The sequence below is a fragment of the Burkholderia sp. AU16741 genome, assembly GCF_002223345.1.
GTDB lineage: Bacteria > Pseudomonadota > Gammaproteobacteria > Burkholderiales > Burkholderiaceae > Burkholderia > Burkholderia sola.
In genome coordinates this window covers 679452-737122 of sequence record NZ_NKEZ01000003.1, presented here as the reverse complement: position 1 = coordinate 737122, position 57671 = coordinate 679452, and the positions used below count along the sequence as shown (strand labels likewise).

53 protein-coding genes and 1 riboswitch (2 of these 54 cut by a window edge) are annotated in these 57671 nt (G+C 62.5%); of the genes, 24 read left to right on the top strand and 29 right to left on the bottom strand.

What is annotated here, in order from left to right; genetic code table 11:
- The 9 genes from CFB89_RS05900 to CFB89_RS34020 form a co-directional block, all read right to left on the bottom strand.
- Nucleotides 1–328 carry the beginning of a cytosine permease gene (locus CFB89_RS05900; RefSeq protein ID WP_089467095.1) on the bottom strand. The gene continues 1097 nt to the left of window position 1, outside the view, so the window shows 328 of its 1425 coding nt (coding positions 1–328); it begins with the start codon at nt 326–328; the stop codon falls past the left edge of the window.
- Between the two features lie 388 nt (nt 329–716).
- On the bottom strand, nt 717–1346 hold the full coding sequence (locus tag CFB89_RS05890; protein ID WP_089467094.1) for an NAD(P)H-binding protein: 630 nt from the start codon (nt 1344–1346) through the stop codon (nt 717–719).
- Between the two features lie 334 nt (nt 1347–1680).
- Entirely contained in the window at nt 1681–3072 is a 1392-nt protein-coding gene (lpdA, locus tag CFB89_RS05885) for a dihydrolipoyl dehydrogenase (protein WP_089467093.1), read from the bottom strand.
- A 4-nt stretch (nt 3073–3076) separates the two neighbouring features.
- Nucleotides 3077–4393: a dihydrolipoamide acetyltransferase family protein gene (locus CFB89_RS05880; RefSeq protein ID WP_089467092.1), complete on the bottom strand. Its 1317-nt coding sequence runs from the start codon at nt 4391–4393 to the stop codon at nt 3077–3079.
- A gap of 1 nt (nt 4394) precedes the next feature.
- The gene (locus tag CFB89_RS05875; RefSeq protein WP_089467091.1) at nt 4395–5435 is read right to left on the bottom strand and encodes an alpha-ketoacid dehydrogenase subunit beta; all 1041 of its coding nucleotides are present in this window, start codon (nt 5433–5435) and stop codon (nt 4395–4397) included.
- A 2-nt stretch (nt 5436–5437) separates the two neighbouring features.
- Complete coding sequence (locus CFB89_RS05870; RefSeq protein ID WP_089467090.1) at nt 5438–6670, bottom strand: 3-methyl-2-oxobutanoate dehydrogenase (2-methylpropanoyl-transferring) subunit alpha; 1233 nt, start codon at nt 6668–6670, stop codon at nt 5438–5440.
- 411 nt (nt 6671–7081) lie between these two features.
- On the bottom strand, nt 7082–7708 hold the full coding sequence (locus CFB89_RS05865) for a flavin reductase family protein (protein ID WP_089467089.1): 627 nt from the start codon (nt 7706–7708) through the stop codon (nt 7082–7084).
- Nucleotides 7709–8120: 412 nt separating this feature from the next.
- Nucleotides 8121–8585 (bottom strand): ImmA/IrrE family metallo-endopeptidase, encoded by a 465-nt coding sequence (locus CFB89_RS05860; protein WP_373559854.1) that lies wholly within the window; start codon nt 8583–8585, stop codon nt 8121–8123.
- Between the two features lie 506 nt (nt 8586–9091).
- On the bottom strand, nt 9092–9760 hold the full coding sequence (locus tag CFB89_RS34020; protein ID WP_144030065.1) for a hypothetical protein: 669 nt from the start codon (nt 9758–9760) through the stop codon (nt 9092–9094).
- A 183-nt stretch (nt 9761–9943) separates the two neighbouring features.
- On the opposite strand from CFB89_RS34020, the gene CFB89_RS05850 reads away from it, so the two are divergent.
- Nucleotides 9944–10195: a helix-turn-helix domain-containing protein gene (locus CFB89_RS05850; protein WP_089467086.1), complete on the top strand. Its 252-nt coding sequence runs from the start codon at nt 9944–9946 to the stop codon at nt 10193–10195.
- Between the two features lie 94 nt (nt 10196–10289).
- Here the strand turns inward: CFB89_RS05850 and CFB89_RS05845 are convergent, their stop codons facing one another.
- On the bottom strand, nt 10290–11189 hold the full coding sequence (locus tag CFB89_RS05845; RefSeq protein ID WP_179233378.1) for a hypothetical protein: 900 nt from the start codon (nt 11187–11189) through the stop codon (nt 10290–10292).
- A gap of 121 nt (nt 11190–11310) precedes the next feature.
- Between CFB89_RS05845 and CFB89_RS05840 the strand changes: the two genes are divergently transcribed.
- Nucleotides 11311–11631 (top strand): helix-turn-helix domain-containing protein, encoded by a 321-nt coding sequence (locus CFB89_RS05840; protein ID WP_089467084.1) that lies wholly within the window; start codon nt 11311–11313, stop codon nt 11629–11631.
- Between the two features lie 4 nt (nt 11632–11635).
- On the opposite strand, the gene CFB89_RS05835 is transcribed toward CFB89_RS05840, so the two are convergent.
- Complete coding sequence (locus CFB89_RS05835; protein WP_179233377.1) at nt 11636–12310, bottom strand: hypothetical protein; 675 nt, start codon at nt 12308–12310, stop codon at nt 11636–11638.
- A 4-nt stretch (nt 12311–12314) separates the two neighbouring features.
- Complete coding sequence (locus tag CFB89_RS05830; RefSeq protein WP_089467083.1) at nt 12315–12608, bottom strand: hypothetical protein; 294 nt, start codon at nt 12606–12608, stop codon at nt 12315–12317.
- 966 nt (nt 12609–13574) lie between these two features.
- On the opposite strand from CFB89_RS05830, the gene CFB89_RS05825 reads away from it, so the two are divergent.
- A complete protein-coding gene (locus tag CFB89_RS05825; protein ID WP_089467082.1) occupies nt 13575–14354 on the top strand; it encodes a hypothetical protein in 780 nt (259 codons plus the stop codon).
- 130 nt (nt 14355–14484) lie between these two features.
- Here the strand turns inward: CFB89_RS05825 and CFB89_RS05820 are convergent, their stop codons facing one another.
- Nucleotides 14485–15249: a serine protease gene (locus CFB89_RS05820; protein WP_089467081.1), complete on the bottom strand. Its 765-nt coding sequence runs from the start codon at nt 15247–15249 to the stop codon at nt 14485–14487.
- Between the two features lie 513 nt (nt 15250–15762).
- Here CFB89_RS05820 and CFB89_RS34015 point away from each other — a divergent pair.
- Nucleotides 15763–16539 carry a hypothetical protein gene (locus tag CFB89_RS34015; protein WP_144030064.1) on the top strand — a complete coding sequence of 259 codons (777 nt, stop codon included), beginning with the start codon at nt 15763–15765 and terminating at the stop codon, nt 16537–16539.
- Between the two features lie 353 nt (nt 16540–16892).
- Here CFB89_RS34015 and CFB89_RS05815 read toward each other — a convergent pair whose 3' ends face one another.
- The 4 genes from CFB89_RS05815 to CFB89_RS05795 form a co-directional block, all read right to left on the bottom strand.
- On the bottom strand, nt 16893–17180 hold the full coding sequence (locus tag CFB89_RS05815; protein ID WP_089467080.1) for a PAAR domain-containing protein: 288 nt from the start codon (nt 17178–17180) through the stop codon (nt 16893–16895).
- Between the two features lie 441 nt (nt 17181–17621).
- Entirely contained in the window at nt 17622–18926 is a 1305-nt protein-coding gene (locus CFB89_RS05805) for a sel1 repeat family protein (RefSeq protein ID WP_373559853.1), read from the bottom strand.
- Nucleotides 18927–18928: 2 nt separating this feature from the next.
- Nucleotides 18929–20947 carry a phosphatidylserine/phosphatidylglycerophosphate/cardiolipin synthase family protein gene (locus CFB89_RS05800; RefSeq protein WP_089467077.1) on the bottom strand — a complete coding sequence of 673 codons (2019 nt, stop codon included), beginning with the start codon at nt 20945–20947 and terminating at the stop codon, nt 18929–18931.
- On the bottom strand, nt 20944–23898 hold the full coding sequence (locus tag CFB89_RS05795; RefSeq protein ID WP_089467076.1) for a type VI secretion system Vgr family protein: 2955 nt from the start codon (nt 23896–23898) through the stop codon (nt 20944–20946). The genes CFB89_RS05800 and CFB89_RS05795 overlap by 4 nt, the downstream gene beginning before the upstream one ends.
- Before the next feature lie 540 nt (nt 23899–24438).
- Here CFB89_RS05795 and CFB89_RS34005 point away from each other — a divergent pair.
- The 5 genes from CFB89_RS34005 (at nt 24439) to CFB89_RS34000 (ending at nt 30382) form a co-directional block, all read left to right on the top strand.
- Complete coding sequence (locus CFB89_RS34005) at nt 24439–25215, top strand: hypothetical protein (protein WP_144030063.1); 777 nt, start codon at nt 24439–24441, stop codon at nt 25213–25215.
- A gap of 390 nt (nt 25216–25605) precedes the next feature.
- Nucleotides 25606–26199, top strand: coding sequence for a recombinase family protein (locus CFB89_RS05785; RefSeq protein ID WP_089467916.1), 594 nt, complete (start codon nt 25606–25608; stop codon nt 26197–26199).
- A 138-nt stretch (nt 26200–26337) separates the two neighbouring features.
- Nucleotides 26338–28338, top strand: a complete 2001-nt coding sequence (locus tag CFB89_RS05780) for an ATP-binding protein (protein ID WP_089467074.1) — start codon at nt 26338–26340, stop codon at nt 28336–28338.
- Nucleotides 28339–28370: 32 nt separating this feature from the next.
- Entirely contained in the window at nt 28371–29396 is a 1026-nt protein-coding gene (locus CFB89_RS05775) for a DUF4365 domain-containing protein (RefSeq protein WP_089467073.1), read from the top strand.
- A gap of 215 nt (nt 29397–29611) precedes the next feature.
- Nucleotides 29612–30382: a DUF6710 family protein gene (locus CFB89_RS34000; RefSeq protein ID WP_144030062.1), complete on the top strand. Its 771-nt coding sequence runs from the start codon at nt 29612–29614 to the stop codon at nt 30380–30382.
- A 145-nt stretch (nt 30383–30527) separates the two neighbouring features.
- Here the strand turns inward: CFB89_RS34000 and CFB89_RS05770 are convergent, their stop codons facing one another.
- From CFB89_RS05770 to CFB89_RS05755, 5 genes are all read right to left on the bottom strand, one after another.
- Nucleotides 30528–32180 carry a DUF927 domain-containing protein gene (locus CFB89_RS05770; protein ID WP_089467072.1) on the bottom strand — a complete coding sequence of 551 codons (1653 nt, stop codon included), beginning with the start codon at nt 32178–32180 and terminating at the stop codon, nt 30528–30530.
- A 113-nt stretch (nt 32181–32293) separates the two neighbouring features.
- Nucleotides 32294–33442, bottom strand: a complete 1149-nt coding sequence (locus CFB89_RS05765; protein WP_089467071.1) for a phage/plasmid replication protein, II/X family — start codon at nt 33440–33442, stop codon at nt 32294–32296.
- Nucleotides 33443–33688: 246 nt separating this feature from the next.
- Entirely contained in the window at nt 33689–33949 is a 261-nt protein-coding gene (locus tag CFB89_RS05760; RefSeq protein WP_218828340.1) for an AlpA family transcriptional regulator, read from the bottom strand.
- A 194-nt stretch (nt 33950–34143) separates the two neighbouring features.
- Nucleotides 34144–34926, bottom strand: coding sequence for a hypothetical protein (locus tag CFB89_RS33995; protein WP_144030061.1), 783 nt, complete (start codon nt 34924–34926; stop codon nt 34144–34146).
- Between the two features lie 233 nt (nt 34927–35159).
- Complete coding sequence (locus tag CFB89_RS05755; RefSeq protein WP_089467070.1) at nt 35160–36377, bottom strand: integrase arm-type DNA-binding domain-containing protein; 1218 nt, start codon at nt 36375–36377, stop codon at nt 35160–35162.
- A gap of 770 nt (nt 36378–37147) precedes the next feature.
- On the opposite strand from CFB89_RS05755, the gene CFB89_RS05745 reads away from it, so the two are divergent.
- The 7 genes from CFB89_RS05745 to CFB89_RS05715 all read left to right on the top strand — a co-directional run bounded on the left by CFB89_RS05745 (nt 37148) and on the right by CFB89_RS05715 (nt 44379).
- Entirely contained in the window at nt 37148–38173 is a 1026-nt protein-coding gene (locus CFB89_RS05745) for a substrate-binding domain-containing protein (RefSeq protein WP_089467069.1), read from the top strand.
- Nucleotides 38174–38249: 76 nt separating this feature from the next.
- Complete coding sequence (locus CFB89_RS05740) at nt 38250–39278, top strand: ABC transporter substrate-binding protein (RefSeq protein ID WP_089467068.1); 1029 nt, start codon at nt 38250–38252, stop codon at nt 39276–39278.
- 17 nt (nt 39279–39295) lie between these two features.
- The gene (locus tag CFB89_RS05735) at nt 39296–40117 is read left to right on the top strand and encodes an ABC transporter permease (RefSeq protein ID WP_089467067.1); all 822 of its coding nucleotides are present in this window, start codon (nt 39296–39298) and stop codon (nt 40115–40117) included.
- 10 nt (nt 40118–40127) lie between these two features.
- Nucleotides 40128–41030: an ABC transporter permease gene (locus CFB89_RS05730; protein WP_089467066.1), complete on the top strand. Its 903-nt coding sequence runs from the start codon at nt 40128–40130 to the stop codon at nt 41028–41030.
- 31 nt (nt 41031–41061) lie between these two features.
- A complete protein-coding gene (locus CFB89_RS05725; protein ID WP_069617061.1) occupies nt 41062–42093 on the top strand; it encodes an ABC transporter ATP-binding protein in 1032 nt (343 codons plus the stop codon).
- An 82-nt stretch (nt 42094–42175) separates the two neighbouring features.
- On the top strand, nt 42176–43000 hold the full coding sequence (locus CFB89_RS05720; protein ID WP_089467065.1) for a phosphodiesterase: 825 nt from the start codon (nt 42176–42178) through the stop codon (nt 42998–43000).
- A gap of 179 nt (nt 43001–43179) precedes the next feature.
- Nucleotides 43180–44379: an MFS transporter gene (locus CFB89_RS05715; protein ID WP_089467064.1), complete on the top strand. Its 1200-nt coding sequence runs from the start codon at nt 43180–43182 to the stop codon at nt 44377–44379.
- A gap of 24 nt (nt 44380–44403) precedes the next feature.
- Here CFB89_RS05715 and CFB89_RS05710 read toward each other — a convergent pair whose 3' ends face one another.
- A complete protein-coding gene (locus CFB89_RS05710; protein WP_089467063.1) occupies nt 44404–45585 on the bottom strand; it encodes an EamA family transporter in 1182 nt (393 codons plus the stop codon).
- A gap of 511 nt (nt 45586–46096) precedes the next feature.
- Between CFB89_RS05710 and CFB89_RS05700 the strand changes: the two genes are divergently transcribed.
- Both CFB89_RS05700 and CFB89_RS05695 read left to right on the top strand, forming a co-directional pair.
- The gene (locus CFB89_RS05700; protein WP_089467914.1) at nt 46097–46450 is read left to right on the top strand and encodes a type II toxin-antitoxin system RelE/ParE family toxin; all 354 of its coding nucleotides are present in this window, start codon (nt 46097–46099) and stop codon (nt 46448–46450) included.
- Nucleotides 46447–46728, top strand: a complete 282-nt coding sequence (locus tag CFB89_RS05695; protein ID WP_053526311.1) for a helix-turn-helix domain-containing protein — start codon at nt 46447–46449, stop codon at nt 46726–46728. Before CFB89_RS05700 ends, CFB89_RS05695 begins: the two co-directional genes overlap by 4 nt.
- 25 nt (nt 46729–46753) lie before the next feature.
- On the opposite strand, the gene CFB89_RS05690 is transcribed toward CFB89_RS05695, so the two are convergent.
- The 3 genes from CFB89_RS05690 to CFB89_RS05680 all read right to left on the bottom strand — a co-directional run bounded on the left by CFB89_RS05690 (nt 46754) and on the right by CFB89_RS05680 (nt 48554).
- Complete coding sequence (locus tag CFB89_RS05690) at nt 46754–47542, bottom strand: molybdopterin-dependent oxidoreductase (RefSeq protein ID WP_089467062.1); 789 nt, start codon at nt 47540–47542, stop codon at nt 46754–46756.
- A gap of 27 nt (nt 47543–47569) precedes the next feature.
- The gene (locus CFB89_RS05685) at nt 47570–48202 is read right to left on the bottom strand and encodes a cytochrome b/b6 domain-containing protein (protein ID WP_089467061.1); all 633 of its coding nucleotides are present in this window, start codon (nt 48200–48202) and stop codon (nt 47570–47572) included.
- 76 nt (nt 48203–48278) lie between these two features.
- The gene (locus CFB89_RS05680) at nt 48279–48554 is read right to left on the bottom strand and encodes a pentapeptide MXKDX repeat protein (protein ID WP_089467060.1); all 276 of its coding nucleotides are present in this window, start codon (nt 48552–48554) and stop codon (nt 48279–48281) included.
- Nucleotides 48555–48610: 56 nt separating this feature from the next.
- On the opposite strand from CFB89_RS05680, the gene CFB89_RS33990 reads away from it, so the two are divergent.
- The 6 genes from CFB89_RS33990 to CFB89_RS05650 all read left to right on the top strand — a co-directional run bounded on the left by CFB89_RS33990 (nt 48611) and on the right by CFB89_RS05650 (nt 54750).
- Nucleotides 48611–48793 (top strand): hypothetical protein, encoded by a 183-nt coding sequence (locus CFB89_RS33990; RefSeq protein WP_144030060.1) that lies wholly within the window; start codon nt 48611–48613, stop codon nt 48791–48793.
- Between the two features lie 31 nt (nt 48794–48824).
- Nucleotides 48825–48941: riboswitch (TPP riboswitch) on the top strand.
- Between the two features lie 124 nt (nt 48942–49065).
- Complete coding sequence (thiC, locus tag CFB89_RS05675; protein WP_089467059.1) at nt 49066–50997, top strand: phosphomethylpyrimidine synthase ThiC; 1932 nt, start codon at nt 49066–49068, stop codon at nt 50995–50997.
- Nucleotides 50998–51229: 232 nt separating this feature from the next.
- The gene (locus tag CFB89_RS05670; RefSeq protein WP_011545020.1) at nt 51230–51442 is read left to right on the top strand and encodes a glycine zipper 2TM domain-containing protein; all 213 of its coding nucleotides are present in this window, start codon (nt 51230–51232) and stop codon (nt 51440–51442) included.
- 228 nt (nt 51443–51670) lie between these two features.
- Nucleotides 51671–51910: a hypothetical protein gene (locus tag CFB89_RS05665; protein WP_089467058.1), complete on the top strand. Its 240-nt coding sequence runs from the start codon at nt 51671–51673 to the stop codon at nt 51908–51910.
- Nucleotides 51911–52062: 152 nt separating this feature from the next.
- On the top strand, nt 52063–52989 hold the full coding sequence (locus CFB89_RS05660; RefSeq protein WP_089467057.1) for a DMT family transporter: 927 nt from the start codon (nt 52063–52065) through the stop codon (nt 52987–52989).
- A gap of 480 nt (nt 52990–53469) precedes the next feature.
- Nucleotides 53470–54750: an EAL domain-containing protein gene (locus tag CFB89_RS05650; RefSeq protein ID WP_089467056.1), complete on the top strand. Its 1281-nt coding sequence runs from the start codon at nt 53470–53472 to the stop codon at nt 54748–54750.
- Nucleotides 54751–54802: 52 nt separating this feature from the next.
- Here the strand turns inward: CFB89_RS05650 and arfB are convergent, their stop codons facing one another.
- The 3 genes in view from arfB to recB are tightly spaced (each overlapping or abutting the next) and all read right to left on the bottom strand, a layout consistent with a single transcriptional unit that may run on beyond the window.
- Nucleotides 54803–55207, bottom strand: coding sequence for an alternative ribosome rescue aminoacyl-tRNA hydrolase ArfB (gene arfB, locus CFB89_RS05645; RefSeq protein ID WP_089467055.1), 405 nt, complete (start codon nt 55205–55207; stop codon nt 54803–54805).
- Nucleotides 55204–57540, bottom strand: coding sequence for an AAA family ATPase (locus CFB89_RS05640; RefSeq protein ID WP_089467054.1), 2337 nt, complete (start codon nt 57538–57540; stop codon nt 55204–55206). Before CFB89_RS05640 ends, arfB begins: the two co-directional genes overlap by 4 nt.
- A protein-coding gene (recB, locus tag CFB89_RS05635) for an exodeoxyribonuclease V subunit beta (RefSeq protein WP_089467053.1) crosses the window boundary here: on the bottom strand, nt 57537–57671 show its end. 3576 nt of this gene lie beyond the right edge of the window; 135 of the gene's 3711 nt are visible here — the last part of the coding sequence; its start codon lies off the right edge, out of view; the stop codon is at nt 57537–57539. Before recB ends, CFB89_RS05640 begins: the two co-directional genes overlap by 4 nt.

Here is a 57671-nt window from a genome sequence, read left to right as displayed (position 1 = left end):
CGATCGGGATCATCGCGCCATACACGCCGAACTGCACGCGGCTCGAGATCATCTGCGGCAGCCCGAGCTGCGGCCCCTGCGCGCCGTGCAGCGCCATCACCGCGCCGCCGACGAGCTGGCCGAGCAGCAACGCGACCAGCGACCAGAACACGTCGCCGCCGAGCACGACCGCCAGCGCCCCCGTGACGATGGCCGTGATCTGCATGTTCGCCGACAGCCACAGCGTGAACTGGCTCAGCAGGCCGCCGTGGCGCTCGGCGTCGGGAATGAAGTCAATCGAGCGTACCTCGATCAGTCCGCCGGCTTTTCCACTGGAATTCGTTGACACGGGTCAATCTCCAAAATACTCAGGACCACACATGGTTTGAACGGGACAGGAAGCTGCGAGCCGCCCTTTCGGCTCGGCGGATGCGGGGCGCCGTGGATCGCCGGCATGCGCCACGCATGCACGGTCAGCACGCTGGCGCGCAAGCGGCACGACGTGTGCCGACATTGCCAGCGGATGATCTTGTATATACAACTTGTGAGATATCGGTGATTACCCGGAATCGATCGATTTTAGAAATCGTCCGAGTCATTGCGGCACGCCAGCGCAGTATTGCCGCGAATCGGGCGTCGGAAAAATGAAAGCTCGGTCGGCCGGGGGCCGATCGAGCGCAGCGGTCACCGCACGGAAAACGGACAGACTAGCGGGCGAGCGCACCGCCCGCGCGGCATCAGACGAGCCGGTCCGACGTGACGACCTGCACGCCCGGCCGTGCGTCGATCGCCGCATCGAGCAATGCGCGCGCAATCCGCGACGCGGGATTCACGCGCCACTTCGCCGGCAGCACCGGCGCGGCGGCGCTCAGCGCGAACACGAACAGCCGCTCGCCGAACCGGAACTCGTCGCGGCTGCCGCCGATCAGGCCCGGTCGCACGTACGTGAGCGAATCGAAGCCGACGTCGGCGAGCGCCTGCTCGACCTCGCCCTTCACGCGGTTGTAGAAGATGCGCGACGCAGCGTCCGCGCCGAGCGCGGAATTCAGCACGTAGGTCGGCGTGCCGTGCCGGTGCGCGAGTCGCGCGACCGCGAGCGGATAGTCGTGGTCGACGCGCCGGAAGGCCGCCTGCGAACCGGCGGCCCGCATCGTGGTGCCCAGTGTGCAGACCACGGCATCCGCGTGCCACCAGTCGGCCGTGTCGGGCAAATGGTCGAAATCCACTGCCCGTGCGCGCATCTTCGGATGCGGCGACAACGGCCGGCGCGCGACGACGATCACCTGGTCGACCCGCGCATCGGCCAGCGCGGCTTCGAGGACGTGGCGCCCGACGAGTCCGGTCGCGCCGACGAGCAGCAGTTTCATGTCCGTTCTTCCGTGTGGAGCCTGCGTTGGCGGACCGAGGCGGCCCGGTTTCCGGCTATCGACATGATCGTCGGCCGACGTGGCGGCGGCAATCCTCCACGCGTCTCGAAAAATTACGGCGCTGTCGGGCGCGGCCCCGCGCGATCGAATACGGCCCGGCCGGCGCTGCTGCTGCGCGCGTTCCTGGCCCGCGCGCGGTTACCGGCAACCCGATCAGATCGGCTTGGGACTGGCGCGAGCGGATACCGAATGAAACAACATGAAGTACATCAGACGCCGCAGGCGCCGCCAATGTGTGCGAGACGCACCGGCAGCGCTCCGTCAGGCTCGAACGTCAGACATGCAGCGCATGTCCGAGCGCGCGCAACGCCGCTTCCTGAAGCGCCTCGCCGAGCGTCGGATGCGCGTGGATCGTGCCGCCGATGTCTTCCAGCCGCGCGCCCATCTCCAGCGACTGCGAGAACGCCGCGGCCAGCTCCGACACCCCGCGCCCGACCGCCTGCCAGCCGACAATCAGGTGATTGTCGCGCCGCGCGACGACGCGCACGAATCCGTCGGTCGCCTGCAACGTCATCGCGCGCCCGTTCGCGGCGAACGGGAACGATGCGCTCAGACAATCCACGCCGGCCGCGTGCGCATCGTCGGGCGACCAGCCGGCCGTCACGATCTCGGGATCGGTGAAGCACACGGCCGCAATCGCCGCGGGCGTGAACTGGCGACGCCGGCCGGCGATCAGCTCGGCCACCATCTCGCCTTGCGCCATCGCGCGATGCGCGAGCATCGGTTCGCCCGCGACGTCGCCGATCGCCCACACGTTGCGCATCGACGTGCGGCATGCGTCGTCGATCCGCAGCGCGCGGCCGTTGCGATCAAGCATCAGCGTCTCGAGTCCGAAGCCGTCGACGCGCGGCCGGCGGCCGACGGCAACCAGCACGCGATCGGCCGGCAACGTCTGTTCGGCGCCGTCGGCCGCCTGCACGCGCACCGCGCCGTGCGCATCGAGCCCGAGCACCTTGTGGCCGAGCCACAGCCGCACGCCGAGCCGCGCGAGCGAATCGGCCACCGGCCGCACGAGTTCCGCATCGTACGCGGGCAGCACGCGCTCGGCCGCCTCGACGACGCTGACGTCGACCCCGAGCTTGCGATAGACGGTCCCGAGTTCGAGCCCGATATAGCCGGCCCCGACGACGACCAGCCGCTTCGGCAGCGTCGCGGGCGACAGCGCGTCGGTGGACGACACGACGTGCCCGCCGAACGGCATCGACGGCAGTTCGACCGGTTCGGAACCGGTCGCGAGCAACAGGTGTTCGCAACCGATCCGCACCGTATGGCCGCCGGTCGCGACCTCGACGGTCTTGCCGTCGATCACGCGCGCTTCGCCGTGCAGCACGCGCACGCCGTTCTTCTTGAGCAGCGCGCCGACGCCGCGCGTCAGACGATCGACGATGCCGTCCTTCCACGCGACGCTTTTCGCGATGTCGATCTCGGGCGTGCGCACGCGGATCCCGAGCGCGCCTTCGCCGGCATGGCCGCACGCCTGTTCGAACGCATCGGCCACGTGGATCAGCGCCTTCGACGGAATGCAGCCGATGTTCAGGCACGTGCCGCCGAGCCGGTCGCGCTCGACGAGCACGGTCGGAATGCCGAGCTGGCCGGCGCGAATCGCGGCGACGTAGCCGCCCGGGCCGCCGCCGATGACGAGCAGTGTGGTGTGTTCGTTCTTCATCGGCTCACTCCACGAACAGCAGCGCCGGGCGTTCGAGCACCGCGCGCACGGCCTGGATGAATTCGGCCGCGTCCGCGCCGTCGACGACGCGATGATCGAACGATGACGACAGGTTCATCATCTTGCGCGCGACGATCGCGCCGTCGCGGATCATCGGCCGCTCGACGATCCGGTTCACGCCGACGATGCCCACTTCCGGATGATTGATCACCGGCGTCGACACGATGCCGCCGAGCGCGCCGAGGCTCGAGATCGTGATCGTCGAGCCGCTCAGCTCGTCGCGCTGCGCACGGTTCGCGCGCACCGCGTCGGCGAGCCGCGCGATTTCGGCGGAGATCGACCACACGTCGCGCGCTTCCGCATGACGCAGCACGGGCACCGTGAGGCCGCCGTCCGTCTGCGTCGCGACGCCCATGTGCACCGCGCCGTGGCGCGTGACGACGCCCGCTTCGTCGTCGAAGCGCGCGTTGATCTGCGGGAAGTCGCGCAGCGCGATCACCATCGCGCGGATCAGCAGCGGCAGCGGCGTGAGCTTGCCGCGCGTGTCGCCATAGCGGCGGTTCAGTTCCGTGCGCAACGATTCGAGTTCGGTCACGTCGATTTCCTCGACGTAGCTGAAGTGCGGGATGCGGCGCTTCGCTTCCTGCATCTTGCGCGCGATCGCCCGCCGCAAACCGATCACCGGCACGTCGGTTTCGTCGTGGCGTTCGTCGTAGCCGTGCGGTTGCGAAGATGCACGCGCCGTGCCACCGCCGGTGCGCGCATATGCATCGAGATCCGCGTGCAGGATGCGCCCGGCTTCGCCGGTGCCGCGCACGTAGCGCAACTCGATGCCCATGTCCCACGCACGCTGACGCACGGCCGGCGACGCGAGCGGCCGTTCGCCCGGCGCGAGCGCCGCGCGCGGCTGCGCGGCCGGCTCGTCGCGGCGCGGTTTCGCCGGTGCGCGAGGCGCCGCGGGCTGCGCAGGCGGCTCGGCCGATGTGTCGGCCACCGGCTTCGACGGCGTCGCCGCCGCGACCGGTGCGGTTGCTACCTTCGTTTCTTGCACCGGTACCGCGGCCTTCAGGTTGCCGTCGCCTTCGACTTCCAGCCGAATCAGCTCGCTGCCGACCGCCATCATCTCGCCGATCCGGCCGCCCAGCTCGATCACCTTGCCCGTCACCGGCGACGGAATCTCGACCGCCGCCTTGTCGGTCATCACGTCGGCGAGCGGCTGGTCTTCGTTGATCGTCTGCCCGACTTCCACATGCCAGGCCACCAGCTCGACCTCGGCGATCCCTTCGCCGATATCCGGCATCTTGATGACATGAATCCCCATCTCACGCCTCCATCACGCGTCGCAACGCTTCACCGACCCGGGTCGGCCCCGGAAAGTACGCCCATTCCTGCGCATGCGGATACGGGGTGTCCCAGCCCGTCGTGCGCTCGACCGGCGCTTCGAGGTGGTAGAAGCAGTGTTCCTGGACCAGCGATACGAGCTCCGCGCCATAGCCGCAGGTGCGCGTCGCCTCGTGCACCACGACGCAGCGCCCGGTCTTGCGCACCGACGCGACGATCGTGTCGAGATCGAGCGGCCACAGCGTGCGCAGGTCGATCACTTCCGCGTCGATGCCCGTCTCCTCGGCCGCGGCGAGCGACACGTGCACGGTCGTGCCGTAGGTCAGCACCGTCACGTCGCTGCCAGGCCGCACGACAGCGGCCGTATCGAGCGGCACCGTGTAGTAGCCTTCGGGCACCGCGCTCGCCGGATGCTTGAGCCACGACGTCACGGGCCGCTCGTGATGGCCGTCGAACGGCCCGTTGTACAGCCGTTTCGGTTCGAGGAAGATCACCGGATCGTCGTTCTCGATCGATGCGATCAGCAGCCCTTTCGCGTCATACGGGTTCGACGGCATCACCGTGCGCAACCCGCACACCTGCGTGAACATCGCCTCCGGGCTCTGGCTGTGCGTCTGTCCGCCGTAGATGCCGCCGCCGCACGGCATCCGGATCGTCATCGGCGCGGTGAACTGGCCGGCCGAGCGGTAGCGCAGCCGCGCGCCTTCCGACACGATCTGGTCGGAGGCCGGATAGAAATAGTCGGCGAACTGGATCTCGCAAACGGGCCGCAATCCGTACGCGCCCATCCCGACCGCCGCGCCGACGATCCCGCCTTCGGAGATCGGCGCATCGAACACGCGCGACTTGCCGTATTTGTTCTGCAGCCCTTCGGTACAGCGGAACACGCCGCCGAAATAGCCGACGTCCTGCCCGAACACGACCACGTCGCTGTCGCGCCCGAGCATCACATCCATCGCGGAGCGCAGCGCCTGGATCATCGTCATCGGCTGCGTCGCCGTATCCGTCTCATGTTGCGCCATGATCACGCTCCCAGTTCCTGGCGCTGACGGCGCAGGTGCGCGGGCAGCTCCTTGTAGACGTCGTCGAACATCGAGGCCGGCGACGGAATCCGGTCGTCGGCCAGCGTCCCGTACTTCTCCGCTTCCTTCTGCGCGGCGATCACCTCGGCCTCGAGTTCGGCCGTCAACGCGTCATGCGCGCTGTCCGACCAGATGCCCTTCACGATCAAGTGACGCTTGAAGCGCTCGACCGGATCGCCGAGCGGGAAATGGGACCAGTCGTCGCTCGGCCGGTACTTGGTCGGATCGTCCGACGTCGAATGCGCGCCCGCACGGTAGGTCACCCACTCGATCAGCGTCGGGCCGAGGTTGCGGCGCGCGCGTTCGGCCGCCCAGCTCGATGCCGCGTAGATCGCGAGGAAGTCGTTGCCGTCGACGCGCAGCGACGCGATCCCGCAGCCGACGCCGCGCGCGGCGAAGGTCGTGCCCTCGCCGCCCGCGATCGCCTGGAACGTCGAGATCGCCCACTGGTTGTTGACCACGTTCAGCACGACCGGCGCGCGGTACACGTGCGCGAACGTGAGCGCGGTGTGGAAATCGGCTTCGGCCGTCGCGCCGTCGCCGATCCACGCGGACGCGATCTTCGTGTCGCCCTTGATCGCCGACGCCATCGCCCAGCCGACCGCCTGGATGAACTGCGTCGCGAGGTTGCCGGAAATGGAGAAAAAGCCCGCTTCGCGATCCGAGTACATCACCGGAAGCTGGCGCCCCTTCAGCGGATCGCCTTCGTTCGACATCAACTGGCAGATCATCCGCTCGAGCGGCACGTCGCGCGCGATCAGGATGCTCTGCTGCCGGTAGGTCGGAAAGCACATGTCGCCGTCGCGCAGCGCCATCGCGTGCGCGGCGCCGATCGCCTCCTCGCCGAGGCTCAACATGTAGAAGGAGATTTTCTTCTGGCGCTGCGCGATCATCATGCGCGCGTCGAAAATGCGGGTCTTGAGCATCGCGCGCAGCCCGGCGATCAGTCGCGCATCGTCGAGATCGGGGGCCCACGGGCCGACGGCCTTGCCGCTGTCGTCGAGCACGCGCACGAGGCTGCGGGCGAGATCGGCGGTGTCCGCCGCGGCTACGTCGATCGGCGGGCGGCGGACGGCGCCGGCCGGCGATAGATGCAGATAGGAAAAGTCCGTCTTGCAGCCCGGGCGCCCGGTGGGCTCCGGCACATGCAGACGCAATGGCTCTGACAGGCTCATCGTGTCGTCTCCACGCTCGATTGTGTCTCACGCTGTTTGGGAACGCGCGGGCCGGTTGCCGGCCTGCGCGCGAGCTGACGCGCGGATAAGCGCGCCAACCTTGGAAATCTATGCCCGGCAGCGGCGGGCGTCGATGCCCAAGCCGCTCGTTCGTCGTGAGCAGATTTGCCATGGCCGATCGCGGCGGCGGGCGAATGCGCCGCGTGGAGTCGGCGCGGGACGGGTTTGCTGCGGTGCGGGGTCGCGGGGCCGGCAGCGATCGGCACCCGGGAGCGGACGCATCGGTATGCGTCGCGATCATGTGAGGATACGAAGCAAAAGACCCCGCGAAATCCTGGATTTCAGTGGGGTCTTTCGTCGGATTCGAGCGCTCGTGCGCCGGTTTACCGGCCTACTGCGGCACGCGATCGATCACGCGTCGGGACGAAAAAGATCGAAGCGGCTGTCGGGCGTCACGTGCACATAGGCCGACGGGCCGCCCGCGCGAAGAATGATGCCTGCGCCGAACGTGTCGAAGATGCCGTCCTTCAGCAGGTCATGGCGGATATGGACCGCGACGACCTCACCCAGCACCAGCGTGGCCGGCGTCTCGACGCCGCGGTGATCGCGCAGCCGGATCACGTCCGTCACCTTGCACTCGAAGTTCACGCCGCTTTCCGCGACGCGCGGCACGTCGACGAGGCGCGACGGCACCGCGGTCAAGCCGCCGAGTTCGAACTCGTTCACGTCGTACGGCACGGCGGCGCAGGTCTGGTTCATCCGCTCGGCGAGATCGCGCGTCGCGAGGTTCCACACGAACTCGCCGGTCTCCTGCACGTTGCGCACGCTGTCCTTCGCGGTGGTGCTCGAAAAGCCGATGATCGGCGGCCGATAGTTGAACGCGTTGAAGAAGCTGTACGGCGCGAGGTTCAGCGTGCCGTCGCTGCCGCGCGATGAAATCCAGCCGATCGGGCGCGGGCCGATGATCGCGTTCAACGGGTCGTGCGGCAGGCCGTGGCCTTGCGACGGTTCGTAATAGTGATGGGTCGAGTCGGTCATGACGGGTGGTCCGGCGAGAGGCAAACGATGAGGGAAGCGGTCGCCGGGACGTGTTGGCCGATGGCGACGCAGGCGTCCGGTGCGACGTGCGTGCCAGTATCACATGGCGCGGTTTTCGGCGCAGTGGCGCGCATCGCCAGCCGCGCGGGCGTGCCGCTGCATGGGCGTGCGCCCAATAAAAAACCCGCGAGCGCTGGATTTCTCGCGGGTTTCCTGCGCCTTCGTCGAATCGAATCGAATCGAATCGCGGGGACGCAATCGATGGTGCGGGGACCGGACTCGAATTTAGACCGACATAGCATGCTGGCAAGGGGTTAAAAGAATATCGGTCAAAATATACCCCCGCAAATACCCCCAGCGTCAGCGCGCTGTCCCCTAATGTCTGTCAATCAGGGCGCGCTCCCTGCTACGACTAGTAGTTAACCAGGCCCAGTTCCTTGATGCGGATCGCCATCGCCGTCGGCGACAAGCCAAATTCGTTCGCAAGCGACTTGAAGTTGTTGCCGGGGCCGAACTTCTTTGCCGTCGCGACCGCTCGCGGAAACTCCATCGAGCCAGTCTTTGCGCGAAGAAGGTCCTGCATCATGTTGCTGCCCACGAGGGCGAACGCCACATTGTCGTCAAGGTGCAGGATGTCTGTCCCAAAGCGCTGCTTGAACGCCTTGCGGACCAGCTTTTCAGGGGCAAGAAAACATGCTGCAAAGTAATTCGCCTCCCGCTCGCGCTTATCGAGCGACGTCGTTTCGCCCAATAGCGGGCGGTCCCGATGCAGTGTCAACCCGGGGTGCAGGACCATGTGTCCGAGTTCGTGTGAGCCCGTGAAGCGTTGGACCTCGTACGAGAAGTTACCGGCGACCTTGATGATGCCGCGCTCCACATCGACAAGTCCCGCAACCTGGTATTGCTCGTTCCCGACGCCGTGGACCCCCAGTGATCCGGCCGCGACTTCATATTCGTAACCATGAACGCTCGCGGCATGGTCTGGCCGGAACAATTGCAACAAGTGCGGAATGGTGTTGTGTGTCCGCCCCGCGCGCTGCCAGACTTCGTACTGGAAACGCCAACACTCTTTAGCGATTGCTTCTCGATCGATCTCGTCCATGTGGAGACCTCCCCTAGGTTACGAGGAATTTACCACACAATATATGGTGTCGTCTCGTATTTTTTGATCTATATCTTGTGCTGCATTGCGGAAAGGTAAGAGCATCATCGTCAGCACCGCTCCGAGCACCTTCGTCGATTAGACGACGGTCCTTTCGACAAGCAAGCTTACGGGCACGAAGGCATAAAGGCACGAACATCCAACAAGTGTAGCGAGGTATCTGATACCGGAGCCACTTGGTAGGCTCCGGACTCAGTGGATTGTCACAGTGTGCCGTACCGCTAGTTGAAGCTCTTCGCCTGCTGGCTCACCGTCGCAACGCCCTTAACGTAAAACGTGTTGTCGGGATAGATGCCAGCTTCCCATCCACTATCGTCGCGATATCGCAGATACTGACTCAGCGCCGGGTTGTCTTGCGCTGGGTCCATGCGCGGGATGTTGTATGCCTTCATGAAGTTCTGCGTGAAGTCATTGAATGGCATCTGGCCGAATGCCAGACCAGAGAAGGCGGAATAGAACTTGAATCCAGTCAGTTTGCCAGCTTCGTAGGTGAAGCTCGCTTGCAGTCGCTGTGCGGTGTTTTCGCAAACAACGCGCACTGCGTCAGCGCTGTACTGGCATGGATTACCTGCCGGCAACAATGCGCTCAGCGCTTGACGCACTTCATCTGGCGACTCCCCGAGGGCAATGCCCTTGATCCGTGGACCATAGGAACTGGCTGCCGGTTGCTGCGGCTTGGCTCCTCCATTCTCACCAGCTTCATCACGCTGATCCGCCGCTTTGTCGGCAGAAGCTGGTTGCTGAGCTGCCGGAGGTGATCCAGTAGCTTCCGGCCCACTTGCCGGGGGGCTGGTGTCCGTTTGCGATGAATGTTGTGAACATGCGGTGAGTACCAGCAATGTGAGCGCGGACAGCGCGAGAAGGGGGCGCGGATACGCAATGACTTTCATGGTCTCTGTTCCTTGTGGTTTGCGCGTGCGGAGGCACCCCCGCCTGACCGCACGCCGGGTTTGAGGAATTCGATGCAAGATTGACTGGTACCGCCAGACTTCGCCTCAGTCGCAGGAGCGTAGCGCCCGATATGTGATGCAAAGTCCGTAGATGGGAACGCATCATATCGTAAAGATCGGAGCATGTCCGCTCCGCTCCGAGGTCCTGATCCGAAAGCTAAACTCGTCTCTCTTCGGGACGTGTTGGCTTACAACGTCCGCGCCAATCGGGTCGAGAAGTCGCTATCTCAAGAAGAGCTTGGCTTTGCTGCCGGACTGGACCGTACTTTCATCAGCCAGGTTGAGCGCGCCCGTGTGAACATATCGGTCGACAACATCGAACGTATAGCGACGGCCCTTGATGTTGAGCCTACCCGCCTATTCGAACGGCCCTGAACTTGGACTGCTACGTGGTCTTGCGTAGCGCTTAACTACAGTTCGGCTCACGGGCTTCGAGAGAGCACCGGCGAGCACCATGGACAAGGCCCCCTTAGCCACCGCTTTCGTCTCGTTCGGCTGCGATTACGGTAATGCGAACCGTCTCGCCAAGCCGATCGTCGTAATGCGCGGCGAGCACAGAGCCCGCATCGCCCGTGGTCGCCTCGCAGATGGCGTAGACTGCGGCAGCAACTTCTCGGAGCCGAAGGGATTCCGCACCCGAAACCATCACGAGTAGGCCACCCGCCATCGAAAGCCGGTCGGAACCAACATCGTGAATCGCCTGCCGGGCTGCGTCCTTGATACGATCTGGGCCACGTCCTTCGCCGACACCAATTACCGCTCCAGTCGTGCCGGTGAACGCCTCTCGCACATCAAGGAAATCACTTCCGGTCGGCATCCTCCATTCCGACAAATCCGGCTGCGTCCCCCGCATTGCCGTCACGTAGACGTCGACCAGGCAGTACAGCACGGAAGGGTGAGGAGATTCGGGAACGAACACGACCGCGTCAGCGCAGCGTGATAGCTCGGCCGCGACCGCCCGAACCAGCGAGCCCGGAGGAAGCGGCGGCTGGGCAAGCAGCGCTACAACTCGCGCGCCGGCCTTCTGTGCGGCGGCGCTGACGATCACCGAAACCCGCAGCGCATCCGGCTCGCCGGCGGCCACGATCACGATCACTGCTTTCGCCCCTGCGAATGGCACGTGATCATCAATTAGCGATGAGTCGCCCGACGATGCTCCGTCCGTTGCGGAGACATGCTGGAACGCAATGCCGTCATCGACGCCGAGCCGGTAGTACAGGCCGGCAGCCAGTCCACCGCCCGTTTCTCCTACCCCGACGATCTGGACACCCGGATGATCATGCCCGTGACCGATCGAACGCCGCGCGGGCCATCTCTCGAATTGAATCCCGTCTGCTGTAGTGGTCTTCTTGATGGTAGGTACCGACATTTTTCTGAATCCCCGGATGGTTGTGGGTGTTTGCCCTTGGTGATGTTGTGCGGTTAACATAGCAAAATATGTACGGTTTGTGCGATGGTAATTGTTGCGTTGAGGCGGCATCCTCTCGGACATGAAAACACCCGTCCCGCCCACCGAACAACGCAACCCCATTACTGTCGCCGTTGGAAAACGGCTCAAGGAAGTCCGGCGCAAAGCCGGCAAGAGTCAGGAAGACCTTGCTCATGAGGCGTCGGTCGGTCGAGCCGCGATCAGTTCGATCGAGTCGGGTGTGACAAACCCGACGGTGCTGACGCTGGCGGCGTTGTGCGGGCCGCTCGGCATTTCGCTCGCGGAACTTTTCGCGCCGCTGACGATGACGCTGAACGACAAGGACGCACGTCGAATCAATGCCGCGAAGCCGCCCAAGATCGAACGCTCACGGTTGCGCTGATGCACTACGGCGGCCGCGCTTTCCGGTCTGCTGGCGTTGCAGATAACCGGATCGACATTGCGCCGGTCAGCACGACTTTTCGCTGATCGAGCCCGGTAACGTACTGGGCGTGTCCGCCCAACTTGCCGCGGTCGGCTGCTGCCTGTGTCAACCGTGCGTTATAGGCTGCGAGTACGGGTTCGGCTTCGGCAGAGTCGACTACCAGCAACGTGTGTCCGTCGAAGGTCCGGCCGATCCTTCTTCCTTCGATGCCGACGGCCAACGCCGCATGCAGAGTCGCCCGGCGCGATTGCCGAAACGTCAGGATCACCGGCCGACCGCGCAGTACTTCTCGCTCGCTGAATCGGAGAACATCTGCGTGCGCCCCTTCGAAGCGGGTCGGACGCAGCCCCACGTCCAGTTCCTGAATTAGCGGTTGCAGCTCTTCGAGTGACACGCCGGAGAAGTAAAACGGCTGCGCACGACGCCAGAATTCCGCTTCCGGGGCGCGACGACGCGACGACACATTTAAGGGATCGGACAAGAACCCAAGCATGGCAAGTGCCATTGCCGTCGCATGGCACGCGCAGCCGCCGTCCCAGCAACCTTGGAAACTGAATGCAGGGGTATTCGAGCCGACAAGTGTGAGGCGGCGGCCGGACTGAAGAGCCGGATGGAGTTGCTGCACGGTGGCCTCCATCTGGTCAGTATTCGCACGGGCGCGTGACAACTGTCGTTCGACGATCTGCCTCGGTAATGATCCACAGCCGTTCGCGATCGTCGCCCAGCTCATACGCAGACAGCAGACGCGTTCCATTCGTTACCGCGAGATCGTTCGAGCGAGCATCGGCCGCGCAGACGACACCCCAATCACCGCTACTGTGTCGCCGAAGCAGGCCATCGGCGTTCGTGCCGGTTCGGTCGAGAAGATCGAGCGCGCCCGGTGTGGCAACAATCAAGCCGAGAAGGAACAAAGGTTCATGACGATACGCATACATAATTAGGCATCCATATTAATTAAGACGAGCGAAGGCGCCGAACTGATGTTCTGGAGCAAGCTCAAGGATGGGAATGACTGAACCGCGAGGTGATACAGAGGCGTTTCAGGGAAGCGAGGTGCGATGAACGGGATCGCAAGAGCCGTTGAAGGCGCGATGCTCAGGGGAGCCGAAAAACATGCAGGCAACCGGGAGGCAGAGAGGCAAAACCCGGGATTTTCGCTAAAAAATGCCCCCAAACACCCCAGAACGACTTTTCGGCAGGAAAATGTAGCACAATCTAACCAAAACCAATAAAAGGGATCGATCGATCGCCCTCAAATCGGCAATTTTTACTTTTCCAGTGTCTTCTGGCCGGTCTCGAACACTCCCCGGCACAGGAAACGACCCTCTAACTTATTTTCCGGCCCGTAGGGGGCTCCGATTCACCCCGGATAGGGCTCGGCATGGGTACAGCCATGCGGCGGCGCTATGGGCCGAATTTTCGCAACGAAAGATTTTTGTAATGTTTGCGCCGTGCTGCAACCGCCGGCTGGAACCGTGGTGGGGGGCGAAAAATGGGCACCGGCGCTCATATTTTGAGCAAAACAGGCTGCCTTCTATATTTCGCATGTCGAAGTGTATGCCAACGTCTTTATTGCCTACCCAAATCGGGGGCCGGAATGCCTAAACGAGGCGCCGATATCGCTCTCCAGTCCAATCAGGTGCGTAAGCCAAGACCTAATCTCCCAGTCAGCGTCAGATCAGGTCAGAAATTCCTTTGCCGTCACTTCATCGAGGGCCACGATCGACCCGATTCGGCCAATCGAACGCCCCGAAAGCGGACCTCTCGGCAACCCACTGCAGCGTGTTGCCTCCTCTTTGGACGTTATCATGCGGTTGCAATTGCGACCGTCGACGGCGAATCTTAGAAGGCGACCGCTCAGGCCACGGCCCACAACGCGTAGTCCGGGAGGAAATCAAAAAATGACGCAAGCTGACGCGTGGGAGTTTTTCAAGCAGTTCATTCTAACCGGTGGTGGTGCAGCTGCTATAGCATACGGACTGTTCAAATGGCTAGGCCAAAAGTGGATTGAAGATAAGTTTTCGCAGCGTCTAGAGTACCTTCGGCAAACAAATGCCAAGGAACTGGCCGAGCTGAAGGTCAAATGGGACACTGACCTTCAAGGCAGACTCAAGTACCAAGAGCGCGAATTCACTGTCATCCCCGATGCATGGGAAAAGCTTGCGGATGCGTTCGGCCTCGTAAGCTGGCTTACCAGTCGGACACAGCAGTATGCAGACGTTGCAGCAATGAATGATGCGGAACTTGAGCAGTTTTTGAAAGATAGCGAGCTTCTCGAGACGCAAAAGCAGCATCTGCGGCAGAGCAAAGGCCGCGACCGGGCGGAGTACTACCAGCACACAATATTCTTTCACCGCTACCAGCGCGTCGAAACCGCCGTTCGTCAGTTCTCGATCTATGCCAATCGCAATTTCCTATTTATGCCAGAACCGCTATTCGTGAAGCTGGGAGCCTTGTCGGAGCTTTTGTATAGCGCACTGACCACTGTACGCATTGGCCACGAGAGTCAACACGGCCCCATGGTCGTGGAAGCCGCAGACATCACGGCCGGAAAAATTCGCCCGCTGTTTGACGAAGTGCAGAGCGACATCCGCCAGTTAATGGCCGCTCATCGCAAGGAGCATGAGCAGCAACAAACCACATCATCAATAGGGGCAAGAAGCGCACACGTCTCGCGCTAGCTGCTTGCAGCCCGACATATCCAGTGTATGGCGACCTAGAGCAGCCCGTCGCCTCCACCGTTAGCGGCTATGCTTGCGGGCCTGGAGTGAGATATGGCTGTCGCGTATTCGCATGCGGCAGTGGCTCGCCTCAATGCATCAGGTCAAAAATGGCCGCGGCTTGGGCGATGTACAGCAGTTCGTAGTCTTCGGAAAATTGATAGACGATGCCAGCGAATTCGTAGGAAATCAGTCCGGCCGAACTTTGCCTGATCAGGAAAGCTGGACCGCCGCTAAGGCCGCCGATGGTCTGGGGCTCAGCTTCGTCCGCTCGGACGACCCAATCGTCGCGATCAAACTGGCAGATGAACCTTTCATCGTTCGCTGCTGTGACAGGCGTAGCACCGCAACCATACGAACCGAAATTGAGCCCTTGGGGCGCGTCATGGCGTCTCAATGCGCCGGGAAAGCCTGCGAATGCAACGCCGTTGCCCTCACCGACGACGACCGGCCGGTGCTGACCGACCTGAAAAAAGCCCTCCCCGATGCCATCGCTGTTGTGGACAACGCTCCGCGCTTGTTCATGCGTCAGCCTCAGCACGGCAACGTCCAGATCGCCCTGTCCTTCGATCACAAGCTGAGCCAATGGATCGATCGGGCAATTGCCAATCTGGAAAAATGCCTGATTAGACTTTACCTGTACGTCCCTAAAGCCGTCCAGAACGTGCCGACAGGTGATTGCGAAATGGTCATCGCCGCGGACGATGAGGGTAGCCGTGCCGTTGTACACTTCAACTTGATTTCCAGGCTCGGACTCAACCCCGAAAAAGGCGGGTTTGCACCACCGCAAGGGGAACTTCATTAGTTGTTCGCCCAGCCTACCGTCCATCAACGCTCGGGCTTCGTCACGATCCATATAGTGCCCCTCTTTCCGACAGATGAACCGTCTTACTCTCCGCCGCTCTGTTTGAGGTGTGCCGGCAACGCCTGAAAATTGTCAATGAGCAAACCCCCAACGTCGAACAGCTGCTCATGGCTGGGGATTCAACCCGTCGAGGCAACGAATTGATGAAAGCGATCAGCCAGTGGTGATCTCCCCCAACCGGCCGAACGGCGAACTTCGAGTGACCCCGCGTGACCTGCTGGTAAACTTGGGCAAGAACCGGCCGATCTCTGCCTATGCTAGCGTATCCTGAAAACTGTAGCCTCAATGTGTTCCGATTCCATGGCCGATGCGATGGCGCCATCGACTAACGTGGCGACTCCCCCTCGACCGCCATCGGTGCATCCTCGGTTGTGACCTCATCGGAATTCTCGTCGCGAAAAGAAGTATGTCGGGTTGTTTTCATTTGCGCGGGCTAAGTCGAATGTTTGTTTGTGTGATCGATCCAAGGGAGCCTTTGTGGTCACGACAGCGTTGCAAGAGTATATGGCTCAACATGTCGCGTCGTGGAGCAAACCGACGCTCGATCCAAAAATGTTCGGCATGTTGACAAACTCGACACCACTGTCTCCGGCTCAATATCTGACGTTCGCGGAGAAAGACCTCCGACTTGGCGGTCCGCGAGGGCTTGTAAACAGTTTGGCGAATTCGAAGCGAGCGATAGATTGTCAGATATTCAATTTGTTGGATGCGCTCGGACTGTCGGAGCCACGGTCTTTTCCGGATCGACTCGACAAGCTGAAGACCTTGGGGCTCCTTGCTCCTCGCGTGGTCAAAAAAATCGCACAGTTGCGAAACGTGCTGGAGCACAAATACTACAAGCCCAGTCTGTCAGAAGCCGAAGATGCCTTGGACATAGCGGCATTGTTTCTCGGAACAATCCGACCATACTTCGCGGGTGGTTCGTACATGGAAAACGCGTGGCTGGCAGACGAGGCCACGGAAAACCCACGCGGCGAGATTATTCGCACTCGCACGCATACAACATGGAGCCACGGTAAAGAGCCGCGATTTACCTATGCACGAGGAATCTTTATGGAGTTCGAAGTTGGGGCGAAATGCATTGAGCTTGCACTTGTGCATGACAACATGGAGCTTGCAACTGTATACGTGTGGCCTGCCGACGCCGGGTATGTCGAGCTACAAGGGCTTCTACTAAGGTCTTCTGTGGAAAATCTCCCGTACTCACGGGCGGGTGCGCGTCGGTTCATCAAGATTCTGAAGGCCACGACAGCGCACTCCAAACCGTACGGTTCCGCCTAACACCACCTGGTCGGATTCATGCTCTAGTAGAAATCGGCCAGTTTCCGATCTCGATGTAGCAGACCAGCTGGGGCCACTGTTCGCTCGTGTACTACAACGCCTTGCCCAGCAGACTCGACGGCATGACGGTGGACGGCCAGACCAGCACGCGCTCGATGGTGGCGAGCGCGCTGGCACTGTACCGGGCGCACAGTCGCTACCGACGTTCGGGCTTCCACTTCGCGTGCGCCTTAGGCAAGACATCGTAGCTCGCAACTTCCCATTCGTGCCCCGCGCCACACCGAAATCGATACCTCGTCTTTCGGCCGTTATAGACAATCGACAGGCACGCGCTCACTACATCGCGGTGGGCGTCACACGTCGACCGACATGACCTGTTGTGAAGCAACCAGCTTCGGTGGCGGGGTGCACTTGCAAATACAAAGGTCATCACTCAGCGCGACGTGCCGTCCGTCCGGCCCTGTCATTGGAAGTCGTGGACCAGCGCATTGAATCTTGCCGATTGATTTGCAAGCAGGGCAAATTACGTCGTCGTCTTCATGCGCAATATGCCTGCCGTCCAATTCAAACGGCGTCGCCTTCACACGAACAGTTCCCGCCACGGTCGTATGATCTCCATCGAGAATCAAGTATCGGGTCATTTGCCGTTGCCTCAGTCACATCCCCAAACGAACGAATACAGGTGTGCCATCTTCGCCACGCAGTCAGCCATGCGGAGCCAAGCCTCCGATTAAAAAGGCCAATCTCGCCACTCCGACGCCCACGCACCAGCCCACCAGAAGAGGACCGATTTCACCCGTGTACTCGCGGTCGTACTTCCAAGCTGCGACGAATAGCAACGGCACTGGTACCCCGATCATCCCGATCATTTTGGGCCAATCGGCATACGGAGCGAATACGTGAAGCGCATTGCTCACTAGGACCCAGCACGGCAACCCAAGGACGAACAGCAACCAGCCGAGCCCTATCAACGTCACGGGGTGCGCACGCCTCTTCGCTTCATTCGGTTGGTTCACGTCGAGCGATCTTCCTTGTCGATTACAAAAGACCATCCGCTTGTAGTCCTCCACCGAGGAACCGCGTCAAGACTGATCAAGGTATGCAACGAGTTCCCAGGCAACAGGGGCCATGCGCTGACGTGTACCCAGCATGCTGTCGAGGACCGCTAGCCGTCGAGGTTCGTGCACGACGACGGAAGGCAACGCGTCACCCTTAAGAAACCTGCGTTTCGCATCACCAACCTGACCGGCATCCAACTTCGCGCACCACACTCCATCTTCCGGACACTGCTGGCCAGTACGCGCGACGGTCCCCAAAGGCACACGAGTTGCGATGTTCGCAAGCGGATCTTCTTGCGCAGTTTTCTCCGCCTGACTTGCCAGGGGTAATCCTGTTGCCGGGTCGAGATGCTTCGCCTTCGCCATCTGATCGATGACTTCACTCGATGGTTTCAGTGGAGGAGCAGCAGCTTCCTGCTCCTTTTGCCATTGAAACGTGCCATCCCACGACGGAAGTTTCGCAGGGGGGAGCGGCACGATCTTATCGATATCCGGAACCTTGGGATTGCGACCATCGTTCGCGTCGATGAACTTGCCGATTGCACTGTATCGACGAACGCGCTCAGGATCGGCGGCCACCCCAATGTAGTTGAGCTTGTCGTTCACTGGCGGCCCCTTGAAACCGTCCTCCAATGAAAGAGCCCCTTGCCTGTCGCCAGCCGCTGCAGCTTGCTGGAACGCTTGAAGTGCACTTGGATATCGCTGCTTTATCGTCTCGATAATTCCAAGGTTATTAGCAGCTTTGCCATGGCCTTGATCGGCTGCACACTGGAACATCGCGTATGCGATGTCCGGTGCCATATTATCCGGCGCAAGGATGTCAGCAACATAGTACTGAGCTTCAGCATTTCCCAAATCTGCGGCTTTGCGGATGTATCTTCGAGCCGCCTCGTCGTCTCTCTGAACCCCGTACCCATTCAGAAGATAGTGTCCAATATCGTAGTAACCGCTTGGCACACCTGCCTTGATAAGCTGTTCAGCTAGATCAACGCTTTCCTTCTCAGGATCGGGTGAAGACGCCATTCCCGACGAGATTAGGATTTGCAGGTTGTGATTTGCCTTATAGTGGCCAAACGCGGCCGCGATGCGGTAGTACCTAGCGACATCGTTGAAATCCTTCGGTCCTTCCCTCTTTTCAAGGAATCGGGCGTACTGAAAAAGAGCATCCGCCTCCGGATCAAGGGGCGGCAGATGGTCGGCTTCATGCGTGCATGTGAAGGCGAGATTAAGGCGCACTGCGCTAACATCGGGCAACGGATTCATAGCACTTTCGTTCTTCGAACAGGCGGTCAGCAGGCAAACAACGGAGATGGCAACTAGTACGCGCATGATCAATCAAGCCTGCTTCGTGTTGTCGTATTGGAGGAAAAACTGACGAGCGCAGCCAAGGGCTGAAGATTGCTTCCTCGCAGGCGTTTGTTTCGATCCGTGATCTTCACCCACTGATTGAATGCGTCAGTCATGTTGTCACCTATCGCTGCACTATTGACGTCATTACCGCTCGCGGCTCCCTGCCCCTCAGACGAAGCCGGTTTCGTATGTATTGCCCACAACCTCTTCCGAAGAGCCCTGCTCACATCGCCATGCTCGTGGCAGATGTTCAACTCGCTATCCACCTCCATGCTTCGCGTGTTGATGTTTGCCGAACCATGCGTCAGAAACACGTCATCGATGACCATGATCTTGCTGTGCACATAAGTGTCCATCCACTTTCCTGCTGGAGAGTCTGGCGCAACCAGAGTACAGATCAGTGTCTTCAGCCCCGGAATATCGCCTGGAATGACTTGCCCCTTGTTATTGTCAGCAATCTTGGCATTCACGTCGTTGAGCTGCTTCTGCAAATCCTTTTTGTGCGCTTCGTTCTTTTCCAAGGCTTTGGCGATCTCAGCCTTCGAACCCGTTCCGTAGGTCTGAATCAACTGCGCCGTGCTGTCAGTACCGTCAATGCTCGCCGCTAGATTGCGTCGCTGCTGCTGATACACGTCGTTCCGCTCCAACCTTGTCACGTTCGGCATCGTGTCCGCGTGTCCCAGCGATTCCATCATCCGGTATGTCGATACCTGCCCGTGGTCCAATGAATCATCACTGGAATTCGTCACCACGAACAGATACAGCGGTCCATGCTTGCCAATATCTCGCCCACCAGCCGTCTGTCTGTTGATCGCAGTCTTGATATGATCGACCAACGGCGGCCAGCGGAAATACTGATTCTCGATATAGATGTAGCGGCACGCATTGTCCGTCGCCTGCTTGTACATTGCCCGGATATCGCGGCGGCCTTCCTGCGATTGTGTGCGCAAGATTTGCGCCATGACTGGCGTACCCTTGTCCTTTCGCAACCGAAGTCGTGAGGCGAGCGCCCGGCGAGCCGGCAATAAATCGACATCCGTGCTGCGCTTCCACGCATTGCAGAAATTAACATTGAGATGTTCGAGGATCGGTCCCGTCACGAGCGCCGACATATCCTGTCGCGGTGTCGCACCATTGCGCCCGAAGCGAGGATGCATCCGCGCAAACGAATGCTTATCATCGTCCCAGTATGCATCCAACGTGTTATGACCCATCACGAAACCCACGGCATGTTCGGGCGCTTCGTAGTCCACGAGCACCATTTTCTGGTGGTGCGAAGGTTCGGTGCCGAAGCCAAACGTGACCGCTTCTTCGTTCAAGTTCTTGTCTTCGCGAAACCGCGATTCACGATAGATTATTTCCGCGCGGTCCCCCAACGAAAAGTCTCGCGTTGCCACTTCGATACACGGTAGCCCCTGCAAGGCTACGGTGTTTTTTGACGGCTCAGGAGGCGGCAGGCCGGCAGCATGCTTTGCGCGCAAATCAGCTGCTTGCTTGTTCACCTGCTCTTCCCGGAACGGGGAAGGAGGCACTGCTCGCGCGGTCAAATACCAAGCACGATCGTACTCCCGCTCTGCATCGTTCTCGTTCTGCAAGACACGGTTTCGCAACCAACTAAAACCTGGCGTCGAGTTTTCGGTGACCTGAGCGACATTGAGGGAGTCTGCCCAACACAGAAGTCGGACCCGAACACCCTCCAGTCCTTTCTTGAGAAGCAGGTCACCGATATTGAGCGATGCCGCTCCGTCCCCACGCTTGAAATACATCGACGGCTGGAAGCCCCAACAGATGATGTCAATGCTGTACCGTGCCGCCATGATGGCATCATACACAGCACCAAACGCCTCCTGACCGTTTACGAGGGGTTGGTAAGAGCATGTGATCGGATGAAACTCGACGGGCTTTCCCTCGTCCGTGGTGTCCACAAACCAAGGTGAACACACCGATGCACTTGAAGTCTGATTGAGTGCCATCGGCGTAGTGATCGTCTTGGCGGTCATGCGTCGTCTCCGGTTGACGGGTTCAGCAGTTCGCTGTAGCGCGTTCGGTGCAATGCCCGATCGCCAGGTGGAGTGATGTCCGCCGCACTACTACTTTCGTGAAACTGGAAACCTTGATTCGCGAGGGCACCGTTAGCAGCGTCGTGATAATCGCCTGGCACGGGAATTTCATGCTTAACGCCGTTTGCCAATTCAAGTGTGTACTTCTGCGTCGCCACATGATGGTCGATCGGCAACTGCCCAGTCTCGTCGAACACGCCCTGTTTAACCAGCGCGCCGTCTGCATAGAGTTTATATGGCATGCCAACCGGGGCAGCATTTTTCGCCGAGGGCGACGCAAACATGTTCAGCGACAGCTTCTGGACTGGCGAATCCTTGAACGCCGGGTTCGTTATATCGACCCGCGCGGGGCCAGCAAACGAATAGCTTGCGGCCTTGAAGTCGATCTTGCCCGGTGAGTGGATATTGATGCTGCCGTCCTGACTGATCTGGATGATCGCGCCACCGCACAGAATCCGGATTTCCTTACCGGAGGCGACTTCGATAACATCCGTTACGGACCGGATGTGCAATGCAAGTTGAGCTGCCAAATCGATCACGCCGGCATGCGCCTGAATATCGATGTTGCCTTTACCGGCGATTGCCTTCATCCCGCCGTTCTGCGCAAAGATGCTGATCAAGTTGAGCGCCGCGACGATCAACGACTGTCCCGACGCGACGGTCGTGGTCTGACCGCTGACGAGGTTGATGAGCTGGTCCGCCGCGAGATGCACCGACTGCTGCGTCGACGCGGCAATTCCGGCCGGGCTGTCCAGCAGCATCACAGGTTCCTTGAAGGCGTTCGCGGTGCCCGTGCCGCCACCTCCCGTGCGACCGCCCTTGGCCTCGGGCGTCTGCGGCAATTCGAGTGCGTCAGTGAAATGCTTCAGCGCATCGTGACCGGTCTTGAGGTCCGCCGCCTGATGCCCCTTGCTGGCTTCCGACAACGAATCGACCAGATTCCCCGCACGGGCCAGTTGCTGGCGCGCTTCCCGCACGTCCAGTTGTTCGGCGTCCGGAGACTTGTGCTGCGTGCTGATCGCCATCCCCTGATTCGCGCGCATGGCACCGAATGCGTCGGTATGAAGTTTGTAGCCAATCCCGCGATACCCGCCTCGCGTGTTGCCCGTCTGATCGATCAAGTACCCCTGATGAAATAGGTGGTAGGTTCCCCCGGTATAGCTCGTCAGGCGCTGCCCGCCCTGATGCGTGGAATCGTCGTGGATCAGGGCGTTGTAGGCACCGGTATTGCCGAAGCCGCGCGACTGTTGGCCCGATTTCAGTACGTCCGAATGCCACGGCTGCTGCGTGGTCCCACCAGGCAATCGCCCCATCACGAAGGGGCGATCACAATCCCCTTGCCAGTAACCGACCGCGACCCATTCACCCTTGCGCGGCACGTGAACTGCACCATAGCCGTCGCCCGTATCACTCTGCATGACCCGCAACCACGGCGATGTGTTGTAGTCGTCCGGCTTGCTCTGCCGGTCCCATGCGAACCGGCCACGTATCTCGTTGTTCTTGTTCGTCCACGCTTCTTCGCCGTCCGGTGCGCCGACCAGCAAGTGTTCAACTTGCATTGCCGGCTTCTTATGCTCGAGCGGACTGCGGTACACAACATCCGTGCGCTGCGCTTCCATCTTCATCAAGAAAAAGCCCACCGAACCATCGTTGGCACGAGGCCGGGATACCGACGCCTGCTCGTATTCCGCCTGAACGCGGTCGAACTCCGATTGCAGGCTGAACGGAAACGCTTCCGACTGCCGGGCGAACGGCACATTGTTCAGGATGAACCAATGCACATCGACCGACAGAAACTCTCGGTCCTTCGAATCGGGGGTATCGTGACGAGGATGGTCATTCAGAACGAACCGCGAACCTGCATCGAGCCAGCGCACCCCACCGACGCCGATAAAACGACGGGCCATCGCATCCCACGCCTGCGTTCGAATCTGTGCGCGGCGAGCACCACTGTCGGAGTCGGGGTACCCCAACGTCGTCGGTTCGTACACTGTCACCGGGACGCCCGGAATACTGAGGATTTCCTTGTCGCGGTAATGCTGGACGGTGTAAGTCGTCGTTTCCATCAAGCTCCCGGTCGCGAAGCTCGAACCCGGTCGATCCTGATCGAACGAGGTAGACCTGAACTCCATAGGTTGGGCCGTCTGTTGCATCACCCACTGCGTCAAGCCATTGATTTCATCGCCTGTATTGCTTCGGGAATACGCGACATCATAAGCCTCTGGTAGCGCCGAGATGCTGTCCACGATCACGAGCGTTGTCTTCGGTGGCTCGCTATCCTTGACCGGCGCATGCTCCCAATAGAAGTACCAGCCCTCATCTTCCAAAAGCCGATGGACCAAGTTCAGGTCCGATTCGCTTTGCCGCGTATACGTGCGGGTAGTTGGCTGACTACCGAGATTGAATCGATAGCGCCCGCGCAGTTGAGGATATTTGTCGAAGACAGTGCTAATGCTCTGGACCGCATCGGAATCCAGCCAGTAATAATCGTCGCGACCTTCACCCAAGAAGAACAAAGCGGACGCGAACTCGATCTGGTAAAGCGAAAGCGCGCCATCGGCTCCCAATCGCCTGATCTGATAGACGAAGCCGTGGATCGGCCGATACTCTGCGTCGGGACCGGGGGCCGTCGGCTGCTGGATGAGCAACGACACCTGCTGATGCATTAGTGCGAGTAATTCGATGTCGTCGCGCGTGGAAACTGCATCCACCGTCCAGCGGTAGTCACGACCGATCTTCGACCATCCTTTCGCGCGAACAGCCGTAAGCGCGTTATCGCCCAACGGGGTGCGCAACGTCAACAAACGGCCGTGCTGCATGAGGCCACGGTTGAGCGCTTCGTAGATGTCGCTGTATCCCAAATTCCCCGAATCTGTCAGTCCGAGTGCCATCTGTTCTTGTCCTTGTCTCTCAGGTTCGACCGCCGCAAAGATGCAAGGCAAGGACGGTCTGCGGTCGCGAATACTGCCGCTCGCGCGATTTTATCTGGAATAAGGCAGATTCGTGACATGAGTCGACCCCATTGGGCATTTTTTAACGATTGTATGCGGATATTTCCACAGTCAATTCGACAGCAGCGTGATATTGCGCCTTTTTCTTTCGTTTTGCTTTCGCTTAGGGCGCGAAGATTTCCCATCCTTTACGCAAGGGCACGCAACCCAGTGACCAAGGTTTCGGCGATCAGATCGGGACGGATTCTAGTGGTGCGACGGCGTGCGTTAAGGCACGATCAGCGAAAGCAAGTCATTGGTCACCAATTCGCGAGCCGCGCCTTGGCCTCGACATGACGTAGGACGAGGAATTCGGTAGCTGTTCGCCGTAGGATTAGCACGGCCTGGATCACAATCCATGTCATAGGCCGCATGCCAGGAGCAATTTGATTGCGTTAGATTGTCAGTTACTTTTTTGGACATGTCATATGTGGAGCTCGCGTGGAACACGACGAACAAGGGTTGAATAACAAGGTCATCAAGTGGCTGCGTGAAACCGGCTTCCCTCTCGAAATGGAAGCTGCCGCCGCATTTCGCAATGCAGGCTTCGAGGTTCGTCAGTCAGGAACATTTCGCGACCCTGAATCAAACAAGGGGCGCGAGATTGACGTATTGGCATCTGATCCCGACATAATCGGCGTCATCGATATTTCGTTCGTTATCGAGTGCAAAGCGACCCAGAAACCTTGGATCGTACTCACCGCACAAGATGCACTCGGAAACTTTAATAGAATGACAGCATTTTCAGTCTTATCGCGCGATGCACGAAAAGCGCTTGCGTCACGTTTCCCAGGCCTCCCCCCTGAACTTCGCAAGTATATTAAGCGCTCTAATAAAGGCGGCTACGGCCTTCGTCAGGCCCTTGGCAATGGAGATGATGTCGCATACGCAGCGGCAATGTCTGCCTTAAAGGGATGCCATGATCTAGCCTCGAAAACAAGCACTCACTTCCCCACTTTGACCTTCGCCTTTCCTATCATTGTTGTAGACGCTCCGCTTTTTGAATGTTCGAGGCAGGACGACGGTGAGATCACGATAGAACGTGTCGAAATAAGCGAATTTCTATTCTCCGCACACATCCCTGATCGGCTCGATGCTTGCATCAGGGTTGTAAGCAGAGAGAAATTGGTCGAATTCGCGCGGGAAATGAAAAAACTGGCGGACGTTTTGCGTAGAGAATTCAAGAAGGAAGAGGACGATGCCTTCAAACGCCTTTAGTATTTCATGAACTCGCTCAGCAGAAAAATGTATCTTCGGGTATAGCTAATTGCGAATTCGCCGACTAGCTTAGTTCATCAATGCGAGAACTGCAGTGTCTCCTACTTGGTTTGCAAAACTATCGCATTCAGTTTAAGGATCAGAGTGTCTTTGCCTCCAGTTGCTTGCGCGCTCCGCTCATGGGCTTCAGCTCTGTATGACATCGGGCAAATCTAGACAGAACTTGCGCTGTCAGAGCTGGCCCTCATCGGAATCGACGGATGGGGGATCACTTGGGTATATCGTAACGGGCCACGCACCAGATCATCCGGACGTGGATCAACAGGATCAACCGGTTATTTGATCCATGGTAAAATTGATCCATCAACCCAAGTGATCCACATAAATATCATGCGTAAGCTCTACTACGGGCGAATTTCCACCACGGACGGCCAGTCATCCGCTAGCCAGTACGAGGACGCCAGAGCCCATGGCGTGCTGGACAAGGACGTTTTCATTGACGAGGGCGTGAGCGGCTATCACGTGGCTCCTGACGCACGGGAACAGTGGGGCAGAGCCGAACACGATCTGCGTCACGGAGGCATTCTCATCGTGCGCTGGCTGGACCGGATCAGTCGCCGCTACGACGAGCTACACGCGACCATGCGCCGACTCATGCAACTGGGCGTGCGTGTCGAATGCACGCTCAACGGGATGGTGTTCGATGGGAAAGCAAAGGACCCCATCGAGAAAGCAACGCGCGACGCGATCCTTGCATTCATGGCCGCGCAGGGCGAAGCCGACTACCTGAACCGCGCCGAGATGCAGCGTCGGGGCATCGCAATTGCCAAGGCCGATGGAAAGTACAAGGGGCGAGCGCGGTCGAACGACTACGCAGCGATCAAGGAGTGGCGCGCTGAAAACGGCGCGAGCATTCGAGGGACGGCAGAGCACTTCGGGGTCGGCACTGCGACGGTCAAGCGAGCGTGCGCGGACGGCAATTGAACATGACTGGGTGCCCCACTCTGTCAGTTTCTGACATGCAAGCCGGTCGGTGCAAATGCTCAAGCGTGCATTAGAATCGAGATTCCGTGACGAGGTGACTCGTACCAGTGCGACAAAAAATGCAGAACGAGGGATGCCATGCTTACCAACATCCGGGGACTTGTCGATAGACTCGATTTAGCGCCGTCGCGCGGTCTCATGCCGCTCTTTGAGGCGGTATCGAACGCAATGGACGCTATCGAGGATAAGCATGGCAGCTCTGCAGCCGGTTCAATTAAAATCAAGCTACTCCCGTCCGACGACCTTGCTCAGAAAGGCGGTGACGACACGCTGATTACGGACGGCTTCGACGTGGTTGATGATGGCGTCGGGTTCAATGAACTCAACATCGCTTCTTTCGGAGAGGCATACACACTCTCGAAAGTTAAGCTCGGCGGCAAGGGCGTCGGCAGATTCACCTTCCTCAAGGTCTTCAACCATTGCGAAATACGTAGCGTCTACGAGCGCAACGGCAAGCATTTCGCACGCAACTTCAGTTTCTCGATCACCGAAGAGCTTAATGGGGCGGACAAGGTCACCCCGACCAGCGCTCCGACTGGCACGACGGTTCGAGTGCGCGGTTTAGCAGACCGATACCGCGCCGCGTGGCCGACCGATCCCGCGATACTTGCCGCACGTATCGTTGCACATTTTCTCATTCGCTTTGCCGCGCGCTCTTGCCCCCGCATGACACTTGAAGCTCCCGGGCACGAACCAATAGACCTCCATAAGCTTTTCCAGTCCACCGTGCAGCCGCACATCGAAGATCGCTTCTTTGACGTGCATGGACACACGTTCGCGCTCCAAGCATTCCGACACCGTGACGGTCGCTCGCGTCACGACTATCACTTGTGCGCGAACGGCCGCGACGTGATGACGTACAAGTTGCGCGATCTGCTCCCCGAACTTCCGGAGCGACTGGTGGACGACGCGCAGGAAGCCTACACACTGATAGTGCTTGTGACGGGGGAGTATCTCGACGACCACGCCAATCAGGAACGTACAAAGATTGCATTTCAATCCGAGGAAGAGCCCGAACTTGAGGAAACCCTCGTTTCGCGTCAGGCGCTTAACAAAGGACTTGCGGCAGCGCTACGGTCTGTCCTTGCCGCCGATCTCAAGGTTACCAACGAGGAGAAGATCGCCCAAATCGGTCGCTTCGTTGAGCGAGCACCTGAGTACCGAGTTCTCACTCATGAAAAATATCGTCCGATCCTTGAGCAGCGAGTGCAGCCTGGCCTCAAGGATGAACAACTTGACGAAGCCCTGCTGCATATTCGCCGCGAAATTGAAGACAGTATTCGGATCGAGGAGCGCCATGTCGCGGCGCTTATCGAAAAGGAATCGTTTGATGCGTATCAGGAGCGCATCAAAGGCCTGATGGAAGAAATGAATGATGTTGGCAAAGCTAAACTGGCCGACTATGTTGCGCATCGGCGCACAATCCTGGACTTAGTTAATCAAAGCCTTAAGCGAGTACAAAACGACGAGAAGTACCCCTTCGAGAAGGTGTTGCACAAAATGATCTTCCCAATGGGCGTTTCGTCAAAAGACATCTTTCTCGACCAGCAAAATCTTTGGCTCATTGACGAACGTCTGTGCTTTCATACGCTGTTGACTTCCGACAAGAAACTGAACAAGGTGCCCGGCCTAGGCCAGACGTCCGGAAAGGAGCCAGATATATTTGCGTTCTTCTACGACACCCCCATTGGAGTTGCTGAACCAGACAATCTGCCCGGCGGCGGAGTCGTAATCGTCGAGTTCAAACGGCCAGGCCGGGACAACTATGACAAAGATCCTGCCGACCAAATCATCCAGCGTTTCGTAGAGATCGACCAAGGCGGGGTTAAGGACATCGACGGCCGACCGATAAATCCCGAACGCCTGAGATATACGGGTTACCTCATAGCCGATTTGACCCCGACGCTGCAGCGGCAGGTCGCTATGCGTTACCACAGGACCGCTGACAACGAAGGGTACTTCTACACCCTGCCCGGTGGGAATGGCTCGATCGAGATCATCTCGTACGATAAGCTACTTCGAGATGCCAATCGACGGAATAGAGTACTCTTCGACAAGCTTGGCCTGCACAAGCACTGAAATATCGTCAGTGGCGCGTTCGCTACCGCGCAATGGAAGCGAGGAGCGATGCAGCATTATTCGAACTCTTTACATACCTCCCTATGGACTCTAACCTCCCTACTTCCGACGAAAATAATCAAACGGGCCGCCTAGGTGTAAGCCAGCTTCAGGTCATCTTCGAGAAGGAGGGTTGGATTTTTCGACGTCAAGCGGGGGACGACGATTTTGGCATTGACGGCGAAATCGAAATTGTTGAACGCAACAAGGTCACCGGGCGCATCGCGAAATGTCAAGTCAAATCTAGCAAGAAGATCACGTTTAAGGATGGCGAGTCGTCAGTGTCCGTCAAAACTTCGACGTACAACCTATGGAAAGCGACCCCAACTATTACAATTTTGTTCCACGTTGACACCTCCTCTGGAGCCGCGTACTGGACCCCTGCGCTGACACATCACCCTAGAACGGGAGCATCTTCATTTTCTGTTAAATTCGATGAATCGAATGACCTTCGGCACGGTCTCTCCCCCCTTCGTGCTTACCTCGATTCTTGGTTCACAGCTCGTGCCGGTGATGCAATGTTGCGAGAGATTCCTCCGTTCCATGCCATGTACGAAAGGCTCAAATCCGATGTTGACCACTACGATGCATGGTCTGAACTAGCAGAAGCAGAGGACGGAGATTTTCGCCTTTTCTATCGTCATGCCCTTCGTTTGCGCCTCGAAGTCGGCCTCTCGAACGACGAACTTCCGTCGCTTGATGACTGGTACATGCGCAACTCGGGTTTATGGAACGGTGGTTCCTTGCTGTCCTGGGGGACCTTCAGTGAAGCGATGAAGTTGATCGATCAAGCTTATCAGGAGGCATTGAGCAAGGTCGTCGAACGAGTCAAAAGCACAGAACTGACCGTCGAAAACCAAGATCTCTGGAATTTTGCCGGGCGTATAGCGACCGCCCGGCACATTCATCAGGTAATGGTGGATCACCGTGAATCGGACCCAAAGTTTCACGCAGCCATCGAGGCCAAGCTTAAAGCAATCGGCGCACTCAAGTTTTCATTTCAAGCGCGCAACTCGTGATATGCCAGCGCGAATATGTTGCGGCATGTCACTCGCCGGTTGACATGTCATCAATAGGGCACACGTCCGGAGTACCACTCGCGCGCCCGCAGAAGCAAGGACCTTCGAAAAGCTATACGCCTAGATGCAATAATCGAGGCGCCTGTGCCATCGCAATGATGGCGCCTCCATCAAGTTCGGGGGCTCATAGGTACAAAGAAAAAAGAGGAACAAGGATGTCGGGAAATCTGGGCGATTTGAAGGTTGTGGACCCACAAACCATTGGAATGAGCTTCTTGGAACGCTGGCGTTTCAAAATACTTCGGCAACTCCGGCCCCGTAAGCGCATAAAGCGCAAAACGTCCTTCGAAAATATTATCGACATGGCCCATTTTGTCGCAGATAAAAATCCAGGCGCGCTGTACGATCTTGTCAAATTGATTCTCCGGCCGATTCAGGCTGAGGCAATGCTTGGTGTCGTGGAGAATGCGGAGCATGAGGCGCCAGCTGACATTGAAGGTCCGACGTTCTTTTTCACCGACAATAATTTTCGAACCGATGAACTTTACGAGCGCGAGCTGTCCAATGAGCAGTTTCGCATACGGCTGTCGACAGACGTAGTGCTCCCTTGGCCGTGGAATCGCCAGCGCATTGCAAATACGCTCTCATCAATCGGCACAGGCAAAGCGGCGGGTCCATGGGAGCAGGATTTCAAAAACCACTGTGTGTTGCTCTGGCTGCCGTGGGGCATTGCGTTTGTCGCAGGCGGCAATCATTCACTGACAGCGGGGATTGTGTCAGGTGAAGGCGAGCTGGTACCGGAAGCCGTCTATGACATGTCCGCCATGTTGGACAGGGTCCACTGTGATGGACGGCACTATCATGAGGTTGCGACTGGCCGCAAAATCGCTCCAGTCAGCAATCCACGCATTGCTGCCGTATTTGAAATCGGTCGCCTCATGATGGCGCATGGCGTAGTGCCGAATCGCCTCCGCAGCCAGTCGTGAACACGTTCATATACAGGTTGATCGTCTCCGAAGACCTCAGGCTGATCGCCATCGAAGCCTCCGTTCCGTCATTTAGTTCAAGGCTACGTAGATTTGCAGATTTGTAGATCGAAGGCCGCAGCATCATACTGCGGCCTAATCGTGCTTACTCTACGAAAATTGCATCCTTTTGCAATGCATACGTGCTTGGCTTCACGTTGGGATGATTGGGCACGACGAACTGACTCGTCGGCCTGTCTTCCAACCCGAGGATCAGCAGCCCCTTGCGCACCAGAGCATTTTTTACCGCTTTCTTGCCGTACTTCTCATTGATCTTGCGTAAGGCATCGGGGAGCAGCAACACCATATCGATGCCTTTGGCTGTATACGTGAACCCGATCTGCGTGTCGCGGTCGGCATCGCAAAACGCCGAGTACGGCGGCAATCGATTCCGGTGTTTCAACACGAGGTCGCGTACTGCCTCTGCAATTTCGTCTTCCGGCGCATGCATGTCTGCGCGATATTGCCGCAACCAGTCGGCGAAACAGGAGCACATGGCGGAGGCGACGTCCCCCGTTGTAACGCCAACTACGCCCGCGTCAATAGCAACGAAGCCCGAAGTGGCTGCAAAGGCAAAGTGCTCAAGCACGCGTTCCTGAACTCCGTCTGAAGCATCGAAGTTGCAGCCCGCGCTAATGGCCTCCTTTAAACCGGCATAGTAGCCTTCGTGCTTTTGACGAACCGCCGGAATATTCGCTGCCACGTACTGACCAAACGACCGCCACGCTACCCCATGCACTTCGCGCAGTTTCGAACGAACCCGTGCCGAGAACGTTGCGCCGTTGCTTTCACCGTGCAGGTTGTCGAACGCGCCGTGCTGACCGTTGACAGGCAGTGTAATGAAGCGTGCGAGCTGACCAGCCACCGCTTGCTGGCCGCTATGGCGAATACGATCAGCCGGGCTTTCTTCGCCCGCCGAGATAATCACGGTTGACAACTGAGCCTGATTCGCAAGACTGCCGTTCGTCTTCGCGCGCAATCTGCCGCTCCCGTTCGTGAGGCGATACACCGACTGCCCGAAAGACGCGATATCCGACTGGCCCAGTTCATCAATGATGAGCGGCAAGTCCTTGTGCTGCGCCGCGTACGCTTCCAAACCGTTCGCGGTCGCTTCCCAGTTAGCAAGGAACTCCGGCGAACCAGTGAGGGCTTGCACGAGGCGCAGGATTGTCGATTTTCCAGTGCTGGAGCTGCCGACCAGATTCACGCAAACGCCGCTCTGACCGAACAGCTTCAGGAGCGCTGACGCGAAGGCAAAACAGAGCGTGACGATCATGAGCGGATTGCCGCTGCACAGGGCCGTTACTTCGACCCAGTCCGCGAGCGTACCCGCCGTTGCACGCGAGTTCGCCTGGACACGGGCCACGCGCTCGACGCGTTCGGAAAAACGTTCGTTGCCGGAAATGTAGCTCAGCTGTTGGCCGTGGTCGACCCATCCGTCGCGCTCCACACGCAGAATTGTCGTGCCGCCACCGCAGGCGCGCAGGAAATCCGCGACGTGCTTCGGCGCATCGATCGAGTACAATTCGACACCGTGTTCGATCAGGTGACGCGCAAGCTGCTTCGGGCTCAGGATCAAGGTAACCGGAATCTCGATCTCCTTCCAGACATCACCCGCGCCCTTGATTTCCACCAGGTACGCGGGATGGCGGCCATCCGCATTGACTACTTTTGCGACGTACCTCATTTCCGAGCACGGCAACTTCCACACGTCAGGGGGCGGGTTGAGTGCCACATTTTCAATGTCAGTAAGGTTCATATTGTTTGGTGTTCCATTTGCGGCCCGCGCTGCCTCGTAATAGCGCGGGCCGTAGTTGAAATTTGCGTCATGCCTGTTCGTGCAGGCCTACGCGATCCTAGACACACGCCCCTTTACGCGAGACGGCAATGCGCTTGCTTCACAGGGAGCGGTGCGAACCGTGCATCGACCAGCCACGGCGGCGTCGGCTTGATGCGCGAAGCGGTCAGCACTTTCGCCAGCGGCACGACTTTGGCGCGCGCGGGGGACTTCAGGTCGATCTTCTGCTTGCGGAACGTCGCGCGATGCCGAGCCATAGTGCGCTCCGAATACACCAGTTCCATCGGCGCGTTCAGCTTGTGCAGCGCGATGACGGGTCGAAGGCGATCCGGCACGCCATCGAAGTCGGCGCGGCTCATCCCCGACGACACGACATTGAGGACTGGCACGTTGCGGTAGTAGCGGTTGAAAATCTCCTTCGGCGCATCGCCACTCCATGCCTTAACGTTTTGCAGCCCGCGCTTCTTCAGTTCCGCACTCCGCAAGCGAACTTCAATGCGCAGCAGGCCGTCGCACTCGTTGCACAGGGAATCGAAGAACCCCTGCTCGTCGTTGCCCCCGCGCTTCGCTTTGGGGAGGTATTTACGGCGTACGTCTTCGCCCTTGTCGTAAAAGATAACGCTGTAGTAGCGGCTGTTCTGCGGTGTCCAGTAGACCGAGGTGAACGCCTTCCGCACCATGCAATCCTGTTCGATCAGTTGCCGAGCGATCTGACGCAAACACGTCTTCACGAAACGACCCGAGCCGAACTGCAGATTCACGGCCAGATCGACGCGGTGCAACGTAACATGCTCGTCGATCAGTTTCTGCATCGGCACGGCAAACGAGAAACCCAACATCTTCTTGAGGTGCGAGATCACATACACCAATCCCTTCGCGAGACGCTGCGAAGTGAACACGTTCTGGCCGAGGGCGAACCCGAACGGCGAACCTTCCACGCGCAACGTCTTGGTGATCGGATTGAACCGCACCTGCAAGTTATGCATGCCGTACTTGCCGATTACGGGCAAGCGATTCGTGCTGTTGAAAAGGACCTCGCCATCGGCGTTGCTGACCAAGCAGCGCGTCTGATTGGACACGTCCCACTCGATGCCGCTAACCGTGAGATCGACCGTATCGACGTTCACACAGTCAGCCGGGCGGAACGCCATGCCGATCTGCGCGAGCATCTTGGTAGTCGCTTTCAGGGTTGGGCTGACAAATTGACTCGGACGAGTTTTCATCAGGCATGCACCTGCTGCAACACAACCTGCGGTTGCGTATTAGCACGGAGGCCGACGCGGGACGATCCGTCGTGCGGCGGTCCTACACCACGCTTGGTGTTAGAGAGAGGCATAGCAACTCCTTATGTTAGATAGGAAACCTATATATTTACAATTGATGTCGTAATGGGTATATAGAGTATGTAATTACAGCGGGAAGATAAGAACTGACGGCACCTCTCACGCTTCCGATTGCCAATTTGTCAGCTACGTGCGCTGAGCGATCTTCGCGTGCATCCACGCCGCGACTTCAGCCTCGACCCACGCAACCGACTTTGCACCGATCGGGACCGGCTTCGGGAACTCGTTCTTGGCGATAGCGGCGTAGAGCGACGAACGGGACAGCCCCGTGCGCTTCTCGACTACCTTGCGGCGGAGGAACACGACCGGTGCGTTCGCCTTGTCGTCCATCAGCAAGTTGTGGTTCTCTGCCGCCGACGGGGCAGCGCGGTGGTTCTTTGCGTACATCCCAACTCTCCCATGTATGCAGTGAAATCCTGCATGAACATAAGACCATAGCGACGCAAATGCTGTAAGGAGCAATATTGGAAGATGACTCGTGCTACAGGGTTCACGAGTCGGGTAGGACTCGTGAACCCTCCCACAGCAGACAGGCCAACTTGGGAGAGGAAAAGACGTTGTGTCGGTTCGAGTGCAGAAAGCTACAGCTCGGCAGCTTCGCCAGCCCTGACATGGCGGCTGGCATTCTCTATCTGTCCGGCAAGTACCATTTCAAGGTAGGTATGCTGAGCGCATTTCTCCGCCGTTCGGAAAGCGTTCTTGAACTTGGCCCGGAGTTCCTCACGTCCCAGCCGCTTTGCGACGGTCGGAAATAGATTTCGATAAATTTCCGGCTGCGACCATGCTTCGCCTCGAGATCGTGCCTCGGCTGACTGCGCGTGACGCTTGGCGTCCAACATACGAAGCCAGCGAATTCGCTCGCCTACCGTGCCAATCCTGGCTTTGTTTCTCGGTAGCCTGGTATTTTGCAAACGAGCAAGCATGCGCGCATGCTCTTTCAGAGTCTTCTCTGCCATCAGAAGCTGTGCCGTAAGGGCGTTACTGCTATACAGCGCGGCCTCGGGGTTGAAGCGTATGAGAACTTCCCCCTGACGTATCGATACGTCCTCGCAATTAATTCCTCGCTGCCGTTCCGTGCAACGCCATATCCCTATAACATTGAACGCGGGCTTCGCGCCGACCTGATAAGGTTCGTCGCAATGCTTGAACTTCTTCAGATGAAATTGACGCGCGATGCGCGTTCGCGTCGAAAGCTCTTCACCCGGTGTCCGAGCCGGCGTACGACAAGCCGCAATAAATTCCTCGTTGCGGCACAAAAATTCCCATGCCCATCGATGAAGAGGCCATTTTTCATAACCCTTATAGGCGGATTCCTCGTGGCCGCTGGGAAGCTGCCGTCTTTTCGGCGGTTGGTCTGTTGCCATAGATCGTGCCCGTATGAAAGCCGTGCTCTTTACCGCACACCAAAAGGAGACGTCGATGTGACCGCTCCGCACCTGTCGCGCCAATGAGGATATGCGCAGGAAATCGTCAAGCGCCAACAATCAGATGAGCGACCGCGACATGCCCTCGATCGGATACCGGTGCGCTTTCACGGTATTGCCGGCACGCTCGCCGTCGAGTACTGGCTTGCGGAACAACTTGCGCTGAAACAACGTTATCCCAATGCGGCATCAATCGAAATTGTCTGCGCACCGTCCTTCAATTGCTCCAAGTAGTTCGCCCATCGTTGCATCATTGCACGACGCTCTCGGAGAAACTTGGTCCGGTTGTAGGCGGCACCCAGGTTATCTGGTACAACGTGGGCAAGCTGATGCTCGATGACTTCCGGTTTCTGCTCCAGTTCCTCATGCAGAATCGTGCGAGCCATCGCTCGGAATCCGTGGCCTGTAATTTCGGTGCGTGTGTCGTAGCCAAGCCGGCGCAACGCCGCATTGATTGCCGCATCACTCATCGGACGGTCCTTTGTTCGCGCACCCGGAAACACAAAACGCCATGTCCCTGTTAGCGCGTGCAATTCCCGCAAGATTGCGACGGCTTGGGTGGCAAGTGGCACCAAATGCTCGGTCCTTGTCTTAGTCACGAGATAACGCCATTCACCTTTATCTAGATCGAACTGTGACCACTCGGCCTGCCGCAACTCGCCGGGCCGTACGAACAACATGGGCGCAAGTCTGAGCGCGCATTGCACCGGGAATGTACCGGAGAACCCGTCAAACGCCCGAAGCATTTCCCCAACTTTGGCCGGTTCGGTAATCGCCGCAAAATGAGTTGTCTGCGCAGGCGGTATTGCATCTACCAAATCGCGGGCGGGATCGGTTTTGCAGTAACCTTCCTTGATGCCGTAACGAAAAACGCGGCTGATTTCGCTACGAACCCGGTGGGCGGTAAACCGTGCCCCGCGACCGTCGATCCGTTTCAGCACTGCGAGAATCTCTGGCGCATCAATCTCCGCTATCGGCCTTCGACCGAGCCACGGAAATACGTCGCTCTTGAATCGTGCAAGCGTCTTCTCGTACTGACCGATCTCTACGACCGTTTTCCGCTCGTCCATCCATCCTTGCGCGACTACCTCGAAGGAGTTGCTCGCAGCAAGGCGAGCCGCTCGCTTCTCTACACGCTTCGCTTCGCCGGGATCAATTCCCACTGCGAGCTTTCTGCGGGCTGCATCCCTTTTTTCTCGCGCGACGGCCAGAGTCACATCTGGATAGACGCCGAGCGCCAACAACTTTTCCTTTCCGGCAAAGCGATATTTGAGTCGCCAGTAACGCTGCCCTGCTGACGTAACGAGCAAGAATAAACCACCGCCATCGAACAGCTTCTGCGGCCGTGCCCCGGGCTTGGCATTCCGGATGGCTGTATCGGTTAGCGGCATAGGGGGGGGTATCTCCAGAAGAACGTGTGAAAATGGTAGCATACACCCCCAAACATACCCCCAAATACCCCCGGATTTCGATCGCTCGAAGCGGAACGACTCGGAAACAAAAAACCCGCCAAAGCGTCGTTTTTGGCGGGTTTCAGGGCTTCCTCGGAATCAACTAGAATATTTTTTGGTGCCGGGGACCGGACTCGAACCGGCAAGCCAGTTAAGGCGGCGGATTTTCGTCACACTGCTTCTTTCAAAGCCGGCGTCGCGGGCGCGAGCCGTTCGTGCGCTGGACTATGCCTTCACCGTCGCGCGCGGGCGTAACCACTGCCCGTGCGCCTTAGGCGCCCCCCGTCTAGTCTCTACACCTTCCTCGCGGCTGCCGCGAGGCTTGGCTCGGCGTTGCCTCGATGCGCACATCAGGGGTTTCGCCGAATTTGAAGGGTTCTGCACCGACCGTTTCCGGCCGGGCACTCAATCGTTTAAGTCCGCTATGTTTACCAATTTCATCACCCCGGCAACAGGGCGGACGCGATTCTACCATTGCTCGCGCATGCGCTCCCTTATTCCGCAACGCCGCATCGCGATACCGGCGCCACCGCATCGCTTGCTCCCGCGCCGCGACCGCCGCCGATACAATCGACCGCGCGTCGTCCACCGCCCCCACCGTCTGACGTTTGTATCGTGCTTTTCGCGAAACAAGCGTCGCGTGCGTCATCGCGAAGTCACAAACGTTTTCGATAATTCCCCGGCCGAAAACGTTTACATCGCACGATTTCATGACCTCGACCATCAAGGACGTCGCCGCCCTCGCGGGCTTCTCGATCGCCACCGTTTCGCGTGCGATCAACGCGCCGCATACCGTCAGCCCCGCCACGCTGCAGACGATCCGCTCCGCCATCGACGCGCTGCAGTTCCGCCCGAGCCCGCTCGGTCGGCAACTGCGCGGCGAGCGCACGCGGCTCGTCGGCGTCGTCGTGCCGACGCTGTCGAACCCGGTGTTCGCCGACTGCCTGCAAGGCATCGACGAACTCGCGACCGCGGCCGGTTTCAAGCTGATCCTGATGACGACCGAATACGACGCGGCGCGCGAGCGTCATGCGATCGAGACGCTGCGCGAGCAGCGCGTCGAAGGGCTGATCCTCACCGTCGCCGATGCGGACACGCACCCGCTGCTCGACATGCTCGACCACGACGGCCCGCACTACGTGCTGATGCACAACGACCCCCGACGCCGCCCGTCGGTGTCGGTCGACAACCGCCGCGCCGCGTATGACGGCGTGCAACGACTGACCGCGCACGGCCATCGCCGCGTGCTGATGCTGGCCGGTTCGCTCGCCGCGTCGGATCGCGCACGCCAGCGTCATCTCGGTTATGCGCAGGCGCTCGATGAAGCCGGCGTGGCGCCGCTGCCGCCCGTCGAAGTCGACTTCAACGCGCCCGAGCTGCCCGATGCGGTGCTTGCGCATCTCACCGCGCACGCCACGCGCCCGACCGCCCTCTTCTGCAGCAACGACCTGCTCGCGATGGTCGTGATGCGCGGCCTGCGCCGCGCCGGTTTCTCGATTCCCGACGATCTGTCGGTGCTCGGCTTCGACGGAATCGCGATCGGCGAGCTGCTCGCGCCGCCGCTCGCGAGCGTCGCGACGCCGAACCGCGACATCGGCCGCCACGCGTGGCAGCGTCTCGTCGAATGCATCGGCGGCGCGGCGATCGAGCGCACGTCGACGATCCTGCCGCACACGGTGCGCGACGGCGCGACGATCGCGCCACCGGCCACCGACCTGCAACTGCGCAAGGCCTGAACGCCGAACGCACGCGCCGCGCGGTCACACATACCCCATAACCCCAGCGCCACACCTACTCGCCCGGAGATTCACCGTGTCCTTTCGCCTGACCTCGCTGCTGCGCGCGCTTGCCGCGCCGCTCGCCCTCGCCGCGCTCGTCGCCGGCGCCCCCGCCGCCCACGCCGACGAAACGGCGATCTGCTACAACTGCCCGCCCGAATGGGCCGACTGGGCCGCGCAGATCGCCGCGATCAAGCAGAAGACCGGCATCCGCGTGCCGTCCGACAACAAGAACTCGGGCCAGGCGATCGCGCAGCTGATCGCCGAGCAGAAGAGCCCGGTGGCCGACGTCGTCTACCTCGGCGTGTCGTCGGCGTTCCAGGCGAAGGACAAGGGCGTGATCGCGCCGTACAAGCCCGCGCACTGGAACGACATTCCCGCGAACCTGAAGGACCCGCAAGGCTACTGGTTCGCGATCCACTCGGGCACGCTCGGCTTCTTCGTGAACAAGGACGCGCTCGACGGCAAGCCGGTGCCGCGTTCGTGGGCAGACCTGCTGAAGCCCGAATACAAGGGCATGGTCGGCTATCTCGACCCGTCGAGCGCGTTCGTCGGCTACGCGGGCGCGGTCGCCGTCAACCAGGCGCTCGGCGGCAGCCTCGACAACTTCAAGCCGGGCCTCGACTGGTTCCGCAAGCTGAAGGCGAACGCGCCGATCGTGCCGAAGCAGACGGCCTATGCCCGCGTGCTGTCCGGCGAGATTCCGATCCTGCTCGACTACGACTTCGATGCGTATCGCGCGAAATACAAGGACAACGCGAACGTCGAGTTCGTGATTCCGAAGGAAGGCACGATCGCGGTGCCGTACGTGATGAGCCTCGTGAAGGGCGCGCCGCACGACGCGAACGGCAAGAAGGTGCTCGACTTCGTGCTGTCGGACGAAGGCCAGAAGCTGTGGGCGAACGCCTACCTGCGCCCGGTGCGGGCGCAGGCGCTTGGCGCCGACGTCGCCGCGAAGTTCCTGCCGGCGAGCGAATACGCGCGGGCGAAGGCGGTCGACTTCGGCAAGATGGCGGCCGGCCAGCAGGCGTTCGGCCAGCAGTACCTGCAGATCATGCAGTAAGCGGCCGGCCCCACGTCATGCTCGACCTGACTTTTCCGCTGCGCTGGCGCGTCGCGCTCGTCGCGCCGGCGCTGGCGGTATTCGCCGCGTTCTGGCTGCTGCCGATGGCGTCGCTCGTGCAGGTGTCCGCCGACGGCGCCTTCTTCTCGCACTACGCGGCGCTGCTCGGCAACGCGCGCTACATGAAGAGCCTCGGCGAGACGGTCGCGCTGTCCGCGGGCGTCACGCTCGCGACGCTCGCGCTGTCGACGATCTCGGGCCTGCTGCTCGCGCGCCGCGAATTCGCCGGCAAGCGCGTGCTGCTCGCGCTGCTCACGTTTCCGCTTGCGTTCCCGGGCGTCGTCGTCGGCTTCATGGTGATCATGCTTGCCGGGCGCCAGGGGCTGATCGGCATGCTGTCGACGAAGCTCACCGGCGACAAGTTCGTGTTCGCGTATTCGGTGGCCGGCCTGTTCATCGGCTACCTGTACTTCTCGATTCCGCGCGTGATCGTCACCGTGATCGCGGCCGCGTCGAAGCTCGACGCGTCGCTCGAGGAAGCCGCGCGTTCGCTCGGCGCGTCGCCGTGGCGCATCTTCGTCGACATCGTGTTGCCCGCGCTTGCGCCCGGCCTGATCGCGGCCGGCGCGATCTGCTTCGCGACCGCGATGGGCGCGTTCGGCACCGCGTTTACGCTCGCCACCGATCTGAACGTGCTGCCGATGACGATCTATACCGAATTCACGCTGAACGCGAACATCGCGACGGCAGCCGGCCTGTCGATCGTGCTCGGCATCGTCACCTGGGCCGTGCTCGCGCTCGCGCGCCGCTTCACCGGTCACACCGCCGCCGCGGCCTGAGGATTTCCGCATGCAATCGCTTTCCGGCTCTTCCACGCCGTCGCCGGCACCTGCTCCGGCTCCCCTGCACGCGAAACGCGCCGCCCGGCATGCGCCGCGCGTCGCCGGCACGCGTGCGATCGCCGCGCTGCAATGGGGCGTCACGCTGCTGCTGGGCGCGTTCCTGATCGTACCCGTCGTGATGTCGGTGCTCGCGGGGCTGACCGTCAACTATTTCCGCGGGCTGTCGAGCGGCCTCACGCTGCGCTGGCTCGAACAGGTGTGGCAGCAGTATCACGGCTCCGTCGCGCTGTCGCTCTACGTCGCGTTCGCGACGCTCGCGATCGTGCTCGCGATCGGCGTGCCGGCCGGCTATGCGCTCGCGCGCAGCAAGAGCCGCCTCGCGCGTGCGATCGAGGAAGCGCTCGTGCTGCCGGTCGCGCTGCCGGGTCTGGCTTCGGCGCTCGCGCTGCTGGTCGTGTACGGCGGCTTCACCGCGTTCCGGATGAGCCTGTGGTTCATCGTCGTCGGCCACGTCGTGTTCACGCTGCCGTTCATGGTGCGCGCGGTCGCGGCGGTTGCTGCCGGCGCCGACCTGCGCACGCTCGAGGAAGGCGCGGCCAGCCTCGGTGCGTCGTTCGTCACGCGCTTCGTCACGATCGTGCTGCCGAACCTGCGGCCGGGGATCGTCGCCGGTGCGCTCGCGGTGCTCACGCTGTCGATCGGCGAGTTCAACCTCACGTGGATGCTGCATACGCCCGACACCAAGACGCTGCCGGTCGGGCTCGCCGATACGTACGCATCGCTCCGCCTCGAAGTCGGCAGCGCATACACGATCCTGTTCCTGCTGATGACGCTGCCGCTGCTCGTCGCGATGCAGTGGCTCGGCGTCGATCCGTCCGGTACGCGCGCGCTGAAGAAGCGCGCGCGCTGAAGAAGCGCCCGCGCTGAATTTTCTTGCAGACATGAAACTCGATTCCACTCCCATCACCCTGACCGGCTGCGCGAAGACGTTCCGCGGCACACGTGTGCTCGAACCGCTCGATCTGTCGATCGGCGCCGGCGAAACGCTCGTGCTGCTCGGGCCGTCCGGCTGCGGCAAGACCACCACGCTGCGCCTGATCGCGGGCCTCGACACGCCGGACGCCGGCGGCACGATCGCGTTCGGCGACGACGACGTCACCGCACTGCCGATCGAGCGCCGGCAAGTCGGCATGGTGTTCCAGAACTACGCGCTGTTTCCGAACCTGACGGTGCGCGGCAACGTCGGCTACGGGCTGAAGATCCGCAAGACCGAGCCGCGTGCATTGCGCGAACGCGTCGACGAACTGCTCGCGATGATGCGGCTCGACGCGCATGCGGACAAACCGGTCGATCAACTGTCGGGCGGCCAGCGGCAGCGCGTCGCGCTGGCGCGCGCGCTCGCGGTGCGGCCGCGCGTGCTGCTGCTCGACGAACCGCTGACCGCGCTCGACGCGAAGCTGCGCGACGTGCTGCGCCGCGACATGAACGCGCTGCTGCGCGAGCTCGGCGTGACGACCGTCTACGTGACGCACGACCAGGCCGAAGCGATGGAGCTCGGCGACCGGATCGTCGTGATGGGCGCGGGCCGCATCGAACAGATCGGCACACCGCGCGAGATCTACTACCAGCCCGCGAACCGCACGGTCGCGCAGTTCATCGGCACGCTGAACCGGCTCGCGGGCCAGTGGCGCGACGGCGCGCTCGAAACGACGGGCGGCGCGATCGTCACGCCGCATGCGGCCGACGAATGGTTCTTCCGCCCCGAGGATGCGCAGCTTGCCGATCCCGCGCATGCGCCGCTGCGCGGTGCGGTCGGCGCGTGCGCGTTCCTCGGCGAACGCACGCGGCTCACGATCGAGCATGCGGCGCCGGACGCGCTCGTGATCGACGTGCCGGGCCGCATCGCGCTCGCGCGCGGCACGGCGGTCGGCCTCACGATCGCGCCGGAAGGCCTGATCGCGCTCGGCGCGTAAGCCGTCGATCGGGCATCATCCAGGCAGCCCCCACGCGGCGCACGCCGCCGCGACAACAACCAGACGATTCCGAGGAACGACGATGCTGCTTGCTCAAATCAGCGATCTCCACATCAAGCGGCCGGGCCAGCTCGCGTACCGCCGCGTCGACACGGCGGCCGCGCTCGCGCGCTGCGTCGAGAAACTGAACGCACTCGTGCCGCGCCCCGACGCCGTGCTCGTCACCGGCGACCTGACCGACTTCGGCCACGACGAAGAGTACGGCAACCTGCGCGGACTGCTCGATGCGCTCGAGATTCCGTATTACCTGATGATCGGCAATCACGACGACCGCGCCGGTTTGCGCCGCGCGTTCGCCGATCGCGCCGAGCTGCAGGACGGCGAATTCGTGCAGTACGCGCTCGACGTCGGTGCGGTACGCGTGCTCGCGCTCGATTCGCAGGTGCCGGGCGCGAGCCACGGCGACCTGTGCGATGCCCGGCTCGCGTGGCTCGCCGCGCAGCTCGACGCCGCGCGCGACCGGCCGGTGATCGTCGCGTTGCATCACCCGCCGTTCGCGTCCGGCATCGGGCACATGGACAAGCTACGGCTCGCGCCCGCCGCCGCCGCGAAACTCGATGCGCTGCTGCGCGGCCATCCGAACGTCGAGCGCGTGCTGTGCGGTCACGTGCACCGCACGATGTTCACGCGCTTCGGCGGCACGCTCGCGTGCGCGGTGCCGTCGCCCGCGCACCAGGTCGCATTCGACTTGCGAGTCGATGGGCCGTCCGCGTTCCGGCTCGAACCGCCGGCGTTCGCGGTCCATCGTCATGCGCCCGATACGGGGATGATGTCGCATCACGTCTATGTGGACGAAGGCGCCGGACCGTATCCGTTCTACGAGCCGACGGGCGAGCTGGTCGACTGACGACGCGAAGCGCGTGCCGCGACGGGCGGCGGCCGGCCGGTTGTGCCGGTTATACCGGTTATGCCGCCGGCAGGATTCGCGTCGCTCCGGTATGATCGGCAGCCTCGACCGGCGCCCGGCCTGACTGCGCACCCGACGCGTGCGCCGCCTGCCGCGCCGCCCACTCCGTTGCCGCCGCCATGTCCACCGCCTCCACCGACCGTCCGACCGACGCCCCCTCGCCCCACTATTCGCGCAGCCTGCTGTTGCTGCTCGCGACGATCGCGGGCGTATCGGTCGCGAACATCTACTACAACCAGCCGCTGCTCGACAGCTTCCGCTCGTCGTTTCCGGACGGCGCGTCATGGATCGGCGCGGTACCGACCGCGACGCAGCTCGGCTATGCGGCCGGCATGTTCCTGCTCGCGCCGCTCGGCGACCGCTTCGATCGCCGCGGATTGATCCTGCTGCAGATCGCCGGGCTGTCGATCGCGCTGATCGCGGCGGCCGCCGCGCCGTCGCTCGTCGTACTCGTGGCCGCGAGCCTCGCGATCGGCATCCTCGCGACCATCGCGCAACAGGCCGTGCCGTTCGCCGCCGAAATCGCGCCGCCGGCCGAACGCGGCCACGCGGTCGGCACCGTGATGAGCGGCCTGCTGCTCGGCATCCTGCTCGCGCGTACCGCCGCCGGCTTCGTCGCCGAATATTTCGGCTGGCGCGCGGTGTTCGCCGCCTCGGTCGCGGCGCTCGTCGCGCTCGCCGTCGTGATCGTGCTGCGGCTGCCGCGCAGCTCGCCGACGTCGACGCTGTCGTACGGCAAGCTGCTTGGCTCCATGTGGCATCTGGCCGCCGAACTGCGCGGGCTGCGCGAGGCGTCGCTGACGGGCGCCGCGCTGTTCGCCGCGTTCAGCGCATTCTGGCCGGTGCTCACGCTGCTGCTCGCCGGCGCGCCGTTCCATCTCGGCCCGCAGGCAGCCGGCCTGTTCGGGATCGTCGGGGCCGCCGGCGCGCTCGCCGCACCGTATGCGGGCCGCTCCGCGGACACGCGCGGCCCGCGCGCGGTCATCTCGCTCGCGATCGCGCTGCTCGCGCTGTCGTTCGTGATCTTCGCGCTGTCGGGTTCGAGCCTCGTCGGGCTCGTGATCGGCGTGATCGTGCTCGACGTGGGCGTGCAGGCCGCGCAGATCTCGAACCAGTCGCGCATCTATGCGCTGAAGCCGGAGGCGCGCAGCCGCGTGAACACGGTGTACATGGTGTGCTATTTCATCGGCGGCGCGCTCGGCTCGTCGGCCGGCGTCGCCGCATGGCGCGCATTCGGCTGGACCGGCATGTGCGCGGCCGGGCTGCTGTTTACCGCGCTCGCCGGCTGGTCCCACCACCGCGGCGGCCGGCGCGGCTGAACGCGGCCGGCTGCTGCCGCGGCATCACGCGTCGGTGCGCGAGACGACCGGCTCGGCGGCGGCGGGCGGCGGCGCGAACGCCGGGGCCGGGTCGATCACCGCGGCGGGATCCATCACCGCCGCGGGCGTCGGCACCGCGAGCGGGACGGCCGAAGGCGCGAGGATGGGCGCCGCATCCGGCGTGGCGATCGGCTCGGCGACAGGCGAAGCGTCCGCCGTCACCGCCTGCTCGGCCGCCACGACCGGCGCACTGGCAGCCGCGGTGGCGGCCGCGGGCCGGCGCGCCGGATCGAACACGAACGACAACCCGACGCTGCCGAGAATCGCGACGGTCGCGACCACGGTCGCCATCGTCACCGGTTCGCCCAGCAGCAGCGCGCCGAGCGCGACCGCGACGATCGGGTTCACGTACATGCAGCTGCTCGCGATGATCGGGCTCGTGTGGCGGATCAGGTAGCCGTACGCGACGTACGCGGCCATCGTGCAGAACACCATCAGGTACACGAACGCGAACACGGGCCCGACGGCCAGCTGTTCGACGCGTTCGCCGAGCAGCCACGCGACGATCGTCGACATCAGGCCGCCGAGGCCGATCTGCAGCGACGTCGACAGGAACAGGTCGGACGGCAGCTTGAGCCGCGTCGCGAGATGCGCGCCGCCCGCCCAGAACAGCGCGCCGGCCAGCACGCAGATCGTGCCGAGCGCCGAGTTCGAGGCGGCCGAGCCGCCCGAATTCAGCACGACGATACCGACCATCCCGAGCGCGACGGCTGCCCATTCGCCCTTCGTCACCGGCCGCCCGGCGACCGCCGCGATCACGGTCGCGAACAGCGGCACCGTGGCCACCATCACCGCGGCCGAACCGCTGCTGACCGTGCGCATGCCGAGCGCGATCGTGCCGGACGACAACGCGACGAGCATCGTGCCGACGATCGCCGAGTTGCGGATTTCCAGCAGCGTCGGCCACTCGGGCTTGCGCCGCAGCGCGAAGATGAACAGGCCGATCCCGCCGAGCAGGTTGCGCAGCCCCGACAGCAGCAGCGGCGGGAACGACTGCAGCGCGAAATGCAGCCCGCTGTAGGTCGAACCCCAGACGAAATAGATGAAGATGAGCGCGAGCGCCACGCGGCCGCCGCGGCTTTGCGGCAGGCGGATCCGGAACGAAAGGCGGGCGAGGAAATCGAGGAGGCGGTCGAGCGGCGTCATCGTGCAGCCCGCCCGCGCGTCACGCCGCGTGCCCCGCTGAAAGACGCCGGCGATGCCGGCAAACGGTCCACGCGGGACCGGGAAGGCAGAGCGAACGTGCGGAACGACATGACAGTGCGAACGGCGACGAAAAAGAACCGGCAAGCGGCGGCAAAAGGGCACAAACGGGGCAAAAAAACGTGTGCAACCGCGCGGTTGCACACGCTCGGCATTATGGCATCAAGGATTCGAAAGCATCGTCGGACCTGTCTGAAAGATATCGACTGATGTTTCGGCGCGACATTTTTTCGTGCGCAGGACGGGCGAAATGCGGGGCCGGACACGCGATGCGCAAATGGCCGGCGTGTCGACGAGCCGCCCAGCGTCGCCATTCGCAGCCGTCGATCCAGCATCGGCCGGACGACCAGTCAGGTGCGCCGGCGCTTCGCGTCGCGGCTATCGTGACGGACGGCATGCCCGCGCGCCACCGTGTGCAGCCGTTTTTCGACACTCACATCGTCCATACAAAATTTTGTATAACTCAGATATACTGCCACCGAAGCCGGTCGTTTTCGTCGGCACCGCGCTGGCCGATCTGCGCGGCTTTCCGCTACCCGCACGGCGCGAAGCCGGCCACCAGATCGACCAGGTACAGCGCGGCCTCGCGCCCGACGACTGGAAACCGATGCGCACCATCGGCATCGGCGTGCGGGAAATTCGCCTGCGCGATGCGAGCGGCGCATTCCGGATCGTCTACGTCGCGACGTTCGCCGAAGCCGTCTATGTGCTGCACTGCTTCCGCAAGCAATCGTCGCGCACGAACAAGACCGATATCGACCTCGCCGCCCGCCGCTACCGGTCGCTGATGATGGAGTTGAAACGATGACCAATGAACGTTACGCGAACGTCTGGGACGCAATCGAAAGCGAGCCGGCGGAGGCCGCGAACATGAAGCTGCGCTCCGAATTGATGATCGCGCTCAAGCAGCGCATCGCGCGGCTCGAACTGAGTCAGGCCGAAGCCGCGAAGCAGCTGGGCGTCACGCAGCCGCGCGTGTCCGACCTGCTGCGCGGCAAGATCAACCTGTTCGGGCTCGACGCGCTCGTGAACATGGCCGCGGCAGTCGGCCTGCGCGTCGACCTGCAGGTGCGCGAATCCGCGTGACGCGGGCGCACGCCGCGCGCATCGCTCACGATCCGCCGAACCAGTTGTAGCCCTGATCGACCCAGTAGCCGCCTGGGAACGTATCGGTCACGAAGATTTCCATGATGTGCTTCGGGTTCTTGTAGCCAAGCTTGGTCGGCATCCGCAGCTTCATCGGGAAGCCGTACTCGGGCGGCAGTTGGCGGCCGTCGTACTCGAGTGCGAGCAGCGTCTGCGGATGCAGCGCGGTCGGCATGTCGATGCTTTCGTAGTAATCGTCCGCGCACTTGAAGCCGACGTATTTCGCCTGCGTGTCGGCGCCGGCGCGCGCGAGGAATGCGCCGAACGGCGTGCCGCCCCAGCGGCCGATCGCACTCCACCCTTCCACGCAGATATGCCGCGTGATCTGTTCCGCGTGCGGCAGCGCGCGAAGCTCGTCGAGCGTCCACACGCGCTTGCCGGTGACACGGCCGGACAACACGAGGCGGTAGGTCGACTCGTCGACGTGCCGCACTTCGTCGATCCCGTAGTACGCATTGAACGGAAACGGCCGCGTGATGTCGGCTTCGGTGTAGGTCGGCGCGAGCTGGTTCGGGTTGAACAGCCACGCCTGCACGCGATCGTTCATGCGCGACACTTTCTCGAGGAACGTGTTGACCGACGCGTCGTCCTGCAGCGTGCAGCCGGTCAGCATCGCCAGGCCGCCGAGCGTCAGCACGCGCCGGTTGAACAGCCGTCGCGACGGCATCTCGAGTTCGCGGCGCACGTCGAGCTCGAGCGACTTCCGGTCCAGCGTCCAACGCGGCTCGCCGCGGGGTTTTTCGGATTCCGACATGATGATTTCCTTCGCCCGCGAAGCGGGTCAGCGGCCACGCAGCATCGCGAGCAGCGAGCGCGGCACCAGCAACGCCATCGCGACGTGGACGGCAACGAATGCGACCAGCAGCGCCATCGCCCAGAAGTGCACGATGCGGGCGTTATCGTAGCCGCCGAACAGCTCGCGCAGCAGCGGGAATTGCACCGATTTCCAGATCGTGAGCCCGGACAGCACCAATAAGACGAGATCGACGATCGCGGTCAGGTATGCGGCCCGCTGCACCGCGTTGTAGACGCTCAGGTCGTCGTGCGACAGCCGCCCGCCGAGCGCGGCGCGCACGTCGCGCCACACCGACGCGGGCGTCACGGGCAGCAGCTTGCGCGCGAAGCGCCCCGTCGCGATCGACATCGCGAGATAGAACAGGCCGTTGCCGACCAGCAGCCACATCGCCGCGAAATGCCATTGCAGCGCGCCGCCGAGCCAGCCGCCGAGCGTGATGCCGTGCGCGAACGTGAACGACGGATAGATCGGCGACGCGTCGTAGATGCGCCAGCCGGACAACGCCATCAGGATCGCCGCGAGCGCGTTGAGCCAGTGGCTCGCGCGCACCCACCGCGGATGGATCGTCGGCGCGGGCGGCGGCGCGCTCGTGCGGTCGGTGACAGGAACCGTTTGCATGATGATGACTCCGGGGATGATGCGACGGGATGCGACGCGCGCCGACGAGCGGCCGGCCGCACCCCGCCCGCATTCGTCAGTTCGACGGGCTCATGGCGTCCTTCTTCATCGCGTCGCCCTTCTTCATCGCGTCATGGCCCATCGCATCCTTCTTCATCGCATGCTTCTTCATGCCGTCCTTCTTCATCGCGCCGTCCTTGGCCATCGCATCGTCCTTGGCCATCGCGTCGTGGCCCATCGCGTCCTTCGACATCGACATGCCGTCCTTCGACATCGCATCGTTCTGCGCATGGACGCCCGTCGCGATCGTGGCAAGTGCGGCGACACAGGCGGCGAGGAATACGTTTTTCATGACATCTCTCCACTACATGGGTTTAGGAGCCGAATAGACGGAGCACGCCGCCGGAAATGACAGCGATGCCCAAAAAAATTCTAGGCGCTGAAAATGAAGACGCGAATGCCGCACCGCCTGGCGCGATCCGGCCCGGCCGGGACGCCGTTCGGCAGTCGGGATTGCTGCGGCGCACCCTGCTGCGTTCGCCGGCCGCGAACGGCCCGCCGCCCGCCGGCATCGGCTTCGCACCCGGTTGAAACCACCGCCAAGCCGGTGTATCGTGTGCCCTTGCTAACGCGGGGGTCCTGCAATGCGTTCGGTCAAACAACCGGCATTGCGGGTGAGAAATACCCTTTGAACCTGATCTGGATAATGCCAGCGCAGGGAAGCGTACGGATTTCGCGGCCATCCTTCTGACGAAATCCGCCGCCTCACCAAGCCTCGTCTCCTGCTTAGCTCGAGCCCCACATTCGTCAAGGGCTCCGGGCAAGCGCCGAAGCGCCTGTCCGGCGCCCGCACAGGAGATTGCATGAACGCCAATCCGAAGTTTCTGTCTGCCGACGCCCACGTCGACGCCGCCGCCGTCGCGCCGCTGCCCAATTCGCGAAAGGTCTATGTAACCGGCTCGCAGCCCGACATCCGCGTGCCGATGCGTGAAATCACGCAGGCCGACACCCCGACCGGCTTCGGCGGCGAGAAGAATCCGCCGATCTACGTGTACGACACGTCGGGCCCCTATACCGATCCGGACGCGAAGATCGACATCCGCGCGGGCCTGCCCGCGCTGCGCCAGCGCTGGATCGAAGCGCGCGGCGACACCGAAGTGCTCCCCGGCCTGTCGAGCCGGTACGGCCTCGAGCGCGCGGCCGACCCGGCCACGGCCGAGCTGCGTTTCCCCGGCCTGCACCGCAATCCGCGCCGCGCGCAGGCCGGCAAGAACGTCACGCAGATGCACTACGCGCGTCAGGGCATCATCACGCCGGAAATGGAATACATCGCGATTCGCGAGAACCAGCGCCGCGCCGAGTACATCGAGAGCCTGAAGTCGAGCGGCCCGAACGGCGCGAAGCTCGCCGCGATGATGGGCCGCCAGCACCCGGGCCAGGCGTTCGGCGCCGCGGCCTTCGGCGCGAACGCGCTGGCGGAGATCACGCCGGAATTCGTGCGCGACGAAGTCGCCCGCGGCCGCGCGATCATCCCCGCCAACATCAATCACCCGGAATCCGAGCCGATGATCATCGGCCGCAACTTCCTCGTGAAGATCAACGCGAACATCGGCAACTCGGCCGTCACGTCGTCGATCGGCGAGGAAGTCGACAAGATGACGTGGGCGATCCGCTGGGGCGGCGACACGGTGATGGACCTGTCGACCGGCAAGCACATCCATGAAACCCGCGAGTGGATCATCCGCAACAGCCCGGTGCCGATCGGCACGGTGCCGATCTACCAGGCGCTCGAAAAGGTCAACGGCAAGGCCGAGGACCTGACCTGGGAAATCTTCCGCGACACGCTGATCGAGCAGGCCGAGCAAGGCGTCGACTACTTCACGATCCACGCGGGCGTGCGCCTGCAGTACGTGCCGCTCACCGCGAACCGGATGACGGGCATCGTGTCGCGCGGCGGCTCGATCATGGCGAAGTGGTGCCTCGCGCATCACAAGGAAAGCTTCCTGTACGAACACTTCGAAGAGATTTGCGAGATCATGAAGGCGTACGACGTGAGCTTCTCGCTCGGCGACGGCCTGCGTCCCGGCTCGATCTACGACGCGAACGACGAAGCGCAGCTCGGCGAACTGAAGACGCTCGGCGAACTCACGCAGATCGCATGGAAGCACGACGTCCAGGTGATGATCGAAGGCCCCGGCCACGTGCCGATGCAGTTGATCAAGGAGAACATGGATCTCCAGCTCGACTGGTGCAAGGAAGCGCCGTTCTACACGCTCGGGCCGCTGACCACCGACATCGCACCGGGCTACGACCACATCACGTCGGGCATCGGCGCCGCGATGATCGGCTGGTTCGGCACCGCGATGCTGTGCTACGTGACGCCGAAGGAACACCTCGGCTTGCCGAACAAGGACGACGTGAAGGAAGGGATCATCACGTACAAGCTCGCCGCGCACGCCGCCGACCTCGCCAAGGGTCACCCGGGCGCACAGGTGCGCGACAACGCGCTGTCGAAGGCGCGCTTCGAGTTCCGCTGGGAGGATCAGTTCAACATCGGCCTCGATCCGGACAAGGCGCGCGAATTCCACGACGAGACGCTGCCGAAGGATTCGGCGAAGGTCGCGCACTTCTGCTCGATGTGCGGCCCGCATTTCTGCTCGATGAAGATCACGCAGGACGTGCGCGAGTTCGCCGCGCAGCAGGGCGTGTCGGAAACCGAGGCGCTGAAGAAAGGGATGGAGGTCAAGGCGGTCGAGTTCGTGAAGACCGGCGCCGAGATCTACCACCGTCAGTAAGCACACGCAGCGGGCCGCGCCGGCTCGCCTGGCGATGCACGCAGCCCGCTTTCGAGCGGGCTTTTTTGCGCATGCCGCGTGCCTGCCGGCGCATGCGAAACAATTGATTACGAAACCGCGCGAGCCTTAACAAGTCCTTACAGCAGCAGCGCGGGGCCGCGCGTAGATTGATTGCATGCGTGGCCGCCAGCCGGTCGCGCGCCTTCCGTTCACTACCACAAGGACAACGATCATGAACTCGATTCGGCGTTTTGGGGTATGCGCTCTCCTCGTCGCGACAGTGGCCAGCCTGTCGGCTTGCGATTCGATGTCGCGACGCCAGCGCGATACGGCAATCGGTGCGGGTGTCGGCGGCGTCGCCGGCGCGGCGATCGGCGGCAATGCGCTGTCGACGCTGGGCGGCGCGGCGGCCGGCGGCATCATCGGTAACCAGGTCGGCAAGTAAGCCAGCCGACATCGGCCGGTTGGGCGTCGTCGCCCAACTGCGGACCGAACGGTCCAACGGCGTTTCCGCGGTGCGGAAGCGCCGTTTTCGTCTGTGGTGCCGCAACCGGCGCGGCCGCTGCGCCCGGAGCGCCCCGAAATGATCGGTTACCGTTTTTCATACCGTGTCATCGGGACTCGGCCTAAGCTTGAAGCATCTGCCGATAGCCGGCTCCGCCGGAGACACATCATGAACAGGACCTTCGTCGCCGCGGCGCTTGCCTGCACGACCCTTGCCGGCTGCTACTACCCGTACGGCTACTACGCGGCTGCGCCGGTGCCGGTACAGCCCGCGCCCGTGTATGTCGATCCCGCTCCCACCTATTACTATCCGGCGCCTGCGTATGCGCCGGCATGGGGCGGTTATTGGGGCCCGGCGGTGTCGCTCAATTTCGGCTTCGGCGGACGCGGCGGCTGGCGTCATCACTGATCCGACCGGCCGCGCCGCACGCGCTCGTCCGGCCGCCGCCCGGCGGCAAACGGCCGGAATCGCCGTTTCTTGTCGTTTCATCCGATCATGAAACGACGGGGTGGTAACGCGGTGTAAGATTCCTCGCATCCCGTCCCCACCCTCGCCGATCGATGTCACCCAAAAACGCTTTCCTGCTGACCGTACTCGCTGCCCTGTGGGGCGCATCCTTCCTGTTCATCCGCGTCGGCGTGGTCGATTTCGGCGTCGCCCCGCTGATGGCGCTGCGCGTGGGCATCGGCGCGCTGTTTCTCGCGGGCTTCGCGCTGACGCGCTTCAAACCCGCCGATCTCGGCGCCCGGCTGCGCCGTCACGCGTGGCCGCTGTTCGTCGTCGGCGCGCTGAATTCGGGCATCCCGTTCTGCCTGTTCGCGTTCGCCGAGCTGACGCTGTCGGCCGGCGTGACGTCGGTGATCAACGCGACGACGCCGCTGTGGGGCGCGCTCGTCGCTTACCTGTGGCTGAAGGACAAGCTGTCGCTGCCGCGCGCGTTCGGCCTCGTCATCGGGTTTGCCGGCGTGCTCACGCTCGTGTGGAACCAGGTCGCGAACGCGCACGGCGACACGGGCGCCAGCGCGACCGCGCTCGCCGCGGCGGCCGCCCTCGGCGCGACGCTGCTGTACGGCATCGCGGCCAACTATACGAAGCGCAAGCTCAGCGGCGTCGATCCGCTCGTCAACGCAGCCGGCAGCATGATCGGCTCGACCGTGCTGCTGCTGCCGTTCGCGATCGCGACGTGGCCGGCCGCGCCGGTCGGCGTGCACGCATGGGGCGCGGTGCTCGCGCTCGGCGTCGCATGCACCGGCATCGCGTATTTCATCTTCTTCTATCTGATCGCGCACGTCGGGCCCGCCCGCGCGATTACCGTGACGTTCGTGATCCCCGTGTTCGGGCTGCTCTGGGGCGCGCTGTTCCTCGGCGAACACGTGTCGGCCGTGATGATCGAAGGCTGCGCGATCGTGCTCGTCGGCACCGCGCTCGCAACCGGCGTGATCAAGCGGATTCCCGGCGTCCGACCGCGCGGCGGCGAGGCGGCCTGACGATCGGCGCGCCGGGCGCGCACGAACCGCCGCCCGTCGCGCGGCAGATCGCGGCGCGGCGCGGCGCAGCGCAGCGCGGCGCGAGGGTATTCGTTTCATTCGTCCGACGGCGGCCGCCGGCCGCCGGAATTTCCCGTATCGGCCCGCGCATCGGGCGGCAGCAACGCACGGTCATGACGCCGCGCTGACGCGGAATGGTTATCTGTCGCCGTCACGCACTTCGTTTCGCGACGGTCATGCACCGTATGCATGCACGCGGCGCCGGTCGCCCTGCCGCCGCGGACGGGCCGGAATCGCTGTGTACCGTTTGCGTCTGGAGTTACCCTGATACGCGCGCCGAGGCAATCCCGTTACACTCGGAAAACTTATCCGCAGAAGGCGTTTCGATGCCCCACGTTCTTTCGCGCCCGCCTGCGCATGCGGCTGCATCGGCGTGGCGGGGCGTCGGCGCCCCGCCGCCCGCTGCCGGGCACCGTTGACATGAAGCCCGCTCGCGACCTGTCGCTCGACGCCCTGCTCGAACGCCTCACGCCGACACCCCACGGCTGGCTCGCCACCTATCGCACCACGACATTGCGCAGCGTGTTCCAGCCCGTGCTGTCGATCACGCACAAGCGCGTCGTCGGCTACGAGGCGCTGCTGCGCGTCGTCGACGGAAACGGTGCGCTGGCGTCGCCCACCGCCCTGTTCGACAAGACGCGCGGCGACGCCGACGCGCTGCTGCTCGACCGGCTCGCGCGCTGCCTGCACACCGCCAATTTCGTCACGCAAGGCATCGGCGACGGCTGGCTGTTCCTGAACGTGACGCCGCGCGTGCTCGACACCGGCCTCGTGCAGCGCGAGTTCGTCGAGTCGCTGTGCCGGCATTTCGCACTGCCGCCGAACCGCATCGTGCTGGAAGTGGTCGAGCAGCCGGCGCGCGACGAAGCCGCGCTCGCCCGCACGATCGACATGATCCAGCATCGCGATTTCCTGATCGCGATCGACGATTTCGGCACCGGCTTCTCGAACTTCGACCGCGTGTGGCGGGCACGTCCCGACATCGTGAAGCTCGACCGCTCGCTCGTCGAGCGTTCGACCGGCTCGGCCGACGATCGCCGCATCATGCATCACCTCGTGTCGATGCTGCACCAGGCCGGCGCGATGGTGCTGGCCGAAGGCGTCGAAAGCGACGACGCGCTGCAGGCGCTGATGGAAGCCGACATCGATTTCGTGCAGGGTTTCCAGTTCGGCCAGCCCGACGCATCGATCGCGCACGCGAGCGCGGCGGCGCCCGCGATGCTCGACGCCGCGTGGCGGCGCTTCATCGCCCGCCGACACACACCGGTGGCCGCCGAGCAGCCGGGCTTCGACGCGATCGAACGGCTCGTGCTCGGCGGCGCGGCCGCGTTTTCGGCGAGCGGCAACCTGCAGGACGCCGCGCAACGCGTGTTCACGGTGCCGGCCGCGCGTCGCGTGTTCGTCACGGACGAGACCGGCGAACAGTTCCTGCCGTCGATCGGCGCACCGCCCGACGACAGCCAGGCAAGCGTGACCCGTCTCGCGCCGCTATTCCCTGAGACCCACAGCAACTGGTCGCGGCGCCCGTATTTCCAGCGCGCGATCGCCGCCCCAGGGCGCGTCGCGCTGATGGGCCCGCACTTCTCGCTGACCGAGGGCCGCGACTGCTACACGGCCGCCGTCGCGATCCGCGCGCAGAGCCGGATCGTCGTGTTCTGCGTCGACTTCGTGCTCGACAGCGCGGGAACCGTGATGCGGTAGCCGGCGCGCACGGCAGACGATCGCGTGCGACGGGCGCCGCCGCCTTCATTCATCAGTCGACCACCTTCCCGCGGCCCGACTTCACCACGCTGCGGCGCGACTTGTGCTCGAGCCGCCGCTCCTTCGACGCGCGCGTCGGCCGCGTGGCGACCCGGGCGCGCGGCGTGTACGCGACGCTGCCGATCAGCGCATCGAGCCGAGCGAGCGCGGCCTCGCGATTCTTCTCCTGCGTCCGATATTCCTGCGACTTGATCACGACGATACCGTCGCGCGTGATGCGCTGGTCGGACAGCGCGAGAAGCCGCTCCTTGAGGACCGGCGGCAGCGACGACGCGCGAATGTCGAAGCGCAGATGAATCGCGCTCGACACCTTGTTCACGTTCTGCCCGCCCGCGCCCTGCGCGCGCACGGCCGTCCATTCGACCTCGGCCGGATCGAGCGTGTAACGGATCATCATCGCGAAGCCTCCATGCGGCGCCGCGCGAGCGCCTCGTCGACGCGGGCCGCGAGCCCCGAATCGCGCTGCGTGCGCGTCGCGACCGCCTGCGCCAGCACGCGCCGCGGCCCGATCACCTGCACGCGCGTGCGCGCGCGCGTGACGGCCGTATAAACGAGCTCGCGCGTCAGCACCCGGCCGAACGACGCGGGCAGCACGAGCGCCGCTTCGTCGAATTCCGAGCCCTGCGACTTGTGCACCGTCAGTGCGAACGCCGTTTCGTGCGGCGGCAGCGCAGCCGGCGACACCGCACGCGCGGTGCCGTCCGCGCGCCGGAACCACACGCGCAGCACGCCTTGCGCGTCGGGCAGCGCAATGCCGATGTCGCCGTTGAACAGCCCCAGCGCATAGTCGTTGCGCGTGACCATGATCGGCCGCCCGGTGAACCAGTGCGCGCCGACCGCGAGCGGCACGCGCGCCGCATGCCGCACATGCGCGGCCACCAGCGCATTGACGTGTTCCGCGCCGCGCGAACCGCTGCGGGTCGCGCACAGGATCCGGAACCGGTTGAGCGCGTCGAACAACGGCAGCGGATCGGGCGCCGGCGCGGCCAGCGCGTCGCGCAATGCGTCGAGATAGGCGCCGAAGCGCCGTGCGAGCCGCTCGACCGTCGACGACGCCAGCGTGTCGCCCGCATCGTCGTGAAACGACGCGGCCGCCGAGTCGTCGGCGGGCAGCGCCTCGAGCGCCGCCTGCACGTCGCCGCGGCGGATCGCGAGCGACAGCCTCCCAATCGGCGAATCGAGACCGAAACGGTAATTGCGTTCGAGCCACACGACACAGTCCGCAAGCGGTGCCTGCGGCGGCGCGGGCGCGGGCGCGGGCGTGCCGGCGCAGGCGGCAGCGGCTTCGCCGGCCAATGGCGACACGGCCGACGGCGCCGATACAAGCGCCGCGTCGCCTGCGTCGAACGGCGGCAACTCGACGGCGTCGAGCCATGCGAGTTCGTCGGCCTCGATCCAGGCGGGCGCATTGCCGCCCGGTGCGCCGGCATCGGTCGGCCCCGACTCGTTGGGCGGCGGCGGCGACGCGATGTCGATGCCGGCCGGCGACACTTCGTCGTCCTGCGGTTCGTCGTCGAACAGCGACGCCTGCCGCGCATCGACTTTCGGCCGAGGCGCCGCTTTGCGCGACACCGGAGCAGACGCCGATGGCGACGCCGCAGCCCGTGCGGAAGCAGGAACCGGATGCGCGGCCGGAATCGCTGCCGGCGGTGCGGCTTCGTCCGGCACCGGCAACGCCGCGACGAACGCCGCCTCGTCGACACCCAGCGCCTGCGCGATACGCGTGCGCGCCGCGGCGGTGAACGCCGGCCGCGCGCTCAGCTCCGCGAATACGGCGCCGGCCTCGACCGCGGCCAGTTGATCCTTGTCGCCCAGCAACACGAGCCGCGCGCCCGGCGCGAGCGCGTCGAGCAGATGCGCGGCGAGCGCGACGTCGATCATCGACGCCTCGTCGACGACGATCAGGTCGTACGGCAGCGGATTGTCGCGATGATGCCGAAAGCCGGCCGCCCCGCCGCCGCCCAGCAGCCGATGCAGCGTATACGACGTATCGGGCAAGCGCGCCGCGAGCTCGGGCGGCAGATCGCCTGCCCGCGCGTGCAGCGCCTCCTGCATCCGCTGCGCGGCCTTGCCGGTCGGTGCGGCCAGCGCGATGCGCAGCCCCGGGTGCGCGTCGAGCAGACACGCCAGCACGCCGACGACGGTCGTCGTCTTGCCCGTGCCCGGCCCGCCGCTGACGATCGTCACGCGGCCCGTCAGCGCGACGATCGCCGCCACGCGCTGCCAGTCCACTTCGCCGGTAGCCGGCCCGAAGTAACGGGCAAGACTGTCGCGCAGGCGCTCGGGCGACAGGCCTTCCTCCGGCGCGGCGATACCGGCCTGCGCGACGAGCGCATCGGCGAGCCGCCGTTCGTAATCGAAATAGCGCGACAGGTACAGGTGATCGAGCCGGTCGACGATCAGCGGCCGCTCGTCGCCGCGTGCAAGCGTGCCGAACGCGACCACGCCGCTCGCGGCGAGCGCGCTGCGCACCTCGTCGAGCGGCGCTTCGTAACGCTGCGCAAGCGCGGCCAACGCGACGCACACGTGGCCGCCGGCGGTCGCGCGGCTCGTCGCGAATGCGGCGCGCGCCGCCCAGCGCGCCGACGCGGACGGCGCACCCGCGCGCCGCGCGAGGTCGCCGATGCGACGCGCGAAGCCTTCCGCGAGCGCGATGCCGAAATCGGCCGGCTCGGGCAGCCGCGCGACGAGACCGCCGGTGAATTCGAGCATGTCGTCGGACGCGGTCATGCGCGGCCCCCTTCCATCATCCGGTCGAGTGCATCGACGAGCGCGCGGGCGGGCCGCCGCGCATGCACGCCGGCCGGCTCGCCGCCGCTGCGCCAGCCGGGCCGCACCCCGCGCACGAACAGGTACAGGTA

Bases quoted from the DNA above. Each gene is read 5' to 3' on its own strand.
- CFB89_RS05730 (WP_089467066.1), top strand. From the start codon at position 40,128: ATGCAATCGCTTTCCGGCTCTTCCACGCCGTCGCCGGCACCTGCTCCG.
- CFB89_RS05870 (WP_089467090.1), bottom strand. From the start codon at position 6,670: ATGAGCCTGTCAGAGCCATTGCGTCTGCATGTGCCGGAGCCCACCGGG.
- CFB89_RS34000 (WP_144030062.1), top strand. From the start codon at position 29,612: ATGTCGGGAAATCTGGGCGATTTGAAGGTTGTGGACCCACAAACCATT.
- CFB89_RS05760 (WP_218828340.1), bottom strand. From the start codon at position 33,949: ATGTACGCAAAGAACCACCGCGCTGCCCCGTCGGCGGCAGAGAACCAC.
- CFB89_RS05880 (WP_089467092.1), bottom strand. From the start codon at position 4,393: ATGGGGATTCATGTCATCAAGATGCCGGATATCGGCGAAGGGATCGCC.
- CFB89_RS05690 (WP_089467062.1), bottom strand. From the start codon at position 47,542: ATGTCGGAATCCGAAAAACCCCGCGGCGAGCCGCGTTGGACGCTGGAC.
- CFB89_RS05745 (WP_089467069.1), top strand. From the start codon at position 37,148: ATGACCTCGACCATCAAGGACGTCGCCGCCCTCGCGGGCTTCTCGATC.
- CFB89_RS05800 (WP_089467077.1), bottom strand. From the start codon at position 20,947: ATGACCGCCAAGACGATCACTACGCCGATGGCACTCAATCAGACTTCA.
- CFB89_RS05755 (WP_089467070.1), bottom strand. From the start codon at position 36,377: ATGCCGCTAACCGATACAGCCATCCGGAATGCCAAGCCCGGGGCACGG.
- CFB89_RS05775 (WP_089467073.1), top strand. From the start codon at position 28,371: ATGGAAGCGAGGAGCGATGCAGCATTATTCGAACTCTTTACATACCTC.
- CFB89_RS05720 (WP_089467065.1), top strand. From the start codon at position 42,176: ATGCTGCTTGCTCAAATCAGCGATCTCCACATCAAGCGGCCGGGCCAG.
- CFB89_RS05875 (WP_089467091.1), bottom strand. From the start codon at position 5,435: ATGGCGCAACATGAGACGGATACGGCGACGCAGCCGATGACGATGATC.
- CFB89_RS05695 (WP_053526311.1), top strand. From the start codon at position 46,447: ATGACCAATGAACGTTACGCGAACGTCTGGGACGCAATCGAAAGCGAG.
- lpdA (WP_089467093.1), bottom strand. From the start codon at position 3,072: ATGAAGAACGAACACACCACACTGCTCGTCATCGGCGGCGGCCCGGGC.
- CFB89_RS33995 (WP_144030061.1), bottom strand. From the start codon at position 34,926: ATGGCAACAGACCAACCGCCGAAAAGACGGCAGCTTCCCAGCGGCCAC.
- CFB89_RS05835 (WP_179233377.1), bottom strand. From the start codon at position 12,310: ATGGAGGCCACCGTGCAGCAACTCCATCCGGCTCTTCAGTCCGGCCGC.
- CFB89_RS05665 (WP_089467058.1), top strand. From the start codon at position 51,671: ATGAACAGGACCTTCGTCGCCGCGGCGCTTGCCTGCACGACCCTTGCC.
- CFB89_RS05780 (WP_089467074.1), top strand. From the start codon at position 26,338: ATGCTTACCAACATCCGGGGACTTGTCGATAGACTCGATTTAGCGCCG.
- CFB89_RS05865 (WP_089467089.1), bottom strand. From the start codon at position 7,708: ATGACCGACTCGACCCATCACTATTACGAACCGTCGCAAGGCCACGGC.
- CFB89_RS05785 (WP_089467916.1), top strand. From the start codon at position 25,606: ATGCGTAAGCTCTACTACGGGCGAATTTCCACCACGGACGGCCAGTCA.
- CFB89_RS05815 (WP_089467080.1), bottom strand. From the start codon at position 17,180: ATGACCCGATACTTGATTCTCGATGGAGATCATACGACCGTGGCGGGA.
- CFB89_RS05890 (WP_089467094.1), bottom strand. From the start codon at position 1,346: ATGAAACTGCTGCTCGTCGGCGCGACCGGACTCGTCGGGCGCCACGTC.
- CFB89_RS05640 (WP_089467054.1), bottom strand. From the start codon at position 57,540: ATGACCGCGTCCGACGACATGCTCGAATTCACCGGCGGTCTCGTCGCG.
- CFB89_RS05770 (WP_089467072.1), bottom strand. From the start codon at position 32,180: ATGAACCTTACTGACATTGAAAATGTGGCACTCAACCCGCCCCCTGAC.
- CFB89_RS05710 (WP_089467063.1), bottom strand. From the start codon at position 45,585: ATGACGCCGCTCGACCGCCTCCTCGATTTCCTCGCCCGCCTTTCGTTC.
- CFB89_RS33990 (WP_144030060.1), top strand. From the start codon at position 48,611: ATGACAGCGATGCCCAAAAAAATTCTAGGCGCTGAAAATGAAGACGCG.
- CFB89_RS05850 (WP_089467086.1), top strand. From the start codon at position 9,944: ATGTCCGCTCCGCTCCGAGGTCCTGATCCGAAAGCTAAACTCGTCTCT.
- CFB89_RS05685 (WP_089467061.1), bottom strand. From the start codon at position 48,202: ATGCAAACGGTTCCTGTCACCGACCGCACGAGCGCGCCGCCGCCCGCG.
- CFB89_RS05650 (WP_089467056.1), top strand. From the start codon at position 53,470: ATGAAGCCCGCTCGCGACCTGTCGCTCGACGCCCTGCTCGAACGCCTC.
- CFB89_RS05795 (WP_089467076.1), bottom strand. From the start codon at position 23,898: ATGGCACTCGGACTGACAGATTCGGGGAATTTGGGATACAGCGACATC.
- CFB89_RS34020 (WP_144030065.1), bottom strand. From the start codon at position 9,760: ATGAAAGTCATTGCGTATCCGCGCCCCCTTCTCGCGCTGTCCGCGCTC.
- CFB89_RS34015 (WP_144030064.1), top strand. From the start codon at position 15,763: ATGGCTCAACATGTCGCGTCGTGGAGCAAACCGACGCTCGATCCAAAA.
- CFB89_RS05715 (WP_089467064.1), top strand. From the start codon at position 43,180: ATGTCCACCGCCTCCACCGACCGTCCGACCGACGCCCCCTCGCCCCAC.
- CFB89_RS05820 (WP_089467081.1), bottom strand. From the start codon at position 15,249: ATGGATCGTGACGAAGCCCGAGCGTTGATGGACGGTAGGCTGGGCGAA.
- CFB89_RS05735 (WP_089467067.1), top strand. From the start codon at position 39,296: ATGCTCGACCTGACTTTTCCGCTGCGCTGGCGCGTCGCGCTCGTCGCG.
- CFB89_RS05830 (WP_089467083.1), bottom strand. From the start codon at position 12,608: ATGTATGCGTATCGTCATGAACCTTTGTTCCTTCTCGGCTTGATTGTT.
- CFB89_RS05680 (WP_089467060.1), bottom strand. From the start codon at position 48,554: ATGAAAAACGTATTCCTCGCCGCCTGTGTCGCCGCACTTGCCACGATC.
- CFB89_RS05845 (WP_179233378.1), bottom strand. From the start codon at position 11,189: ATGTCGGTACCTACCATCAAGAAGACCACTACAGCAGACGGGATTCAA.
- CFB89_RS05825 (WP_089467082.1), top strand. From the start codon at position 13,575: ATGACGCAAGCTGACGCGTGGGAGTTTTTCAAGCAGTTCATTCTAACC.
- CFB89_RS05840 (WP_089467084.1), top strand. From the start codon at position 11,311: ATGAAAACACCCGTCCCGCCCACCGAACAACGCAACCCCATTACTGTC.
- CFB89_RS05725 (WP_069617061.1), top strand. From the start codon at position 41,062: ATGAAACTCGATTCCACTCCCATCACCCTGACCGGCTGCGCGAAGACG.
- CFB89_RS05660 (WP_089467057.1), top strand. From the start codon at position 52,063: ATGTCACCCAAAAACGCTTTCCTGCTGACCGTACTCGCTGCCCTGTGG.
- arfB (WP_089467055.1), bottom strand. From the start codon at position 55,207: ATGATGATCCGTTACACGCTCGATCCGGCCGAGGTCGAATGGACGGCC.
- CFB89_RS05670 (WP_011545020.1), top strand. From the start codon at position 51,230: ATGAACTCGATTCGGCGTTTTGGGGTATGCGCTCTCCTCGTCGCGACA.
- CFB89_RS05805 (WP_373559853.1), bottom strand. From the start codon at position 18,926: ATGCGCGTACTAGTTGCCATCTCCGTTGTTTGCCTGCTGACCGCCTGT.
- CFB89_RS05765 (WP_089467071.1), bottom strand. From the start codon at position 33,442: ATGAAAACTCGTCCGAGTCAATTTGTCAGCCCAACCCTGAAAGCGACT.
- thiC (WP_089467059.1), top strand. From the start codon at position 49,066: ATGAACGCCAATCCGAAGTTTCTGTCTGCCGACGCCCACGTCGACGCC.